Below are 55,784 nucleotides of genomic sequence, written 5' to 3'. Positions count from 1 at the left end.
ACGGGATGAACATGGCCTTGCCCACCTGCTCCCAGCCCGCCGCTTCCTCACCGGTGATGTGGAGCCTCTCCATCAGGCCGGCGAGTTCGTTGCCGTGGAAGATGCCGGTGATCTCCGCAGCCCGAAGGCAGACCCAGGCAGCCATGGCGTTGGTGTAGGCGTTGTCGTCCAGCCCGGGATCCGTGCTGCCCGGATATCCCGTGTGGTACTCATCGGGTCCGACGACGCCGCGGATGTGGTACCGCCCGGTGTCCTGGCTGAACCCGGCCCGCGAGGCGAAGAACCGCGCAACGTCGATCACCAGCTCGGCGCCCTTCCGAAGGAGCCAGGCTTTGTCGCTGGTGGCCTGGAAATACTGCCAGACGTTGAAGGCCACAGCCAGCCCGGAGTGCAGCTGCATGTGCGAGTGGTCCTTCACCCACCTGCCGGATCTGTCGTTGTAGAGCCACTTGGGGGTTTCTTCCGTACCGTCGCTCCCGCTTTGCCAGGGAAACTGCGCCCCGGAGAAGCCTTGGACCGCTGCCGCGTGGCGGGCTGCCGGAAGCCTCCGCCACCGGTATTCGATGAGGGAGCGCGCCACATCCGGCGTCCTGGTGGTCAGGAGCGGCAGGACGAACAATTCGTCCCAGAAGACATGCCCGCGGTACCCCTCGCCGTGGAGGCCCCGGGCGGTGACGCCGGCGTCGAGTTCCGCCGTGTGGCGTGTGAGGGTCTGCAGCAGATGGAAGATGTGGAGGTTGAGGACCAGGCGCACCTGCACCGGCGCCTCGATGTCCACCAGGAACGGATGCAGCTCACGCCGCCAGGCGTCCTGGTGTGCGGTCAGGAGGGCGTCGATGTCCCCGCCGGCACGGGCCAGCACGGCAACCGCGGCAGCAGCCGGGGAGGCGATCGCCCGGTCGCGGGATGTCGCCACCGCCACGGTCTTGCTGATTCTTGCTGCAGCTCCGTCAGCGAGGGCCACCTCGAAGGTCCGGAAGTGGAACGGGCCGATGCTGCCGGGCTTCCCTGCATCTGTCCCGCCAGGGCCCGTTCCGCCGGCGCCTGCTCCCCCGGACACACTCGTGCGGAATGCCACGGCTACCCGGATCAGGCTCTGGGTGGTCTCGGCCTCGACCACGGAAACGTCGTCCGGAGCAGGCTGCTTGAAGCTGCCGCCGTCCATGGTCCGGTCAACAAGGTGAACCCCCGGGCTGGCGGCCGGTTCGGGGACGTTCGAGTTGGTGACGCCCGTAGTGACGCCGCTGCGCACTTCCACGGCACCGCTCCAGCCCAAGGGCGTGACCTTCGTTTCCAGGCCCAGCAGGTGGGGCTCAGCCATGGACACGAACCTGGTCTGCACGACCTCCATCCGCCGCTTGTCCCCGGCTTCCAGCAGGAGCCGCCGTTCCAGAACCGCCCGCTGGAGATCCAGGGTGCGGCGCTCGCGGACAACCGCCAGGCCTCCTTCCGACCACCACTGCCCGTCCGCCAGCCGCAGGTCCAGGGGAAGGCAGTCAGGCGCGTTCACCATGTGTTCTTCCACGACCACCTCGCCGGCGACTTCGGCCGCCAGGCGGTTGAAGACTCCAGCCAGGTACATGCCGGCATACCGGATGCTTCCGCCGCCCTCCGGGGATGCGCCCCGCACAGCCAGGTAGCCGTTGCCAAGGGTGGTGAGCGCTTCCCGGTGGCCCTCGTGCCCGGCATCGAAGCCCTCATAGACAAGCTGCCAGGGATCGCCAAGGACGAGTCCCAGGTCCAGTTCACGGACGTCATTGAGGACTGTGCCGGCACCGGCGGCCTCGAGTTCCCGCCGGGTTCCGCTGCGGTCGATGCCCACCACCAGGCCAAACCCGCCCCGGTGCGCTGCGAGGACCCCTGCCACCGAGTCCTCGATGACCACGGAGTGGGACGGCGATACCCCAAGGCGGAACGCGGCCGCCAGGAAGACGTCGGGGGCGGGCTTCCCCCGCAGGCCCAGGTTGGCTGCAGCAGTCCCGTCCAGGATGACGCCGAAAAGATTCGGAATGCCGGCTGCATCAAGGACCGAGGACGCATTGCGGCTGGACGTGACCACTCCGGTGGGGACCCCGGCGTCGGAAAGCCTTTGCAGCAGTTGGACCGTGCCCGGGTAGCTCTGGACACCGTCCCGCCTGAGCCGCTCCTGGAAGAGCCGGTTCTTCAGGGCACCAAGGCCGAACGCTGTCCAGGTGCCGGGCTCGTCACCGTCCGATCCCTTGTCGACTTTAACCCCCCTTGACGCAAGGAACTTCACGACGCCTTCTTCCCTGGGAAGGCCGTCGATGTAGGTCCGGTAGTCAGCTTTGGAAAGGGGTGAACGGTCGGCGGTGTCCGGCACCCTGGGGTCCTGCAGGATCTGTTCGAAGGCCTCCCGCCAGGCGGCCTGATGGACCAGGGCCGTGTTGGTCACCACCCCGTCCAGATCAAAAATGACGGCGTCAAAGGGCGGCCTCGCGGCTGCGGCGGTGGGTGATGGCGCGGTCATATGACAGGGATACCAGCAGGCCGTCCGCGGTTGACAGTGCCGTTAGGCCTGTCTGGCCAGCCGCTGCTCGGCTGCGGCGATGACGGGCAGGGTCTTCACGTAGGTGTCCGGGTTCAGCGAGATGGAATCTATGCCGCGGCCGATCAGGAATTCGGCAAGGTCCGGGTGGTTGCTGGGCCCCTGCCCGCAGATTCCGATCTTGATGCCCGCGGCGTGCGCCTTGTCGATGGCCTGGGCAATCATCGCGCTGACGGCAGGGTCCCTTTCATCGAACAGCCCGGCAAGCTGTTCGGAATCGCGGTCCACCCCCAGCACCAGTTGGGTCAGGTCGTTGGAGCCGATGGAAAACCCGTCGAAGCGTTCGGCGAACTGTTCGGCCAGGACCACGTTCGAGGGTATTTCGCACATCATGTAGAGCTGCAGCCCGGCACTGCCCCGCACCAGTCCCTGGCCGGCCATGGCTTCGATGACCAGGTCCGCCTCCCGGACGGTCCGGCAGAACGGGACCATAACGATGATGTTGGCGAAGCCCACATCTTCGCGGACCCGTTTGAGGGCTTTGCATTCGAGGGCGAAGCCTTCCCGGTAGTGATCGCTGTAGTAGCGCGAGGCTCCGCGGAAGCCCAGCATGGGGTTCTCCTCCGGACGCTCAAAGAACCCGCCGCCGATCAGGTGGCTGTACTCGTTGCTCTTGAAGTCGCTGAGCCGGACGATCACCGGTTTGGGGTGGAAAGGCGCCGCTATTTTGGCGATCCCGGTGGCCAGCACGTCAACGAAGTACTCCGTGGGGTCGCTGTAGCCGCTGGTGAGCTTCCGGATGAGCGCGGCTTCCTCCGGGTCTGTCACTCTTTCAGGGTGGACCAGTGCCATGGGATGGATGCGGATGAGGTTGTTGATGATGAACTCCATCCTCGCCAGGCCCACTCCCGCCGCCGGCAGCCGCCACCATTTGAAGGCTGCGGCAGGACTGCCAATGTTCACCATCACGTCAGTGCGGGTGGCGGGAAGGGCCTCGAGGTCCACTTCTTCCACGCTGAACTCCAGCAGCCCCTCGTAGACGCGCCCTTCCTCGCCTTCGGCGCAGGACAGGGTGATGGGGGCGCCGTCAGGCACGGCTTCCGTTGCGTTCCGGGTTCCGACGACGGCGGGCACGCCGAGTTCCCGGCTGACGATCGCTGCGTGGCTGGTGGGGCCGCCGTGGTCGGTCACTATGCCGGCTGCCCGCTTCATGACCGGGACCCAGTCCGGGTCCGTCATCCTGGTCACCAGCACGGAACCGTCCACGAAGGATTCGATGTCTTTTGCGTCCCGGATGACGCAGGCCCGCCCGCCGGCGATGGCATCCCCAATGGCCGCCCCCTCGGTCAGCAGCCGCCCCTGCTGCCGGAGGTGGTACGTCCGGAACGACGTGCTGCTGCGCTGGGCCTGCACCGTTTCCGGCCTGGCCTGCACCATGAACAGTTCGCCCGTCACGCCGTCTTTGGCCCACTCCATGTCCATGGGCCGCCCGTAATGGTCTTCCACGGCCTTGGCCCAGCGCGCCAGCAGGACCACTTCGTCGTCGGACAGCACAAGGGTTTCCTGCTCCCGTTCGGTGGTCTCCACCATCCGGGTCCGCGCATTGCCGCCCTGGCTGTAGATCATCTTCCGTTCCTTGGCACCCCGTTCCCTCTCGATCACGGGGCGGAAGCGCCCGTCGGCGAGCAGCGGCTTGAACACCTGGTATTTGTCCGGATTGATGGTCCCCTGGACAACGGTCTCCCCAAGGCCCCACGCCGCGCTGATGAGCACGGCATCGGGAAAGCCGGACTCGGTGTCGATGGAGAACATGACCCCGGAGGCGCCGAGGTCCGAGCGGACCATGCGCTGGACGCCCACGGACAGGGCCACGTCGAGGTGGTCGTAGCCCTTCATTTCGCGGTAGCTGATGGCGCGGTCAGTAAACAGGGAGGCATAGCAGTTCCGGCACGCTTCGAGGACGGCGCGCTCCCCGGCCACGTTGAGGAATGTCTCCTGCTGGCCCGCGAAACTGGCGTCCGGCAGGTCCTCGGCCGTGGCGCTGCTGCGAACTGCGACGGACACCTCGTGCTGGCCCGCCCGGCGGGAAAGGAGCCGGTATCGCTCCTGGATCGCCTCGCCGATGCTGTCCGGGAACGTTGCTGACAGGAACAGCTCCCGGATTGCCGCGCCCGCCTGGCGCAGCGTTGCGCGTCCGGCCCGGTACTCCTCGATGTACGTCCTGATGCGCGGCTCCAGGGCATTCGAAGCCAGGAAGGCGCGGTAGGCGCCGGCGGTGGTGGCAAACCCGTCGGGAACCCTCACGCCGGCGGACTGCAGGGAGCGGCTCAACTCGCCCAGCGACGCGTTTTTTCCCCCCACGGACGCGATGTCCCCGATCCCCATGTCCTCGAACCACTTGACGTGGACATCGGCCGGGGACGTTGCGGGAGCAGTCATGCCTTGATTCTGGGCCGTGCCCGAAACGCCCGGCAGAGTCTTTGGTCCTAAGCAGCCGCATGTCCAGGGGCCGGACCACTGCCCGGGGTCACCGGGCGCTGCGGCCCCTGAAGCCCTTATAGGCCCAGTCCGCCGCCAGGACCGCCGGTACCGCCAGGGCGGCCACGAGCAATCCGGTCGCCGGCGGCGGGGCCTGGCCCAGCAGGGCGGCGAGCTGCGGCAGGTACAGGCAGGCTGCGAGCACGGCCAGTTCAGCCAGGACGGCCCACGCCAGGAGCCTGTTCGAGCCCCACCCCAGCCTCCATGGCGGCACGGTGGCACTCCGGCAGGCGTAGGCGTTGGCCAGCTGGCCCAGGACCACCGCGGTGAAGGCAGCCCCTGACGCGGCCATGAGGAGCCCGGGATCCGGGGGCTCGCCCCGAACCCAGCCGCCGCCGAAGAGCACAACGGAGAACGCGGCCATTTCAACAACGGCCTCCACCGGGCCCAGCACGCAGAAGACCCGCACCATCAGCTGCCGGTCCATCAGGTGCCGGCGCTCCGGCGGCCGGGACAGCACCCGTTTGCCTGGCGGCTCGGCACCCAGGGCCAGGGCAGGCAGCAGGTCGGTTCCGATGTCCAGGGCAAGGATCTGCAGGACGCCCAGCGCAAGCGGGAACTGGCCGCCGGAGAGGGCCCAGACCACGAAGGGGGTCAGCTCCGCCACGTTGTCGGTGAGGTGGTAGGTCAGGAACCGGTGGATGTTCGAGTAGGTTGCCCTGCCCTGCTCGATAGCTGCCACGATCGTCGCGAAGTGGTCGTCAAGGAGCACCAGGTCGGCCGCTTCGCGCGCAACGTCGGTGCCGCTCAAGCCCATGGCCACCCCGATGTCGGCCTCACGGAGGGCCGGCCCGTCGTTGACGCCGTCCCCCGTCATGGCCACCACATGGCCCCGGGACTGCAGGGCTTTGGCAACCCGGAGCTTCTGCTCCGGGGATACCCTGCTCACCACTACCCCGTCCCGGTCCAGGAGCGCCCCCAGCAGCTGCTCATCGTCGGGAAGGTCCGATCCCTCCAGGACGAATTCCGGTGCCCCCATCAGCCCGATCTCGCGGGCAATTGCCGCTGCGGTCGCAGGATGGTCGCCGGTGATCATGGCAAGTTTGAGCCCTGCCGTCCGGGCAGTCCGGATCACGTCGCCCACGTCCGGCCGCGGCGGATCATGGAGCCCGATCAGTCCCAGCAGCTCCATGCCGCGTTCGATGTCCGCGGAGGGGCGCGACTCCCAGTCGGCGGACGGTTCATTGAGCCGCCTCCGCGCCACGGCGATAACACGGAGTCCGCGGGAGGCCATCAGCTGGACCTGGTCAGCCACCGGCCCCTCGACGTCGCTGCACAGCGGAAGGACGGCCTCGGGGGCGCCCTTGCAGAAAAGGTCGTGTCCTACGATCGCCGACTCCCGCCGTCGTGAAGGATCAAAGGCGAAGCGGCGCGAGGGCGCCATGCGGGCACCCGCCACTCCCAGGCGCCGCGCCAGCACGTCGATGGCGGCTTCCATGGGGTCCCCCGAGGCCCGCCATTGCCCCTCATGCAGTTCGGCCCGTCCCTGGGAGGCGGCGAGCGCTGCGAGCGCAGTTTCCGCGGCTCTCTCCTGCCCGTCCCCCTGGACGGTACCCTCCGGGTTGTACCCCTCGCCCGCTATGTGGACCGACCCGCCGGACGTGAAGACTTCGACGGCGTTCATCCGGTTCTGGGTGAGGGTTCCGGTCTTGTCAGTGCAGATGAAAGTGGTGGAACCGAGGGTTTCCACGGCTTCGAGGTTGCGGACCAGTGCGTTGCGGGAGGCCATGCGCTGCGCCCCCATCGCCAGCGACAGCGTCACGGTGGGCAGCAGGCCCTCGGGGACAAGCGCGACGGCGACGCCGATGGCGAACAGGAAGGAATCGCGCCATTCGATCCCCACCAGCAGGGATATCAGGAAGAACAGGGCGGCGATGGCCAGGGCAACTGATGCCACCACCCGGACAATCCGGCGCAGTTCCAGGGACAGCGGCGTGGGCGGGGGTACCGCGCCGCTGGTGAGGGCGGAGATCCCGGCCAGCCGCGTCCGGGCACCGGTGGCCGTGACAGTGGCCTCGGCGTCGCCGTTCACCAGGAACGTCCCGGCCCAGGCGGAGTCACCGGGCGTCTTTGGCACCGGATCGCTTTCGCCTGTCAGCATTGACTCGTCCACGGCGCAGGCTTGCGCCGTGGCCAGGACGACGTCCGCGGGGATGCGGTCACCGGCTGCCAGCAGCACGGCGTCGTCCACCACCAGTTCGCTGGAGTGGACCTTGCGGACGTGTCCGTCCCGCCGCACCATGACGTCAGCCGGCAGCAGCCCTCGCAGCCTGGCGGCGGCGTGCTGGGCCCGTTCCTGCTGGATGTGGGCAAAGACTCCGTTGACAAGGACGACGACGATGATCGCCACGCCCAGTTGCGGCAGGTCGGCGAGGAAGGCCAGGGCTGCCGCGCACCACAGCATGAGGGCAAAGAAGTGCGTCAGCTCCCCCCAGAGTTTCCGCCACTGCGGTACGGGCTTCTCGGCGGGGAGGATGTTCGGCCCTGCCTGCTTCAGGAGTTCCGCAGCCTGATCCGAGGTCAGGCCCGCCGCCGTCATGGCAGGTCATCCGCCTCCTGGCCCACCAGGAGCACCGGGCACACCGAATGCGCTGCGCAGGCCTTGCTGACCGAGCCCATGGACGTGCCGAGGAATCCGCCCTCACCGTGCCGGCCGACAACCAGCAGCTGCGCCCGCCGGCTCTCTTCCACGAGGACTTTGCCGGGCGGCCCGAACTTGACGGTCACGTCGATGTCCTGGGGCCGGTCCCCGGTGAAGGCCCTTCCCAGGGCGTCCTCCACCAGGCGGCTGGCGGTTTCCTCGAGCCTTGCCGTCAAGGGGTGCTCGGCGTTTTCAAGGTGGGCCACCACCAGGTAATCGGGCATGCCGATGCAGGTGATGACCTCCAGCCGCGCACCCAGGCGCGCGGCGAGGGTTCCGGCGTACCGCAGGGCGGCGGAGGAATATTCGGAGCCGTCGACGCCCACGATGACAGGCTTGGACACTGTTTCTGCGTTCATACCCACCACATTCGCCATTGCTGGCCGAGTGCGGAAGGGCCGAAGGTCATGCCGGGGCCTGCCGGATCAGGCCCGGCCGGAGGGTTTCGGCGGCCGGGCACCGTGCAGGGCCCTCAGCCCGTTCAGGATCGTGGCAAGGTCCACGAGTTCCTGCAGGAGGGCGCCGGTAACCGCTGGGATGTAGCCCGTCATGGCCACGGCCATCAGGCCGATGCTCAGGCCTATGCCCGTCCAGATGCTCACCAGGGCCACCGCTACGGTGCGCTTCCCGATTTCAACCGCCACGGCTACCTTGGACAGGTCGTCGAGCATGATCACGACGTCCGCCGACTCACTCGCGGCGGTGGCACCCTTTGCCCCCATGGCGATGCCGACGTCCGCGGCCGCCAGGACGGGGGCGTCATTGACGCCGTCGCCCACCATGATGACGGGGCGCTCCCGGACGGCGGCCACCGCGTTGACCTTGTCCTCCGGCAGGCAGTCAGCCTGCACATGCCGGATGCCGGCTTCCTCGGCGATGTGCGCCGCAGTTCCGTGGGCGTCGCCGGTCAGCAGCATGGTGTGCCGGACCCCCAGCCGGTGCAGCCGGGCGAGGGTCTCTCCTGCGTCGGTGCGCAGCGGGTCTTTCATGATCAGGGCCCCGGCATAGTTCCCGTTGACGGCGACGTAGATGGCCAGTTGGCCGCTCTGCAGGGCAGCTTCCCGGAAGCCCGCGGATGAGTTCCGGACCAGCCCTGCCTTGCCCACCACCACAGTGTCCCCGCCGCAGACGGCCTCCACGCCCTGGGTGGCGTGTTCTGTGGCCCGGGTGACGGGGAGGAGCTCAAGGTTGCGCCTGGCGGCGGCTTCGATGACCGAGGCCGCCAGGACATGCGAGGAGTACTGCTCGGCTGAGGCGGCGAGCTGCAGGATCCGCCCGGCGTCCACCGCAGCGCCTGCTCCTGTTCCCTGGTCCTGTGCAACCTGGACCGTGTCCAGGACGGGGCGCCCTGAGGTCAGGGTTCCGGTCTTGTCGAAGACCGCGGTCCTGGCTTTGGCCAGCTGCTCCAGGGTCCCGGTGTTCTTGATGATGATGCCCCTGTGGGCTGCCTGGCTGGTGCCGGCGAGGAACGCCACGGGCGCGGCGATCAGGAGCGGGCAGGGTGTGGCCACCACCAGGACCTGGGCAATGCGCACGGGATCCCCGGACAGGGCCCAGGCAGTCCCGGCCATGAGGATCGCCAGCGCGGTGAAGGGAACGGCGTACCGGTCGGCCAGGCGGACCACCGGGGCCCGGCTGGACGCTGCTTCCTCCACCAGGGCGATGATGCGGCTGTACTGTGAATCCTTGGCTGTGGCGGCCGCCCGCATCCTGATGGCCGTCTCGCCGTTGACGGAGCCGCTGAGCAGGAGGTTCCCCCGGACCCGCTCCACGGGCAGGCTCTCCCCTGTCAGCGACGACTCATCCAGGCTCGCGGCCTGGGACAGGAGCTCACCGTCCACGGGGACCAGCTCGGAGGGGCGCACCACCAGAACATCGCCGGGAACAACCTCGCCCACGGGTGTTTCCTCCAGGACTGATCCTGCAGCCTCCCGGTGGGCGAAACGGGGCGCCCTGTCCAGCAGGGACCTGAGTTCGCGTGCTGCCCGTCCCTGGGCGAAGCTTTCGAGCGCCTCACCGCCGGACAGCATGAGGATCACCACGAGGGCAGCGAGGTATTCACCCACCCACACGGTGCTGGCAATCGCCATCAGGGCCAGGACGTCAATCCCCCAGCGGCCCTCGCGGAGCGAACGGAACATCGCCACCGCACGGATGACGGCGACGACGGCGGCATAGGCGGACGCGCCGAGCCGGGCGGGCTCTTCCAGTCCGGACTGCAGCAGTATCCCGGTGGCGGCGAGCATCAGGCACGTCAGCGCCACCAGGGGGTACTGGCGGACAAGCGCGGAGGCCCGGCCCGGGAGCGACGTGCCGGGCTCTTCGGGACCGGCCTCCGGCTGCGGCGGGACGGGGGTGCCGGGCGGGGCTGCCGGCTTTCCCTCAGGCAAGGCCCGCCCGCGTCGGATTATCCAGATGGCTCCACCAGGTCAGCGGGGAGGTGACGGTGAAGCGCCGGCCGCTTACCGCCGTCGGAATGATCCGCACGAAATGGTCCTTGGGGCCTGCCTGCCAGGGGAACAGGGTGAGGCCGGCGCCGGCCATCAGCTCCGGTGAGGGCTCGAGGACCTCGGCGTGGCCCTTCACAAGGACGCTCCAGGCGGTTCGTTTGTCCTGGTCAGTGCCGTCCGCTTCAAGCGCGACGGCGGTGGGCTGGGCGGCGGCGTGGAGCTTCGTCCCTTCTCCGGTGCGGAAGACTACCGAGCCATGGTCCACCTTGTAGTTCACGGGAAAGATCTCCGGATGGCCGTCCACCAGGACGGCCAGGTGGCCCACCGAAACCCCGCGCAGGAGATCCCAGCAGTCGTTGGTGCCCAGGACGTCCACGGTGGATGCGGCGTCCCGTTCCGGTGAGTTATTGCGCATACAGGTGAAAATACTGCTGCCAGGCCGGGCACGCTAGGGCATTTAGGCCCAGCCGTCCGCATCCGGCGGCAAGGGGCTTCCCCGGGCAGGTCAAAGGTCTTTGGGCCCTGTTGGGCAGCATTGGCCACACCATAGGATCTGGGCATGACCGACAAGAACATGGTGCCAGAAGCTGAAATCCTCAACGCGGACGAATGCTGGAAACTACTGGAACACACGAGTGTTGGACGGCTCGGCGTCGTGGTGGACGGCGAACCGGACGTCTTCCCGGTGAGCTTCAAAGTCGACGGTGAGGGCCTTGTCTTCCGGACTGGCAGCGGAACAAAGCTGCAGGCCATTGAAGCGAACTCGATGGTTGCCCTGGAGGCGGACAGCGTGAGCGCCGAATTCGGACTGGCCTGGAGTGTGGTGGTCAAGGGCAAGGCTGTCCAGGACAACGCAGCGGGTCCAGCCCTGAATGAGCCACGCCGGGGGCTCTTTCCCTGGCAGGGCGTTGGCCAGGACCATCTCATCCGGATTGTTCCGCAGTCGGTGACGGGCCGCAGGTTCACTTTGTCAGCCACCGGCACCTGGCAAACCCCGCTGAACGAGGCCACCCGCGCAGGGCTCGAATAACCGCCGTCGTTCCGGTGGACGGCGGCGAACCCTGGACCGTTGACCGCTTCTTTGAGGGTTCCGGCACTGCCCGGGACATCTACGAGGCGGCAGAGCGCATGGCGTCCGCCATCGGCCCCATGACGGTCCGCGTGTCCAGGAGCCAGGTCTCGTTCCGCCGCCGGAGGGGCTTTGCATACCTTTGGCGCCCTGGAATGTACGTCAGGTCCGTTGTTCCCCTTGTCCTGTCGCTGGCGCTTCCCTATGAGATCGGCTCGCCCCGGTTCAAGGAGACAGCGCACCCTGCCCCCGGAATCTGGATGCATCACCTTGAACTTATGGACAGCAGCCAGCTCGACGGCGAGGTGGAGCAATGGTTGCGCCAGGCCTATGAGGCTGCAGGCTGAGTGCGGCGCGGGACTCTCCGCCCGGCGGGTCGGACGCTGTAGAGTCCTAAGGCCCTGTCAGTCCCGGTGCCGGCGGCGCACGCTGGAGCTATGAATGACTCTGGCGCGCACCCCAGGAAAGTCCACCTCGCTGAGCAGCAGGTCGCCGTCGTCCGTGAACGCGTCCGGATGGACGCCCTGACGGATTTCTTCGGCCGGGCCTTCGGGACGGTCATGGCAGCAGCCCAGCAGCAGGGCGTGGCCCTTGCCGGCCCTCCCTTTGCGCTTTACCGTGGCAAGCCCGGCGAGAGCGTTGACGTGGAAGCGGGCTTTCCCGTGGCCGGGAACTTCACGGACGCGGACGGAGTGGCCGGCGGGACGCTGCCGGAAGCTGACGCCTTCGAGGCCCTGCACACCGGGCCCTACGACACCCTGGAAAACACCTACAACGCCGTCCTTGGCCGGATGCAGGCGGAAGGCCTCACCCCGGGGGACATCATGTGGGAGTACTACCTGAGCGACCCCGAAACGGAACCCGACCCCGCAAAGTGGCAGACACGGGTCATCTGGCCCGTCGCGTGACTGCCCGGGCCCCAGGAGGTCCTGTGAGAATCCTTGTTGCCTACGCAACCCGCCATGGTGCAACAGCCGGCATCGCCGAACGCCTCGCCTCCCGCTTCGCCGAGGGCGGCATCCCGGCCGAGGCCCATCCGGTGACCGCCGTGGACGACGTCGCTTTGTACGACGCCGTGGTGCTGGGCGGCGCCGCCTACATGGGGCACTGGTTGAAGGAGGCAACAGCTTCGCCAAACGGCACCGGCAGGAGCTGCAGGACCGGAAGGTCTGGCTCTTCAGCAGCGGCCCGCTCGGAAACGACGCCGTCGACAAAGCCGGCGAGGATGTCCTGCACAGTGCGCGGCCCAAGGAGTTCACCGAACTGACCACACTGCTCCAGCCCCGCGGTGAGCAAGTGTTTTTTGGTGCGTGGAATCCGGATGCTCCTCCCGTCGGCATCGGCGAGCGCCTGATCCGGCTCGCTCCAGCGTCCCGGGAAGCACTGCCGGCCGGTGACTTCCGCAATTGGGACGCCGTCGATGCCTGGGCTGACCACATCGCTGCAGAACTGGCAGCGGGCAGTGAACCCACGCCGGGGTCCGGTGCATCAGGACCTGCCCCGGTGGACTAGCTGCCGCCGCCCGCTGCCTCCCGCGGCGCACCGGGCTGAAGTACACCGGGCTGGAGGACACCGGGCTGCGGGACACCGGGCTTCCCAAGCATCGCCCGGAGCTCCTCCAGCATTTCAAGCTGCCGGCTGTTGATGGCCATCAGCCGGTCGAGCTCCGACTTGGACTGCACATCCGTCTCGTAGTCGTGGCGTGCCATCGCCGCCGCTATGGCGTCCTGGCGTTTGGCGGCGATCAGCAGGATGGCGCCCTGGAGTCCTGCCAGCATCGAGAGGAAAAGGTTGAGGAGAATGTAGGGATACGGGTCCCAGGCTGCTGCTGCCAGGACATAGGTGTTGTACCCGGCCCACGCCGCCATGGCGGCGAGGAACAGACCTACGAAAGTCCAGCTGCCCATGCCGTTGCGGAGGACGTCCGCCGCCCGCTCACCGCGGCTCAAGCCCTCCTTGTGCCGCGCATGCCACGTACTTCTTCGCTCGCTCATGTGCTTAGGGTATGCGGCGCCCCCGTCCTCCGCTGCACCAATGTGCGGATGGATCCACCGGCAGGGTTGCCCCCGGCGAACACCCCATTACGGGACCTTGGCCCCTAATGGATTGCCCCGTCCTCTGGCACGGTGGACGGAGGCCGATGCAGGACCATCGAGGGAGAGCAAATTTATGGCGGGAACGTTCGAGCTGTTTGCCGATGAGGATTCGCGGATCAGGTTCAGGCTTGTCGCGCCGGACGGAACCGTGCTGGCGGTGTCCGGACAGTACCCGGACAAGTACCAGGCTGCCACCGCCATCAGGGATGTCCGCGAGTGCGCGGGAACGGGTTTGATCAGTGACCTCGCTCCTGCGGCCGCCCTGGCAAGGGTGGGGGCGCAGCGGAGCCCGCACCACGTCCGCCCGTACAGTACCGGCACGGCCAATTCGCGCGGGGCCGCGTAGAGGCCGGCTGGGCTAGAAACTGGATGAACTGCCCGAACCGGAAAAGCTACCGCCACTGCTTCCATACCCGGTGGTGCTGCCGCCTCCGCCCCGGGCGGAGCTGACGCTGCTGACTCCCGTGTTGAGGCCGGAGTTGAAGGTGGCCACCGAGAAGAAGTGGTAGGACGGATATACGGTGCCCAGGATGCTTGGCTCGTAGCTGCGCCGCCCCCTGTGGTTGAGTCCGTCCTGGGCCGCCTGCATCTCCTTGCGCATCACCTCCGCTTCGCGTTGGTTTTTCGCGAATCCCTCAATGACGGTTTGGGCATGGTTTTCCAGGAGCACGGCCAGCCGGGACCGGGCGTCGTAGAGGCGGTCGAGCGCCTTTTCGGGGGTGGTTTTTCCTTCGGCCAGCTCCGCCGTCCACCGTTCGATGTCCCGGAGGCTCTGGTCCCGGAAGGACCGCAGGGCCGCCGCGGTGGCCGAGTCCCCCTGCCCGTGGCGCTTGCTGAGGACTTGCTCCAGCCCTGCAAGATCCTTGCGGAAGGGGGCGAGCTGGCGGTCCCACGCCGTAGGCCACGCACCGGCCTTGTTGAGGAGGGCGTTGGTGTCGGCGATGACATCGTCCAGTGCGTCGAGCTCCGAGGCTGCATCCGCGTATTCCCGGGCGAGCCTGAGGTGCCTGCGGCGCCCCAGGTCGCGGCTGGACAGCGCATGCACCCTGTTTGAGAGCTGGCTGGCGGTGTTGTACCGGTTGAGGAAAGTCCGGTGCTTCTCAAGGACGTGGCCTCCGTACCGGGAGGCCTCGGGAATGGTGCCCGCGTTCAGCTCTGTCACCTCAAGGTCCATGCTGACGTTGGCGTAGCTTTGGTCACCCCGCGCAATCTCTTTCCGGCTGGAGGATCTCGTGACGGCCCGCACGATGATCCAGGCGGCCGCACCCAGGGCTGCTGTTCCTGCGGTCACCCAGGCTGCGATGAGGAAGGCTGCGGACCGGTACCACGGCTGGCTGATGAGCTCGGCCGCACGGCGGACGCCCGCCACGGTTCCCTCCGTCCACTGCGCGTCACGGAGGAGATCCCTGGCCGCGTCCTGGATGTCTTGCCGCTGCTCAAGGGACACCTTCCGGTCCTCGCCCATGTAGGTTCCAACATGGCGGCCCACCGGATCAAGGGCGAAGATGAAGAGCCCGTCTGCCCACTTCTGCCCATCCGCGCTGATCCACTCGGGATGCCCGCTCCGGGCAAACCTCAGGACCTCTTCATTGAGGTTGTCCCCGGTCCTGCCGTTGTAGGTGTAGATGGCAACCCGTGTGGGCTCGTAGAAGTCGATCCCCTCCAGCGCCGGTACCAGCAAGTTCCGGTCCAGGACCCCGGCAGTGTCCTCCACCTGTACGGATACCGGCGGATCAGCGAAAGCGACGGCTGCTCCCGCCGGCAACAGCGCTGCCAGGACCAGCATCAGGCCTACGAGCCTGTGCACTGCGGTACTCATCCGGTCCACCCCGTTGCTCCCCTGCGTGCTCAGACGGCGTTCCATCCGTTGTCGGAGGGAAGCACCACGCCGTTGATGTTTGAGCCGTCCCTGCTGAGCAGGAAAGTAATTCCGGCGGCGACTTCCCCGGCTTCCGCGATGGGCGGCACGTTGGCCTGGAGCAGGGGGCCAAGGACCTCAGCGCCCAGCTGGGACTTGAATTCTGCGTGGATGTTGGTCCTGGTGCCGCCGGGAGCTACTGCATTGACCCGGATGCCGCGGCGCCCGTACATGACCGCTGAACTGCGGGTCAGGCCGATCAGGGCGTGTTTGGAGACGGTGTAGGCAGCACCTGCCGCCGCCCCGCGCAGGCCTGCCTCGGAGGAGACATTCACTATCGAGCCGTACCCCGCCGCCAGCATCACCGGCACCACGGCCCTTGTAAGGCGCATGACGGCAGTCAGGTTGACGTCCAGCACCCGCTCCCACATGCCGTCGTCGAGCTCATGGACGGGCTGGAAGCTGTCCATGATGCCAGCCACGTTGGCCAGCGCGTCGATGCGCCCGCCGGCGGCGGCCACCACGCCCTGCACCACGTCCTCTTTGCTGATGTCGCCGGCAACCGGCACAAACCCGAGCCCCGGGTATTCGGCTACCAGGTTGTCCAGGCCTTCCCCGCTCAGGTCGCTTGCGATGACCCGGCCGCCCTCGCGGGCAACACGCAGGGCAGTTGCGCGTCCTATCCCGGATGCGGCACCGGTGACAATGACTGTCTGGCCTTCGAACCGGCCCGTCGTGATGTTTTCCTGCCACGCAGCCATGCGGTGCTCCTCAATCCTCAGCATGTCTTGCTTCCCGCTGCTGTGTGGTGCTCTGCTTGGTTGAGCGGGTACACAGGAACCCACGCCACCAGCATGCAGTCACGGAAGAAACCCCCACAGTGCCGAAAGTCCCCTGACCAGGAGCGCAGAAGCTATGCAGGATTCACGGTCCATCGTTGCCGGCTATGACGGTTCTGCTGAGGCTGCTACCGCCATCCACTGGGCGGCGGAGCAGGCGCAGCTGCGCAACCGCCCACTCCTCGTGGTGCACTGCTCCATCTGGCCGCTGCTGACCAGGAACCTCGGCCCCGTTCCCGGTGTCGCGGACAGCGGGCTGGAGCGGGCGGCGCAGGCAATTCTGGAGGAGGGGATCAGCCGTGCCGAAGCGGCGGCCCCCGGGCTGAAGGTTGAAGGCACCCTGCTGCACGGATTGCCCGCATCGTATCTCGCCGAGATTTCTTCCGGGGAGGAGATGATCGTCGTCGGCAGCCGGGGTTTGGGCGGCTTCCTGGGACTCCTGGTGGGATCCGTAAGCCTGGAACTGGCGGCCACCGCAACCTGCCCGGTAGCAGTGATAAGGCCGGATCTTCACCCTGGCGGGCCCGTCGTCGTCGCGGTGGACGGCACGGGGTCCTCCATGGCGCTGGAAGACGCCTGTGAACTCGCCTCTGCCTGGCAGGCGGGCCTCACCGTCGTCCATGTCCACCACACGCCGCCCGGATACGGGCATCGCGAAATGCCGGACGCCGTGGCCGCCGCCGGGGAGGTCCTCAATTCCGCCCTTGCCCGCGCCCGCGCCCTCTCCCCTGCTGTTCCTGTGGAAGGAAGGGTGCTGACTGATACGTCGGTCGCCCATGCCGTCCTCAAAGCGTCGGAAGGTGCACGGATGCTGGTTGTGGGCACCAAGGGCCAGGGGCTCCTCAGGGAGACGATAGGTTCCACCGCCCACGCTGTCCTGCACCACGCACGTGGCCCGGTCCTCATCTCACGCCGCGGCACGACCGCCCGCATCAGGGAGGAACAATAAGGCCCCTGGAGCCAAGTGGTCCGCCTTGGTAGCTTCAACCCATGGCCATCACATTCGAGAACGTCGGCATTGCCGTCCGCGACATCGAAGCTGCAATTGCTTTCTTTACCGACCTCGGGCTCACGGTGGTCGGCCGCGATACGGTCAGCGGCGAGTGGACGGATACTGCCGTTGGACTGGATGGCAACCACGCCAGGATTGCGATGCTCCAGACCCCGGACGGCCGCGGCCAACTTGAGCTTTTCGAATACATCCACCCCGAAGCGAACCAGACGAATCCAACCCGCCCCAACGACATTGGCATGCACCGCGTGGCCTTCTCGGTGGACAATCTGGACACAGCCCTTGAGGCAGCCGCGAAGCACGGATGCCATCCGCTGCGCGGCGTGGCGACCTACGGCGACGCGTACAAGCTCACATACCTCCGCGGTCCGAGCGGAATCATTCTGATGCTCGCCGAAAAACTGCAGAAACGCTGACACCAGCGGACGGCACAATCCTGGCCACCGGGACCTAGGACCCTTATCGATCCCGGCACCCTCCTCCATCCTTGAGGTTGACGCAGCAGTCCGGGATCAACCCGATCGCCGACCAACAAGGAGCAGTCATGAAGGCCATTGTCTACGGCGGGCCCGGGAAAAAATCCTGGACCGATGTGCCGGACCCGTCGATCATCAATCCCAGCGACGCCATCGTCAAGGTGGACACCACCACCATCTGCGGAACAGACCTGCACATCCTCAAGGGTGATGTCCCTGCAGTCCAGGAGGGACGGATCCTGGGCCACGAAGGCGTGGGAACCATCACCGAGGTGGGGGCCTCCGTCACCACACTGAAACCTGGCGACAGGGTGATCATTTCCTGCATCAAGTCCTGCGGCCACTGCGCCAACTGCAAGACTGGGCTCTATTCCCATTGCCTCGGGGACGAAGGCGCATCAGGAATCGGCTGGGTCTTTGGCCACCTCATCGACGGCACCCAAGCCGAATACGTCCGCGTTCCCTATGCGGAAAACTCCCTTCATCTCCTCCCTGAGGGGGTTACGGACGAACAGGCCGTCATGCTCTCGGACATCCTCCCCACGGGCTTCGAAATCGGGGTCCAGTACGGCCGCGTGAAGCCCGGGGACACTGTGGCTGTGGTGGGAGCGGGCCCGGTGGGGCTGGCAGCGATTGCCACTGCGGGCCTCTACGGGGCGGCCACCATCATCGCCATAGACCTTGACCGGAACCGCCTGGAGCAATCCCGCGCGTTCGGGGCTACACACGTTGTCCTGTCAGGCGATTCCGACTGGAAAGACCAAGTGCTGTCCCAGACGGACGGGCAGGGCGTGGATGTTGCCATCGAGGCCGTGGGCATTCCCGCCACCTTCGGTATGTGCACAGAGATTGTCCGGCCCGGCGGCACAGTTGCCAACGTCGGCGTGCACGGCAAACCGGTGGAGCTGCACCTGGAAAACCTCTGGATCCAGAACATCAACATCAGCATGGGCCTGGTCAACGCCAACACGACGCCAATGCTCCTGAAGCTCGTTGCGCAGAAGAAGCTGCCCGCAGAAAAGTTCGCCACCCACCATTTCCGCTTTGAGCAGTTCATCGACGCCTACGACACGTTCGCGCGGGCCGCGGAGACCAACGCACTGAAGGTGGTCATCACCGCCTGAGGGGCGCGGCGGGTGGCGTCCGCCCGGCTGGCAGCCGCGCCGCGGCCTATGCTGGTCCAGTGACCCCTGCCCCCTCCCCAAGCACGCTCGACGTCGTCGTCCATTCGGGACCGGCCGACTGGTGGGTCATCCTCGCCGGCCTGGGTCCCCTGGCCGTCCTCATCGCCGCCTTGCTGGCGTTCTACATCAATTGGCGCACGCTTAAACAGCGCACTGCAGCCGATGCCACTGCGCTGGAGCAGAAGCGGGAAGCGGACGCCCATGCACTGCTGCAAAAAACCGAAGCGGACAGCCGTGCGGAGTGGTGGCGCCGGACGCAGTGGGCGCTGGACCGGGCACTGGACCAGGATGAAGGAACGAAAGCCCTGGGACTGGCAACCCTGGAAGTCCTGGCACGCAGCGAACTCGCCCGCAACGAGGAACTTGAGCTGTTCGACATCGCTTGGAAGAGCGTGTGGGGCGACGAAAACGCGGACGACGACGGGCTGGGCACCGAGGCGGACCCGGAGACTGGGTTCGTGGACGCCGGTGGCAACATAGGCGAGAATGGAACCACGGGTGAAGACACTACCAAGGAGGTTGGACCATGAGCGCAGCATCGTCTGAACACCGGTTCGTCCATACTCCGCGGAGCGCCGCCGCCAAGCCGGCCCCGAAGAAAGCCACCCCTGCCGAGCATCGCGTCCAGGTGGCTGCTGCCAGGCTGCGTGTCACGCTCGACCAGCGCCTCGGCCGGGAAACACCGGCCAGGACCAAGGCGCTGGCCAGGGAACCCATCTAGGTTCCGTTCTGCAGGCTGTGAAGGCCAACGCACATGTGTGCTGGATTGGGTGAGTAGTGGCTGCAGTAATTCTTGGATGGAACCCGAGCGGATCCGGCCCATGGGACTACCGTGCCGCCGTCGGGCTCGTGGCGGAGTCCGGCAGGTTCCTGCGGCGCTGGAGTACTGTCCGGCCACTCAACGTCCCCGCAGGAAGTGAAGCCTGGCTCTTCGTCCAGGGTGGCAGCGACGCCGGCACAGGGCTGATCGGCCACGGGGTGGTGGTGTCCGAGCCGTACCAGGTGCTGTCCGGGGATGACGCCGCCGCGGCCTGGCACGCCGGCGTGCTGTTCGACGCACTGCTCCCCCTCGGTGAGCAGATCCGTCAGAAAACGCTCCGCGCATCAGTCCCCGGGATTCCCTGGAGTGAGGCACTGATCCGCCCGGGCGTTACCGTTCCCGGTCACGCGGAGCCCGCCCTCCGCCGCCTGTGGAGGGACCTCGGGCCGGCGGTCACCGGTCCTCCACACGTTGTTTCGGGCACGCTCCCGCCGGACGCCGTCAGCACCATTGACGTGAACCGCCATGAGCGGGACCCTGACGCACGCCGGGTGTGCCTGGCGTTCCATGGAACGTCCTGCGCTGCCTGCGGTTTCTCCTTCGAAGCCTTTGATGGCGACGCCGGCTCCGGGTCCATCGATGTCCACCATGTGGTGCCGCCGGAGCTGCTTGGGAGCGGGTACCAGCTGGACTCCGTCGCCGACCTTGTGCCGCTGTGCCCCAACTGCCACGCCCTGGCACACCCCAGCGGCGGCCCGCCGCGCACCGTGTCGGAGCTCCGGCACATCATTTCCGCCTCCGGCCACCTGAGGGGCGAGGTGGTCAGCGACCTTGCCCTCCAGGCCCAGGAAGATGCGAGGAGGATCCTGGAAGGACCAGGCACAAACCGGCAGGAGCCTCCGGCCTAGGTTGCCTGGCGTTAGTGCCGCGGGTGCCTGAGGGCTAGAGCGGCGCGTGCGTTGCCGGCAAGATGCACCAGGGCCGCGACCACCAGGAAAGCCGCCAGGACCTGGGCTATGGACGCCAGGGCAGCAGGCCAGCCGCCCTCAAGCGTGGGATCCAGGAAATCGTAGACGTACCAGCCGTCGATGGACCCGCACCCAGGAAAAGATGAGGAAGACCACCGGGTAGGCAAGCCACGCCAGGGGCCGCCACCAGGGACCCCGGCCCATCCTGCTGACCAGGAGCCAGTCGAACACAACATAAAGCGGGGCCAGGCGGTGGTGGGCCATTTGCGGCCAGTAGAGGTCCCAGCTCCACCATGGTTCCTCCGGCGGCGCCACGAGGACAATGTAGATAAGTCCCGTCATCACCAAGTAGAGGACAAAGGCGCCGAAGAGGTGGTCCCACCAACGCGGAAGCCTTGCCGCCGGCCATGCCGCCGATCCGATCAGCAGGAACCCGAGGCCGAGGTTCGCCTGGACGGTGAATTCCGAATACAACTGAAAACTGTCGACGTCGGTGCCCGGCAGGGTTGCGTCATAGGTCTTCTGCACGAGTGCGGCGAGCACGAACGCGCCCACCAGCAGCCGGACCGCCCTGACCCACGGGCTGTCCGGGCGCAGGGCGCTGGCCGGGTCGCGGTGATGCTCCTCCAGGGGAACCAACTTGCGTGCGCTGCTCATTCGCAAAGTTTCGCACGCCAGGGACGTCCCTGCGCAGGGCACAAAGACCGCTGTCAGCTGCTTTCACCCGACGGGCCCCGCATCCCGCTGTAGGCCGTGGCGGCGCCTGCCAAGAAGATGAGGACAGCGACGTACACCGGGCCGAGGTGTCCAAGCGTTGCCAGGCCCCAAGGGTAATGCGCCGGGACAGAGACAGCCAGGCTGACTGCCGTAACAGTGACGGTGGCGGCGAAGGCCCACCGTTCACCCCGTCGCACGCCGAACCAGGACATGGCCGCAATGGCCAGCCCGGTGGCAGCGATGAAGCCGCTAAGCGCAATGTGCAGATGGCTGATGTAGTGATACAGCCGGGGGCTGAACGCCTGGACCTCCGCCCTGCCTTTGTCCACCTCTTCGGGACCGATGCCCAGCTCCAGGAAGGCGCCCGAGAAGTTGAGAGCCAGGAAGGCTGCGGCGTATCCCACGAAAGCCAGCCCGGCAAGCGCCATCAGGGCTGCTCCGGCCCGGAGCCGGAACTGCTTTGCGGAAGTAGTTTGGATGGCAGGCACAGCCGCCACCCCCTCTCGGGTTCACGTTCTTCTTTGATGAGAGTCCCCTGTTCCACGCCTGTCAAGGGAACTTTCCCGGGAAGCGGCGGGCTGATCAACCCCTCAGAAGAAAGCCCCTGTTCCCGGCTGCACGAAATAACCGGCAGTGTAATCCGCAAGAAAGCTTGACGGTTGCAAAACGTTTTGCATATAGTGATGCAAGCAACATACAAAACGTTTTGCAAAGGAACGAAGTCAATGGCGACAAAGGTAAACATCAGGGACGTGGCCAAGGCCGCAGGCGTCTCCGTGACCACTGTGTCGCATGCCCTGAGCGAAGCGCACAGCTCCCGGGTCAACGCCCGGACCGTGGAGCACATCAAGGCAGTGGCCGGCGACCTCGGCTACGCCCCGAACCGGCTGGCAAGCGGACTGCGCAACCAGCGCTCCCAGATCCTGGGCCTCGTCAGCGACGAAATCACCACCACCCCTTTTGCCGGCGCGATGATCCAGGGCGCACAGGATGCCGCTTCCGAACACGGGCACCTGCTCATGGTGGTCAACTCCGGCCTGGACAACGAACTCGAACTCCAGGAAATCCGGGCACTGCAGCAGCACCAGGTGGACGGCATCATCTATGCGCGCATGTTCAACCAGCAGGTATCCGTCCCGGAGGAGCTCCAGGCCGTGCCCACCATCGTGCTGGATGCCACCTCGGACAACCCGGGGCTGTCCTCAGTGGTGCCGGACGAGTTCGGCGCCGGTGACTCTGCCGCCGAGCTGCTGGTCAGGGCGGGGCACCGCACTATCGCCATGATCAACAACGAGGACGACATCCCCGCGGCCCACGGGCGGCTCGCCGGGTTCCGGGCGGGCCTGGACCGCCACGGGCTGCAGCTGCCGGAGGAGTTCCTGGTTGCAGGCCATCCCAGTACAGCGGGAGGCCGGGAAGCTGCGCTGGAGCTGCTGTCCCGGCAGGAGCGTCCCACTGCGCTGTTCTGTTTCAACGACCAGATGGCCATGGGCGCCTACCAGGCGGCCGGGCACCTCGGCCTGGGCGTCCCGGCGGACGTTTCGATCGTGGGCGTGGACAACCTCGAGCTCATCGCCGACGGCCTGTGGCCCGGACTGTCCACCATGGCACTCCCCCACTACGAGATGGGCCGGTGGGCTGTCCTGAAGCTCCTCAGCGAGCTCGAAAACCCCGGGGCGCCCCGGTCGCACGAAAAAATCCCCTGCCCGCTGGTTGAGCGGGAGTCCGTCGCTCCGCCCAGGGGCTGAGCGGCTTCGTCCAGGGGCCTGACCGTCAGCACCGGGTCTACCCCGGCACCACCGGCCCGGCTTCCGGCCCGGACCACAATCCATCCCCTCCACCCTTCCCACAAAAAACGGGAACGCAGCCGTTGCAGCGGCCGCGTTCCCTGCAGGACCCAATCAATCCCTCCACCCTGTCCAAGCAGAAAGACCGACCCATGAACAAGAAGCTCACCAGGATCCTGGCGACCAGCATAGCCGCTGCCGCCCTCACCGCCACCCTCGCCGGCTGCGGCAAAGGCAGCGCCTCCTCCTCCACCGAAGGGTCCGGGGAAATCGCCCTGTGGACCCACAACGCCGGCAACCCGGAAGAACTGGCCGCGGTCCAGGGAATCGTCGACTCCTACAACAGCAGCCAGGACAAAGTGAAAATCAAAGTCCAGGCCTTCCCCCAGGACTCCTACAACGATTCCGTGGTCTCCGCGGCCGCCGCGGGCAACCTCCCCTGCATTGTGGACATCGACGGCCCCAACGTCCCCAACTGGGCCTGGGCCGGCTACCTGGAGCCCCTCGAACTGGACACGGACCTGTCCAAGCACCTCCCCAGCACCGTGGCTGAATGGGACGGGAAGCCCTACGCCGTGGGCTACTACGACGTCGCCCTCGCCATGATGGCACGCGCCTCGGACCTGGAGGCGGCCGGCGTCCGGGTTGCCACCATGGAGCAGCCCTGGACCAAGGAAGAGTTCCAGGACGCCCTCACCAAGCTCAAGGCCCTGGGCAAATGGGAGCACCCGCTGGACCTCGGCACAGCCGGCACCGGTGAATGGCTCCCCTACGCCTACTCCCCCTTCCTGCAGTCCTTCGGCGGAGACCTGGTCAACCGGGACGGCTTCCAGAGTGCGGACGGTGAACTGAACGGCGAGGAAGCAGTCCAGTGGGCCAACTGGTTCCGCGGGCTGGCCGACGAGGGCTTCATGGCCAAGAAGAGCGGCAAGGACTCCACCCAGGACTTCCTGAACAACAAGAGCGCCATCGTGTACACCGGCTCGTGGGCTGCGGACAAGGCCAAAGAGGCCCTCGGGGATGACCTGGTGGTCATGCCGCCGGTCGACCTCGGCGAAGGACCCAAGATCGGCGGCGCCTCCTGGCAGTGGGGCGTGACCAGCGGCTGCAGCGATACCGGGGCAGCCATGGACTACCTGGCCTATTCACTGAAGCCGGAGAACATCGCCGCGGTTGCCAAGGCCACCGGCGCCATTCCGGCCAGCGAGGAGGCTGCGGCCCAGATCCCCAGCTTCACCGAAGGCGGCGCCAACCGGATCTTCATGGACTTCTCCCGGGAATACGCCGTGATGCGCCCTGAAACTCCCGCCTACCCCTTCATCGCCACCGAGTTCGGCAAGGCAACCCAGGACATCCTGAACGGGGCCGACCCCCAGGCCACCCTGGACAGCGCCGTGAAGGCGATTGACGCCAACATCAAGTCCAACGGCGGCTACAACAACTAGCCGGAGCACGCCGGAGGGATGCGCCGCAGCGCGCCGCATCCCTCCCGCCGCCCGACCTACGGAGACCCCCATGGCAACTGTTCCCCTTCCCACACGCCCACGTCCCGCTACCCCGGAAACCGCACTGCCGCCGTCGAACGCCAGGCGCAAGGCCCCCACCAAGCACCGCAGGCCCGGCTCCGGCCGCGAGCAGCTCAGCGGCTGGGGCATGATCGCCCCGGCGGCAGTGCTGCTGCTGGCCTTCATCTTCATCCCGGCCATCCTCGGATTCGGCCTGGCCTTCACCAACGCACGGCTCATCTCGCCGCGGCCGGTGGAGTTCGTGGGCGTGGACAACTTCGCCCGCCTCTTCTCGGACCCCACGTTCTACCGGGCACTGCTCAACGTCGCCTACTTCACGGTGGTCATTGTTCCGGTGCAGTCCGGCCTGGCCCTGGTGATGGCGCTGCTGATCAACAAGAAGTTCCGGGGCGTAAATTTCTTCCGCACCGTGTACTTCCTGCCCGTGGTCACCTCCATGGTGGTGGTCTCCCTGCTGTGGCTGTTCATGTACCGCAAGGACGGCCTGATCAACGAGATCCTCTCCGCCGTCAGCTTCGGCCTCATCGACGGCCCGGACTGGCTCGGGGACCCGAACACCGCTATGCCCGCCATCATCATCCTGTCCATCTGGCAGGCCGCCGGCTTCCACATGATCATCTGGCTGGCCGGGCTCCAGGGCATCTCGGGCGAACTGTACGAGGCGTCGCAGCTGGACGGCACCAGCCGCTGGCAGCAGTTCCGCTACGTCACCTGGCCGGGGCTCTTCCACACCCGCAGCCTGGTCCTCGTGACCATCACCATCCAGGCCCTTGGCCTCTTCGACCAGATCAGCGTGATGACCCAGGGCGGTCCGATGGACTCGACCACCACCATCATCTACGAGGCGGTCCAGTCCGGCTACCGGCAGCAGGAAACCTCCTATGCCTCCGCCATTTCGCTGGTGTTCTTCGTCCTCGTGCTGATCGTCTCCGCGGTGCAGCGCCACCTCACGCGGGAGAAAGACTGACATGAAAAACCAACTGTTCCTGAAAGACGCGGGCACCATGCTGGTCCGCATCCTCTTCGCCGTCGTCGCCGCGTTCCCCATCGTTTTCATGCTGGTCTCCTCGCTGAAGCCGGACCAGCAGATCTTCGGCGACATGTCCTCCCTGGCCGCGTTCCTGCCGGTGGGCAACATCTCCTTCGACAACTACGCAGCCGTCTTCGACCGAGTCCCGGCAGCCCGATTCCTGCTCAACTCGGTGGGCGTCTCCGCCGTCACGGTGATCCTCGGCATTTTCGTCAACAGCCTCTGCGCCTTCGCCCTGTCCCGCATGCAGGTCCGCGGGAAGAAGATCGTGTTCACCGCGATCCTCGCCACGCTGATTGTGCCTTTCCAGACCCTGGCCCTGCCGCTGGTGTGGTGGGTCAACCAGCTCCCCTACTTCGAACTGAACGGCTTCAGCCTCGAGTTCTCCAAGGGCTGGCTGGACACGTACCAGGTCCAGATCATCCCGTTCATCGCCAACGCCTTCTCCATCTACCTGTTCCACCAGTACTTCGAGTCCATTCCCAAGGAGCTGGACGAGGCCGCGCGCATCGACGGCGCCGGCTGGTTCAAGATCTACCGCCAGGTGGTCATGCCGCTCTCCGGGCCGGCCACCGCCACCGTGGCGATCCTGACCTTCCTCCCTGCCTGGAACTCCTATCTCTGGCCGCTGATGGTGGTCCAGTCCGAGGAACTGCGTCCGGTAATGATCGGCATCCAGTACTTCTTCCAGCTGAACGTCTCGTGGGGCGAGGTGATGGCATACGCTTCCCTCATCACTGTTCCGGTGGTGGTGCTTTTCATCGCCTTCCAGCGTTCGTTCGTCAACAGCATCGCCTCCAGCGGCGTGAAGGGCTGACCGTGAATTCATTAACGACGGCGCCAGGGGCACCTCCCGCCACCACCGCGGACCCTTACCGGCCGGAGTTCCACTTCACCGCCGAACGCAACTGGCTGAACGATCCCAACGGGCTGGTGTACCTCAACGGCACCTACCACCTCTTCTACCAGCACAATCCCTTCGGCACGGACTGGGGCAACATGTCCTGGGGCCATGCCACCTCCCCGGACCTGCTCCACTGGGACGAGCAGCCGGTGGCCATTCCGTGCGACGAGCGCGAGGCGATTTTCTCCGGCTCGGCGGTATTCGACGAGCACAACACCAGTGGCCTCGGCACGGCCCGCAATCCTCCGCTGGTTGCCATTTACACCAGCGCCTACAGTGCCGCCTCACCCCTGGCGGGCCGGCAGGCCCAGTCGCTCGCCTACAGCCTCGACGAGGGCGCCACCTGGACAAAGCACTCCGGCAATCCCGTCCTGGACCGCGCGTCCTCGGACTTCCGGGATCCCAAGGTTTTTTGGTACGACGGCGCCGCGGGCAGTTACTGGGTGATGGTCGCCGTTGAGGCGGTGCAGCGCCAGGTGGTGCTGTACAAGTCGGCTGACCTGAAGAGCTGGGAGTACCTGAGCACCTTTGGCCCAGCCAACGCCACCGGCGGGGTGTGGGAGTGCCCGGACCTCTTCGAGCTGCCCGTGGACGGCAACCCCGGTGAGACCAGGTGGGTCCTCATCGTCAACCTCAACCCGGGCGGCATCGCCGGCGGTTCCGCCGGGCAGTACTTCCTGGGCGCGTTCGACGGCGTGGAGTTCCGTTCCGGGTCGACGGTTACGGAGGGCTTCCAACAGGACGGCAGCCGGATGCGTGAGTACGGCTGGCTCGACTGGGGCCGCGACTACTACGCCGCGGTCTCCTTCAGCGGGGTTGCCGACGGCCGGCGGATCATGATCGGCTGGATGAACAACTGGGACTATGCCGGCTCCACCCCCACCGGCGGGTGGCGCAGTTCGATGTCACTGCCGCGGGAGGTCTCACTGGCCAGGCTGGACGGGAGATTGGTGCTTCGGCAAACGGCCATTGACCCGTTTGCCGGGCAGGAATCCCCAAGCTTCAGCCTGGGTCCGCAGGCCCTGGCATCTGGCGTCCAGGAGCTGCCGGTGGCAGCCGCCGTGGGGCGGCTGGAGGTGGTTTTCGAGCCGGGTGCGGCAACCCGTGTGGGGCTGGTGGTCCGGGCCGGCGGAGCCGAACGTACCGTCATCAGCTACGACGTTGCGGACGGCGTGCTTCGCCTGGACCGGAGGGAGTCGGGACAGGCAGATTTCCATGCGGCCTTCCCTTCCGTTGAGGCCGTCGCCGTTCCGCTGCGGGATGGCCGCCTTGGACTGTCTGTCCATCTGGACCGCTGCTCCGTGGAGGTCTTCGCCCAGGACGGGCTCGCCACCATCACGGACCTTGTGTTCCCTGCGGAGGCGAGCACGGCCCTGGCGGTCTTCGCCGAAGGTGGGGGCGCGCACCTCGTGGCGCTGAACGTCGTCGGACGCTGACGCTGCCGGTGGTCCCGGGGTTCGGGACCACCTGCCCTCAGGCTGGGGACGTTTCGGTTGAGCCCGTATCGGCAGCCTGCAGCCAGGTGGTGAGCACCGCACACGCGAGCCCGAGGTTCCCCATCTGGCAGTGCTGGCCGGCGTGCTCGGCCCGGGTGAACACCCGGGTGGTGACGCTGCGGGCCGCCACGAGCGCCCTTTCCTGTTCCCTGGCCAGCGCTGGCGGTTGGAAGGCGTCGTTTTCGCCAACCATCAACAGCACGTCCTGGTTCACCCGGCCGCTGCCCAGGTGCCTGGCGTTCATGCCAAGGAACCATTCGGCGACGTCGGCCGGGTCGTCGCTGTTGAGCATGTACAGGACCTGGTCCACCACCACACGGAGGGTGGGAAACAGCCGGGCACGGGTCCGCACGCTCCAGCGCATGAAGCCGCGGTGCCGCACCATCGCGCGGACCGGGCCGCGCGCCACGCGTGGGAGCCTGTAGAGCCAGTCGTACACCGGCGGCCAGGCCACCACCCGGTGGATCCGGGGCTCGCGGCCTGCGGCGCGGACTGCCCAGTAGCCACCCATGGAGATGCCTACCAGGGCGGCGTGGCCGAGCCGGAAGTGGTCCAGCACCGCCCCGACAGGCTTTTCCCAGTCGTGGTCGAAGGTCAGCCCGTTCAATGTCCGGGCACCGCCTTGGCCCGGGCCCTCGAAGGCAACCACCTGGAAACCTGCGGCGGCTATCCGCTGGCAGATGGGGAAGAACTCCTCGATCAGGGAGTCGAACCCGCCGTGCAGCAGCACCGTGCCGCCGTTTCGGGTCCCGGACGCCGGAAGCGAGTAGGCCCGCAATGACGCTTCGCCATAAGGGATGGTGTGACGGGTCAGACCGGCAGCGGCGAATGCCGTCTCGAAGAGCTGCAGGTAGCGGCGGTAGCGCGTCGCCTTTTCGGCTGACCGCGGTGGCGTGAAGAACTCTGCGATCCTGGCGTAACCCGCCGCCTGCCGGTGCCGGTCCTCGGCTGCGGCGCGGTTGGACAAAGCCTCGAACACGGCGACGCAGTCATCCATTCCCCGCACGTGTGGTGCGGCGCCGAGCAGTTCATCCCGGTCGGCAAAACCCAGGGCATGTGCCCGGTTGAGTTGGTAATTGATGAAGGCCCGCCGGTGGAACCGTTCGAATCCCACCGGCAGGGGAACAAGCTCCGGATCGCTCACATCGCGATCGTACTCCTGGGCTGATGGACGGCGCAGTAGGGCTTCACTTTGCTCTCTTTCGACTGCCCGGGGGGCCACACGTGATTGTCAGACCCCCTTGCCAAGATTGTTTTATGGGCAGCGAAGCGGTGGCTAAGGCGTTTGCGGATATCAGGGCCGCCCTTGCCGTGCTCAACGCGGAGGTGGACGGGTGCGGTTCGGAGCCGTTCTCTGCTGCCGATCCCTTAGCCGGGCTGGCAGATGGGAGCCTGGACATCCTCGCCGCCGCGGCGGCTGTGGAGGCCGGCGTGGCGGGGTTGAAGGCCCGCGCTGCCATGAAGTACGCCGACACCGCCCACGCCCTGGCCCCTCCCGGGATGCCGGTGCAGGCACAGGAAATGGCTGTGGCCGCGGAGATCGGGTGCGTGCTGGCCCTCGGGCCGCGGGCCGCCAGCGCGTTCCTGTCTGTATCCCACGCGCTGACCACCACCCTGCCCCTGACCCTCGCGGCCCTGCACGCCGGTACGATCTCGTGGCAGCACGCCCGGGTCATGGCGGACGAGGCCGCCACCCTCGACGCCGCCGGTGCCGCCGCCCTGGAAGCCCACTTCCTGGACCCGGACACACCACGGCCGGCCGGGGCGGCGACGATCGGTGAGATGCCCGCTCACCGGTTCAAGCACAAAGCCCGGACCTGGCGCGAACGCCACCATCCCGAATCGATCGGGAAGCGCCACGCCAAGGGGGTGGCGGACCGGCGGGTCGACTACCGGCCGGACCAGGACGGGATGGCCTGGCTCTCGGCCTGCCTCCCCGCCGACCAGGCCATGGCAGGCTGGAACCGGCTCAACGCCCTCTCCCGCGCCGCACAAGGACCCACCGAACCCCGCACCCTCACCCAACTCAGTGCCGACCACTTCGCCCAAGCCATCCTCACCAGCGGCACCAGTGCAACCTTCCATGCAGACAACAGTGCAGGTAACGGCGAGGAAGCAAGCGACAGCGACGGAGCCGGCCTGCTTTCCCCGGGGATCCGGGCGCAGGTCCTCGTCACCGTGCCGGTGTTCTCGCTGATGGGCCTGACGGAGGAGCCGGCGGTGCTGGACGGGTTCGGCCCCATCCCAGCGTCGATGGCACGGGACCTGGTCGCTAACGGGGCTGATTCGTTCTACCGGGTCCTGGTCGATCCGCGGGACGGGGCCCCGTTGGAGATCGGGCGGAGCAGCTACCGGGTCACCAAAGCCATGCGGAACTGGCTCCGGATGCGGGACGGCCAGTGCCCGTTCCCCGGCTGCAGCAACCCGTCGTTGGATAACGAGGCAGACCACCTCCTCGCCTGGCACCACGGCGGGACCACCGGGATCAGCAACCTCGGACACCCCTGCCCGAAACACCACAAACTCCGGCACACCAGCGGTTGGACACCAACACCAGCCACCAAAAACCAACCACCCGGCTGGACCTCACCCACCGGCCGCCACTACAAAAGCGAACACCAGGACTGGGAACCACCCCACTGGCCAGAGTCTGCCCTGTCCGCCATGCCCGCTCAGCCCGGCGGCCACGCGGACTATCTATACATTCCACGGTCCCCAGGAGAAGAAAACCTGCACCGCGTCCTCTACGGCAGCTCCTGACCGCTGTGCAGCTCCCTGCCTTCGGCTCCCCCGCAAGAGGGCTCTGTTCTAACTGGGGCTCAAGGCGCTGCTTCAGCCCGGTCGCGCACGTTCAGCAGCATTTTGCGCATCATCCAGAAGTCGCCGAACTCAAGCAAGAGGGAGAAAGCTATGGTGGGCGAGAGCCACCGGTACCGCGAGCGCACACGGCTGATCAACCGCGTTGAGCCGTCCGACATGGGATCGAGCTGCCACGTCCAGGTGGTGTCACCGGGCGTACCCCAGATCATGGACTTCGGTGCGTCCATCGCCTGGACCGGCATGCCGTGCTTGCCGTCAGGGCTCATCGGCACAATGTCGCCGACAGCGAGGTGTTGAAGTTCGGGGATGATGCGCCGGGCGCTTGGACGGCCCAGGTTGTCGAGGATGTCGTAGCTGTACCAGCCGGCACGGGTCAGCCCGGCCTGGACCAGCCACGGCCAGATCCGCTCCGGCGGCGCTCCAACCGTGACCGCCCGCGTGGCGTTGAAGGATGGACCCGGCACGAGGTCATCTCCGGGCAGAGCACGTGAGACCTCTTCCGGCGTCGCGCCCCAGTGGAGCTGCCGCGGACGCAGGTACCGGGCATAGGTTGCGCCCGCAGCAGCAGCCGCGAACACGATGACCAAACGCCTGTGGAACCGCATCATCCCAGTTTGCGCTTCACTCCCCTGCCGGATCCAGAGGCCAAACGTCCCGGCCGGTTCAGCGACCGCCAAGGCCTTGGAGGATGGCTGCGCCCCACTGCGCGCTGTTGGCCAGGACCACGAAACCGACTGCCGGAACGCTCAACGCCCAGGCTGCCTGCCGCCGTCGCGCTTGTTCAACCATCATCCGCAGGGCAGTGAAGCTGTCCTGAAGGGCGGGCAGATCGCTTGCGGCAGGAGGCTTCCGGCACCAGGTCCCCGGCTGGACGGCCGCCGACGCGATCCGGGCCACCTGCTCCGGGCCCAGGACGGCCTGGCTCTGGCGCAGCCAGGCAAGGAGCCGTGCGTCCCTCACCACGGCCACGCGCTCGGGCCGCGCTTTGATGGTCAGGCTCTTCGGTTGGACGATGACCACGACGCCGGTCACCTCGACAGGGAAGCCAGCCGCGGTGCCCAGAAGTCTTGCTGCCCGGGAAGCTTCGTACGCAGCGCTACGAATGTGGTGTGTCCTCTTTCCCGCAACCAGGAGTGCCCGCCCCGCCACCCAGACGGGCTGGCCGGAGTGGTTCTTGGTGTTCAAGGTGAAAACTCCCGCAGGCCCCACCAGCACGTGGTCAATATCCGAGGCACCGGCGCCCACCGGCACGGCATGCAGGACCAGCCACTCGGGACCCAGCCCCTCAAGGATCCTTCCCACGGCAATTTCGCCGAGAGCCCCCTTGTACCAGGGCATGCTCTCCGGACCGAGCGGGCTGGCACCAAGCAACCGCTTAAGCCAGCTGCGGCCCGGAACGCGGCTTTGCACCGCCATCAACGTCTCGAGCACTGCCTGCCCGGGAACCCGTTCCTGCAGCAGCTGTGGTGTGGCATCAGGGCTCATGGTCGTCTCCCAAACTTTCGGATGCTGGACAGCGTAGATCGCGAAGAGTTCGGAAAATAGCGGCCGAAGGCCCTGCTTCGGAATGCTTCAGGAATATTTGCCCAACGTTGAGCCCTTCTTGCGGGAACACGAAATCTGGTGCTTCGTCCAGCGCTTCGCACCCCCGTGGCGCATCCTTCTACGGCAGCCCGTCCACCGCGTCGAGCCCGCGCCGGGCGACGACGTACCCCCAGAGCAACAGCGCATGGGGACGTGTCCCCTTCCAGCTCATGGGGGTAGAAGCGCCGTCCCGCTCCACAGCAGTGGCTGACCAGCGGCGGCGTACCAGCCCGGGCCGGCGGAGGCGGAGTGTGGCGAGGGAGGCGTACGGGATCCAACGGCCTGCGTGCTGCTTAGCGAGTCTGACGGCACGCGCCGGCGTCACGGTGGCGCGCTGAAAGCGGGGGTTCCCGCCCGGGTCCAATGGACCGTGCGGGATGGTTCCGGCGGGCAGGATGAGGATTCCGTTCATGTTGACCCACACCTGGACCCGCCGGCCATCGCTGGCGGCGTCCCCGCACACCAGCCGGCACAGGTCGTCGTCCTCTTCAGGTTCCACCTGCTGCGCCGGACGGGACGTAGTGGCTGGGGCGTCCAGGTGGACTCCTCCTCCGGCCGGGACATCCTTTTGGTCAACGACATAGGGGTCATGTGCCCGCAAGTTGGCTGCTGCGACAGCCTGCATCACGGCTGCGCGCAATCCGTCGGCGCACATCCGGGGCGCGTCAACGGCGAACACCTCCCGATCGAGCTGCACAACGGAGCGGACGCCGGCCTGCCCGCCCAGGAGTTCTGCCAGATCGTCATGGTCGCGGCGAACAAACAGGCCGACTTCATCACCCAGTCCCACCTGCCAGCCGTGGCCGGCAATCTCGGGCTCGGCGTCGGGGTCGACATCGATCCAGTCCGCCAGCTCCGCCGCACGAACCGGTCCCAGATCCTCCCCTGCGCCGTAAGGCAAAAGAAGTCCCAAACGCCGGACAACATCAGCGGTGTGAACAGTACAGTCATGTTTGTTCAGTCGGTGCTGCACCAGCAGGCTCCCCCAGGATTAGTGCGGGCCAGTACCGGGGCCGCCCCAAAGGGCGGGCATCGGTACTCTTCCTGGATCCCGCAGCGACATGTCATCGAATTAGCCGGTCTCGAAGTGAGTTTGATCGTAAGTCATTTCGCCTGGGATGAAGCAGACCCCGGACCAAAAGTTTTGATCCTGTACCTGGGTATGGGCTCTATTTCCGCGCCGCCTGCCCAGGTGTGGCCCTGGCTGGTGGATGAGGGTTCACGGGGCTGGACTGCAGTTCATCCTCCACGAAGCGGACGACGGCGGGACGCGGCTGCTGCTGCGGACACGCACCGGTCCGGGGCGGCAGGCAGGACTGCGGTTCACGGACGTCCTGCTTCAGCCGGGTTATTTGGTCATGGATCGCGCGATGCTGTTGGGCATCACGCAGCGCGCTGAGCGGCAGGCGAAGAAGGATCGGGCCTCTGCGGAAAGCCCGCTCAGCTAATTCCGGCCCGCGCTCCGGGCGATCGCGATAGAGCGAATGCCCATCCACCGGCGGTTCCTATGGCCAGCAGCACGGTGACGAAGCCGATGGCCGGTGCGCTCGGCCATGCCAGGGCGCCGCCATACCGCAGCAGGGCAAGCGCCTGCAGAATGACGAAGGCAACCGAGGTTAGGGCCACGGGACGGACGGTGCGGGGGTCGGCGCTGGACTGGCCCTGCGCGGCCGACCAGCCCAGGCCGACCAGCCACGCTCCGACCGCCCTCGCCGTGAGCTCGGACAGTGTCCACGGCCACCACGCCGCGGCATAAGCGGGTACTGCCAGAAGCGCCACTCCGTAGAGCAGCAGTACCCCGGCGATTCCCGCCATGAGCAGCCGGAGCGCAGGGGGCAGTACTGGCCGTCCTGGCGTGACGGACGTTGCAGCAGGACGCCGGGAGCGGATCTGCATCCAGCTGACCACGAGCATCGCCACCGGCACGATGGCATAGATCGCCAGCCACGCCCAGGTGGCCACCCGGGCAAGGGGGCCATTTTCTGGCGAGAGGTGGAAGCGATCCAGATGAAGCAGGGTGACCCCAAGAGTCAGCGTGGTGAAGACGAACACGGGCCAGACGGCCAGCCTCGCCGATTCCCAACTCGCTGAGCGGGCGCCGGTCACTTCCAGGCCGGCGGCCGACCAGTATGCCGCCCCGAGGAAGACGGCGGTCATGGGCGGATTGACGGTCCACGCGAACCATTCCGCCGTCCGCAGCGGAAACACGAACAGCACGAGCCCGGCAAGAAACACGAGGAATGCAGCGACGTAGAGCAGCCACCGCATCGGCGGAATCAACGGTGTGCCCTCAGTTGAAGCGGACATCTCCGGGCAGCTCCTCGGATACGGCAGCATCACCCGGGGCAGGGGGCGAAGCAGGCAGGGGGTGCTCGGCCAGGTAGGTGTGGAGCATCGAGACCACGGTGGCCCCGTCCCCAACAGCGGTAGCCACCCTTTTGATGGAACCGGCCCGTACGTCGCCGATCGCGAAGATGCCGGGCATGCTGGTTTCCAGGGCCAGCGGATGCCTGCCGGGCCTGAGGGACCCGGCGTCGTTCACATCCCGGTTGGCGCCAGTGCGGAGGAAACCGGCCTGGTCACGCTCTACGGTGTCGGGCAGCCAGGAGGTCCGCGGCACCGAACCGATCAGCACGAATAGACCGCCGGCTTCGATCTCCTCGCCCGGCGTTGCGTCGGCGGCGCCGGGCGAGGCGACCTTGACCGAGGCAAGGAAGCCGTCCCGGTCGCGGGCGCCCACGATTACGGTGCCATAGCGGATCGCAACGTTCCTGGTGGCCTCCAGTTGGGAGATGAGGTATTCCGACATGCTCACCGACAGGGTGGGGCCACGCACCAGCAGCGTCACCTTCTTCGCGAACTTGGCCAGGTGCAGGACCGCCTGTCCGGCCGAGTTCCCGCCACCCACAACGCAGACGTTCTTACCGGCCATCGACGGCGCCTCGGAGACTGTGGCCCCGTAGAAGACGCCCCTGCCCACCAGATCCTCTATCTGGGGTATCCCGAGGCGCCGGTAGTCCACTCCGGTGGCCACCACCACTGTGCGGCACCGCACCTTGCTGCCATCGGAAATCGACACAGCGTAGAGTGCTCCGTCCGCGCCGAGGCCTTCCACCTTCCGCAAGAACAGGAAGTCCGTGCCCAAAGTCCAGGCCTGGTGGAACGAGCGGTAGGCCAGATGGGCGCCACTGACACCCCGGGAGAAGCCAGGGTAGTTGCGGATCAAGGAGCTGGTGCCGGCCTGGCCCCCCACAGCCTCTCCCTCAACCACCATGGTGGCGAGGCCCTCCGAGGAGGCATAGACGGCGGTTGCAAGACCGGAGGGACCGGCTCCAACCACCACCACGTCGAAAACCTTGTCCGGTGGTGGCGGTCGCGTCACCCCCATCGCCTCGGCAATCTCCAGGTCAGTTGGGTTCTGGAGGACAATTGGTGAAGCAGTGAACTCCAGCACCAGGACTGGCAGCATGGGGTCACGCAGGCCAAGGCTCTCCAGCGTCCGTTCCGCAGTCTCGGACCCCACGGGATGGAAGCCCACCGGAATGTGGTTTCGGCTCAGGGAGTCGCGCAGCGAATGGGTCCTCCCGTCGCCAACCTCCCCGATCAGCCTGACAGCCTCGAACCCGACCCCTTGGGCCAGGTGCCAGTCGTCAAGGGCGTCAGTGATCGCCCCATGGAATTCTTCGTCCCGCGAGCGTTCTGGTCGGATGATCAGCAGCTCCGCGTGCCCCTGCCCGATCGCACGGAAAACGGTGGGGGCGCTGGCGAAGTCACCCCATGTCACCACAACTGCCCGCTTTGCGGCCGGGTGAAAGCCATAGGCGCGACGCAGGAAATCGAGCCCACCGCGGTCAGCCGGGCCATAACACCCGAGTATGAGCGCTACCGGGCGGTTCCAGCGCCGGAGCCCCTCAAGCACCGCCCGCCCGTGGGCGTGTCCCTCGCAGGCCACCACCTCATAGTCGGCACCATAGCGCCGGCGTAACTCATCTCCGAGAATGCGCCGGGAGTCCGAGTCAGAGGTGGCAATCAGCATGATCGGAACCGAGTGATCCATGGCCGCCGTCTTTCCGGTTCAATGGTTCGGTGGCGCTCACGATACTCGCGCTGGGACAGTGCAGACAAGGGCGTGGAGATTCTGCCAGACTTGCTCCCGACGGGGGCAGCCGGGATGACCTGAGCAGGACCGGAGTGATGGACATGGAGTACCCCTTGGAGGACCGCCCTATCGCGGGGATCAACCTTGCCGCCACACCCAGTGGAACAGGGTGCCTGGAGTGCCTTGGCGGTGACGGCCCGGGATGGTGGCTGCATCTGCGCCGCTGCGCCCAATGCGGCCACATCGGATGCTGCGATTCATCTCCCTCCCAGCATGCCAGCGCCCACTCGCGCAAAGCCGGTCACCCCGTCGTGAGGTCCTTTGAACCCGGGGAGGACTGGTTCTACGAGCACCCCACGAAGAAGTTCTTCCGTGGACCGCGACTTCCGGATCCCCAGTCCAGGCCACCGGAACAGCCCTCACCTGCACCGGCGGACAAGGTACCTGCAGACTGGCGGGAACGCATCCACCGGTAGCACCGCATCCAGAAACAACCTTGCCGCCGCCTGCTAGTGACCCGGGGGCATGCGCTGGCTAAAATCAAGGTTCAGCGCTCCATCGGCAGTAACCACCGCGTACGTCAGTCCGATAGAGACCCAGGCGAGCAGAGAGGCCAGCCATGGACGTCAACCATTCCGCTGAACACCAGCTCGACCCCTTTCCCCATTACGAACGAATGCGGGAAACTGCCCCTGTCCATTTCGACGAACAATCCGGCAGTTGGCACGTCTTCCGGTACGACGACGTTCAGCGGGCTTTGTCTGAATACGCCACCTTCTCGTCGCACATGGGAGGTGACGATGCATCGGGGACCGGCCAGCTGTTTTCCTCGAGCCTGATCGCCACCGATCCTCCAAGGCACCGGCAGCTGCGCTCCCTGGTCACCCAGGCGTTCACTCCCAAAGCCGTGGATGCGCTGGCTCCCCGCATCGCCGGGCTCACGGACGAGCTGCTGGAGGGGATCGCGGACCGCGGCAGCGCAGACCTGATCAAGGAACTGGCGTACCCGTTGCCCGTCATAGTGATCTCCGAACTCATGGGGATCCCCCCGCAGGACCGTGAGCGGTTCAAACGGTGGTCCGATGTGATTGTCAGCCAAACGCGGACCGGTGCGGCCAGTGAGGATCACACCGCAGCAAACGTGGAGATGACGGAGTACTTCCTGGCCCTGATCGACCAACGCAGGAGCCGCCCGGGCCAGGACCTGATCAGTACCCTGCTTGCAGCGGAGATTGACGGCCAAAAACTGACGGTGCCCGAACTGCTCGGTTTTTGCGCCCTGCTGCTCGTCGCAGGAAACGAGACCACCACAAATCTCATCGGTAACGCCGTTTTATGCCTGGCTGAGAACCCCGGAACCATTGACCGCCTGCTCAGGGAACCAGCCCTGATTCCCCAGACCATCGAGGAAGTGCTGCGCTTTCGGTCGCCGGTGCAGTCCATGTACCGGTTGACCGTCGCGGAGACCACCCTGGGTGACGAAGTGATTCCAGCCGGCGCACCGGTCGTAGCGTGGATCGGCTCCGCCAACCGCGACGAGAGGCAGTTCCAGCGGCCTGCCGAGTTCGATGTTGATCGCGGCCACAACCGGCATTTGGCATTCGGCCACGGCATTCACTTCTGCCTCGGCGCGCCGCTGGCCCGGCTCGAAGCCAGGATCGTCCTGGAGGCCCTGTTGTCCCGTTTGCCCGGGCTTTCCCTGGAACCGGGAGCGCACCTGGAACGAATGGACAGCACGATCGTCTATGGGGTGAAGGCACTCCCGGTGAGTTGGCAGCCGGCCTGACCGGCAAGAGTTGGTGTGCCCATGGGATCGAGGGAGAGGCGCCACCGGATTGCCTTTGCGGTGTCCTTGCTGATTCCTCCAGGGTTACTGGCCGGGTGCACGTACGAGTACACCGAACCCGGGCATCCGCCAACACGGGGCACTGGGCCAATGAACAGGCCAACGTCCGAACCGGCCGGGGAGGCTGCGTCCGCGCCGGTTTATGTCGACCCGTTGGTCTTGGAGCGGGAGGTCAAGAACTACGGCGAGCTGGACCGGCTGCTCAAGGCGGTGCCGGGGCCCGCCATTTTTTTGAGGAGGGACCATTGGATGGCCCGGTCAAGGGCTTTGGAGCAACGGAGAAGGTGCCGGCCGCCGGGGAGTACATTGTCACCGCTGCCTGTGTTGGTGCTACCGGCGCCGCGGTGTCCGTTGGGCAGGAGCATCCGGGTGCACCCTTCCGGCCGGTTGAGCTCGCGCTGGATTGTGATGGAGCCACTTCGCAGGTCATTGCGCTTGAGCAGGGGTACGTTTTTGCGCATCTGGTCCTTACCGGACCCGGTGATACTCCGTGGACGGGGGCAGTTGGCGGGGTCCGCGTGACCGGAGGCAGTCCCCGCAGCAGATGAAGGCGGACGGTGACGCGCCACTGCTCACTCCGGCTGGTCCTCGAGGGACGAGACGATACTGCCGCAGCCCTGGAAGAACATCCGCCGGCCAAGACCGCCGTCAGCCCAGATCCAGATGATGGAGTAGTCACCCGTCATGGCATCCACGACGCCCGTGCCGGAAAGGCCTGCGTCCAGAAAGCTGACCCTCTCCCCCAGTGTGAACCGGGGATGCCGGATCCTCTTCCGACGCAGCTTCGAGTGGGAGGTAAACATGTTCATGAAGGTCCTTGGGTCGCGGGCGGTTCTGCCAGCTCATTACGACCCTGCCCGCTGCTCCCAGGTCACGCCTACACGTGGTGAAGCCACAGTATCCGCATTGTTGGGCGGCTGCAGCGGGAACGCTTGTTTTTCGAATGTGACCGGCCAACGCCAGCCGCGGACAGCCGGTGATGGGTGGAAGGCGATCCACAAGAACATCGTCATTGCCGCACCCTAAGCCCGCACCGGCGCAGCATTATGGGTTCGGCCTTCTTAGCCCAGTAGCACCCGATGCCCTTTGCTGAACCGATAGGGGCAAGGTTGCCGGTTTCCATGGGCCCCGGCGCACACTGCCATCGTGCGGGTGGATAGGCTGGGTGGATGGCAACAGTTATCCTCGTGCGGCACGGACGCACCACAGCCAATGCCACTGGACTGCTGGCCGGGCGGGCCGCCGGTGTCAGCCTGGACCAGACCGGGCGCGAGCAGGCGGCTTTGACCGGAGAACGGCTCGCGGCGGTGCCGGTCGTCGGGGTGGTATCGAGCCCTCTCGAGCGTTGCCAGCAGACCGCCCAGCTCATCCTCGACCGCCAGGCCGGCACTCCGTACGCGCCGGTGGAACCCGACCTTACCGAATGCGATTACGGCCAGTGGCAGGGCCGCATGCTCAGTGACCTCGCAACCGAAGATCTGTGGTCGGCCGTGCAATCCCAGCCGTCCGCCGTCGTCTTTCCCGGCGGTGAATCCATGGCCGGGATGCAGGCCCGGGCGGTGGCCGCCATTCGCCGCCACGATGCCGCCTTCGAAGCCGAGTACGGGCCAGGAGCCGTATGGGTGGCGGTGAGCCACGGTGACGTCATCAAATCCATCATCGCCGACGCACTGGGCATGCACCTGGACCTGTTCCAGCGAATTAACGTGGGTCCGGCCTCCGTATCGATCGTGCGCTACAGTGCCACAAGGCCAAGCGTTTACGCGACCAACACCGAGGCCGGGGATCTGTCCTGGCTGTCGAATGGCGTCCACTCCACCGACGCGCCGGTGGGCGGCGGTGCAGGGCACCAGGCGCCTTGAGGCGCCTGTGCCTAAAATGCTCTTATGCCTACACGTGTTCATGAGTTCGACTGGCCCGATCGGGTAGTCGTCGGCACCATTGGCCCTCCGGGGGCACGGACGTTCTACCTGCAGGTGCGGGCAGGGAATCAGACGGTCAGTATCGCCATGGAGAAGCAGCAGTCGGCCCTGCTCGCGGAGAAGATCGACGAAATCCTCGACCAGCTTCTCACCATTGACGGGAACCCTCACAGCGTCCCCAGCAGTACTCCCATTGAATTGGTTGACAATGACCAGCTCGAGGCCGTTCAGGAGCAGTTCCGGACCGGCGCCATGAGCTTAGGTTGGGACCCGACAACGGCCCAGGTCGTGATCGAGGCCTACCCCATCTCCGATGTCGACGCTGATAACGGCGACGAACCGCTTGATGAGGACGACGCCGACGTGCCCGAAATGCTGCTGGTGCGGATGCCGGTCGGCACCGCCCGCGCCTTCGCCAAGCGCACGCGGGAGGTTGTGGGCGCCGGGCGTCCGGCGTGCCCGCTGTGTGGTTACCCCGTAGACGCGGACGGTCACGTCTGCACCCTGCCCGAGGCCTGATGCCTGCGCCCGACCTGGTGACGGCCGAGCTGACGCTCACGGGGCGCATCACGACGGCGTCGAACGCCACCTTCCTGGGCAGCATCGGCGACACGGCGGTTGTCTATAAGCCGGTTGCCGGGGAGAAACCGCTGTGGGATTTTCCCGACGGGGTCCTTGCCCACAGGGAGGTTGCCGCTTATCTGGTCTCGGAGGTCCTCGGATGGAACGTGGTGCCCCGCACCTGGCTGCGCGATGGTCCGTTGGGCGAAGGGATGGTGCAGCTGTGGCAGGAGGCAGACCCCGACCAGAACGCGGTGGACCTCGTTGCGTCGGACGACGTACCTGAGATCGGTTGGAAACACGTCCTCGAGGGCCAGGATGAGACCGGTCGGATGGTCGCCCTCATCCACGAGGACTCCCCGGCGCTCAGGCGCATGGCGGTGTTCGACGTCGTCGTCAACAACGCCGACCGCAAAGGCGACCACATCCTTGCCATGACGGACGGACACCGGCACGGCGTGGACCACGGGCTTACCTTCCACCGTGACCACAAGCTGCGCACGGTGCTGTGGGGGTGGCTGGGGGACGCCCTGACCGCCGAGGAGCTTGAGGGTATCGACCGCGTCAGCGAAGGACTGGACGGTGACCTGGGCCGGAACCTGGCTGACCTGCTCAGCGCCGAGGAAATTTCCTCGCTCGCTGCACGCTGCGCCCGGTTGCGCTCGGCGGGCCGGTTTCCCGCTCCACGCGGTCACATGTCGGCGGTGCCCTGGCCGCTGTTCTGAGGCTTGGGATGCCCGCCCGGAACGGCTGCCTGGCGAAAAGCCCAACGGCCCCGCACTGGACGTGCGGGGCCGTTGGCAGCAGCCTTTGGTGATGATGAAAGGCGGACTTAGAAGTCCCAGTCCTCATCCTCGGTGTTGACGGCCTTGCCGATCACGTAGGACGAACCGGACCCGGAGAAGAAGTCGTGGTTCTCGTCAGCGTTCGGGGACAGGGCGGAGAGAATGGCCGGGTTCACGTCAGTGACGGACGCCGGGAACATGGCCTCGTAGCCCAGGTTCATCAGGGCCTTGTTGGCGTTGTAGTGCAGGAACTTCTTGACGTCTTCGGCCAGGCCCACGCCGTCGTAGAGGTCGTGCGTGTACTGGACCTCGTTCTCGTACAGCTCGAACAGCAGCTCGAACGTGTAGTCCTTGATTTCCTGGCGCTTCTCCTCGGAAACCCTCTCCAGGCCCTTTTGGAACTTGTAGCCGATGTAGTAGCCGTGCACTGCCTCATCGCGGATGATCAGGCGGATCAGGTCGGCCGTGTTCGTCAGCTTGGCGCGTGAGGACCAGTACATGGGCAGGTAGAAGCCCGAGTAGAACAGGAAGCTCTCCAGCAGCGTGGAGGCCACCTTCCGCTTCAGGGGGTCGTCACCCTGATAGTAGTCCATCACGATCTGCGCCTTCTTCTGAAGGTTCTCGTTCTCGGTGGACCAGCGGAACGCCTCGTCGATCTCCTTGGTGGAGGCCAGCGTGGAGAAGATCGAGGAATAGCTCTTGGCGTGCACCGACTCCATGAACGCGATGTTCGTGTACACGGCCTCCTCGTGCGGGGTCAGCGCATCCGGAATCAGGGAAACGGCACCAACGGTGCCCTGAATGGTGTCCAGCAGGGTCAGTCCGGTGAAGACGCGCATGGTGAGCTGCTGCTCGGCAGGCGTCAGCGTGTTCCAGGACTGGACGTCGTTGGACAGCGGCACCTTCTCCGGCAGCCAGAAGTTGTTGACCAGGCGGTTCCAGACGTCGACGTCCTTGTCGTCCTGGATGCGGTTCCAGTTGATGGCCTCGACGTGGCTAAGCAGCTTGACCTTCTCGGTCATGTCATCCCCTAAGCGTTGGGTGGGTTTCACTAAGTTAAAGCGTACGACGGCGGGCGGGCGCCCGCCGTCGTACTGTCGCGTTGGTTGAAGCTACAGCATGCAGCTGACGCAGCCCTCAACCTCGGTCCCTTCCAGCGCGAGCTGGCGGAGACGGATGTAGTAAATGGTCTTGATGCCCTTCTTCCAGGCGTAGATCTGGGCCTTGTTGATGTCGCGCGTGGTGGCGGTGTCCTTGAAGAACAGCGTCAGGGACAGGCCCTGATCCACGTGCTGCGTTGCAGCGGCGTAGGTGTCGATGACCTTCTCGTAGCCGATCTCGTACGCGTCCTGGTAGTACTCCAGGTTGTCGTTGGTGAGGTAAGGCGCCGGGTAGTACACGCGGCCCAGCTTGCCTTCCTTGCGGATCTCGATCTTGGACGCCACCGGGTGGATCGAGGAGGTGGAGTTGTTGATGTAGGAGATCGAGCCGGTGGGCGGAACAGCCTGCAGGTTCTGGTTGTAGATGCCGTGCTCCATGACCGAGGCCTTCAGCGCCAGCCAGTCAGCCTGCGTGGGGATGTGCACGTTCTTGAACAGCTCCGCAACCTTCTCGGTCTGCGGCACCCATTCCTGCTCCGTGTACTTGTCGAAGAACTCGCCGGAGGCGTACTTGGACTTCTCGAACCCGCCGAAGGTCTGGCCGGTTTCCATGGCCAGCAGGTTGGACGCGCGGACGGCGTGGTACACCACCGAGTAGAAGTAGATGTTGGTGAAATCCAGGCCCTCTTCGGAACCGTAGTGCACCCGCTCACGGGCCAGGTAGCCGTGGAGGTTCATCTGGCCCAGGCCGATGGCGTGGCTCTGGTCGTTGCCCTTGGCGATGGACGGCACCGAGGTGATGTTGGACATGTCGGACACCGCCGAGAGGGACCGGATGGCCGTCTCGATGGTCAGGCCGAAGTCCGGGCTGTCCATGGTCTTGGCGATGTTCAGCGAGCCCAGGTTGCAGGAGATGTCCTTGCCGGTCTCATCGTAGGACAGGTCATCGTTGTACGTGGTGGGCTGGGAGACCTGGAGGATTTCCGAGCACAGGTTGGACATGATGATCTTGCCGTCGATCGGGTTGGCCCGGTTCACGGTGTCCTCGAACATGATGTACGGGTAGCCGGACTCGAACTGGATCTCGGCGAGCGTCTGGAAGAACTCGCGCGCCTTGATCTTGGTCTTCTTGATCCGGGAGTCGTCCACCATCTCGTAGTACTTCTCGGTGACCGAGACGTCGGAGAACGGCATGCCGTAGACGCGTTCGACGTCGTACGGGGAGAACAGGTACATGTCCTCGTCCCGCTTGGCCAGCTCGAACGTGATGTCCGGGATGACGACGCCGAGGGAGAGTGTCTTGATGCGGATCTTCTCGTCCGCGTTCTCGCGCTTGGTGTCCAGGAAGCGGTAAATGTCCGGGTGGTGCGCGTGCAGGTACACAGCTCCCGCACCCTGGCGGGCACCGAGCTGGTTGGCGTAGGAGAAGCTGTCTTCGAGGAGCTTCATCACGGGGATGACACCGGAGGACTGGTTCTCGATCTGCTTGATGGGCGCGCCCACCTCGCGGATGTTGGTCAGCGCGAAAGCCACACCGCCTCCGCGCTTGGAGAGCTGCAGGGCGGAGTTGATGGAGCGGCCGATCGACTCCATGTTGTCTTCGATGCGGAGCAGGAAGCAGGAGACCAGCTCGCCGCGCTGCTTCTTGCCGGCGTTCAGGAAGGTGGGAGTGGCCGGCTGGAAGCGGCCCTCGATGATCTCATCCACCATCTGCAGGGCAAGCTGCTCGTTGCCACGCGCCAGGTGCAGGGCAACCATGCAGACGCGGTCCTCGTAGCGCTCCAGGAAACGCTTGCCGTCGAACGTCTTCAGCGTGTAGGACGTGTAGAACTTGAACGCACCCAGGAAGGTCTCGAAGCGGAACTTCTTCTTGTACGCGCGGTTGAACAGCTCACGGATGAAGTTCATCGTGTACTGGTCCAGCGTTTCGCGCTCGTAGTACTGGTTCTTCACCAGGTAGTCGAGCTTCTCTTCCAGGTCGTGGAAGAACACAGTGTTGTTGTTGACGTGCTGCAGGAAGTACTGGTGCGCAGCCTCACGGTCGGCCTCAAACTGGATCTCGCCGTTGGGGCCGTACAGGTTCAGCATCGCGTTGAGCTCGTGGTAGCCCAGGCCCTTGTACGCTGCGGGCATCTCGGGCTTCTCGGCCCTGGTTACTTCTGTGTCTGCGACAGTCGTGTCCAAAACGTGTCCAATCCATTGTTTACGCGGGCCACGTCTTCTGGCGTGCCCATTAATTCGAAGCGGTAGAGGTGCGGCACTCCGCACTTGGCGGCGATGATGTCCCCCGCCATGCAGTAGTTGTCCCCGAAGTTGGTGTTGCCGGCCCCAATGACTCCGCGCAGGAGTTCCCTGTTCTGCGGGTTGTTCAGGAACCGGATGACTTGCTTGGGGACGGAACCCTCTCCCCCGGTGCCACCGTAGGTGGGCACCACCAGCACAAACGGCCGGGTGGCGAGGAGGGGTGCTTCCTTGGCTAAGAGCGGGATCCGGGCAACCTCACGGCCAAGCTTCGAGACAAAGCGGCTGGTGTTCTCGGATGCCGAGGAAAAGTAGATGAGCCGGCTGCCGGTGACTACCGGCGGGACCGGCCCGGAAGAATCCACACGCTGAGCCGCGTGGAAATCCTGGACTGCTGGTGCTGCCGTTGAAGTCACCTCGGCTGGTTGTTGATTGCCGGCAGGGAAAGGGTCCCTATGCCACAGAGGAAACGCCGGAGAGAGCCAGTTCCTCGATCTTGTCCGGGCGGAAACCTGACCAGTGGTCCTGGTCCGTGACCACAACGGGTGCCTGCATGTAGCCCAGTGACTTCAGGCGCTCGAGGGCCTCGGCGTCCTGGGAGATGTCAACGCTCTGGTAGGTGATGCCCTTTTTGTCGAGCGCCCGGTAGGTGGCGTTGCACTGAACACAAGCAGGCTTTGTGTAAACCGTTACGGTCATGGTTCCTGTCCCCTTTTCTGGAAAACTTGCTGGTCCGGTGTCCCCGCCCAAGCTGTACCTAGATACTACATCTAGTGCAGACGCCTCTTTGGAACCCCAAGATGATGTATTACAAGTATGTCATTTAATGCACTTTTAATCCACAGGCCGGTACCCCCAAAATGTCCGGAATCCCGCTGTTTTTGGGGAGGGAGTCCACACCCTGTGGAGTACTTAGCCACAATTTTCCCCCAGCGTGTCGGGGAAAAGACGGCGTGTCGCGCAGCCCCGGGCAGCCGCACGCGGGCACCAAAAAGGGGCCCCGACGTGACCTCCGGAACCCCTCATGGTGATGAAACGCACGGCGGCGGCAGCCGCCCGGCCGCAGCGGCTAGAGCTGCGCCTCCCGGCGGTCCAGGACAACCTGCTGCACGTCCAGGTAGCCGGACTGGAAGCCTGCCCGCGAGTAGCACAGGTAGAACAGCCACATCCGCTGGAACACCGAATCGAAGCCCAGCTCCGCTACCTCCTGCGAGCGCGAAAGGAACCGTTCCTCCCACAGCCGCAGGGTGGCGGCGTAGTGGTCCCCCATGCCCATCCTCTCGCGCACCCGCAGGGTGGTGTGCTGCTGGGTGACGCCCTCGATGGCGCGGACAGAGGGAAGGAAGCCGCCGGGGAAAATGTACTTGTGGACCCAGGTGTAGGCGTTCCGGGTGGCGAGCATGCGGCCATGCGGCATGGTGATCGCCTGGATGGCCACCTTCCCGCCGGGTGCCAGCACCCGGTCGATGGTCTGGAAGTAGATGGGCCAGTACTCGTACCCCACGGCCTCGATCATCTCCACCGAGACGACGGCGTCGTATTCGCCCTCAACAGCCCGGTAGTCCTGCAGGGCCACGGTGACCTTGTCCGCGTAGCCGGCAGCCGCAATGCGTTCCTGCGCGAGGGCCTGCTGTTCACTGGACAGGGTGACGCTGTAGACGGTGGCGCCGCGTGCCGCTGCCCGCAGTGCCAGCTCACCCCAACCGGTGCCGATTTCCAGGAGCCTGGTGCCTGCCCCGACGCCGGCCTTGTCCAGCAGCCTGTCGATCTTCGCCTGCTGCGCTTCCGCCAGCGCCTCCCAGCCGACAGAAGCCAGGGGCCCCGAGGTCAGCGGAAACAGGGCCGACGAATAGCTCATGGTGGAGTCGAGGAAGTTGGAGAACAGCTCGTTGGACAGGTCGTAGTGCCGCGAGATGTTGCTGCGCGTGTTCTGCTCGGCGTTCCGTTCCTGCCGGGGTGTGCGCGGCAGGTACAGCGCGCGCAGCTTCTGCAGCGGCGTGGGAATGAGCGTGTCCACCGACGCGGCAAAGACTTCCAGGACTCCTGCGAGGTCGCTGGCCTCCCAGTCCCCCGCCATGAAGGACTCGCCCAGTCCGATCAGTCCGTTGTCGCCGATCCGGGCGTCAAACGCTTCCGGCCGCACCATGGTCATCACCGGCGCGTCCGGGCCGCCCGTGCCCAGCACGGTGCCGTCGGGGTACTCCACGCGCAGGGGCAGCCGCTTGACCGCCCCCTTGAAGAGGAGGCCGGCGGCCTTGCCGGCCACCGCGGCTTTGGCGCCCGACGGCGGCTGCGCAACTTCCGGCCACAGGTCCGGATCGATGGTGGCAGGCGAGGCCGGCACCCCCGTTGCGGTCCAGGCCGCGGCGTAGGGCGTGGCAGCATCCTCGAGAGTCCTGCGCTGCGCCTTGGCTTCGGCGGATGCAGTTGCCTGGTTGTCGTCCGTCATTGTCATTGAACTGCCTCCTGTGAGGGGTGGTGTGGTCGGGCGACGACCGGCAGGCGTCTTGCCCAGAGTGTAATGCCCTGCACCCTGATGAGTGCGGAAACCAGCAGTGGCGCGGCGGGCACGGCAACGGCCGCCGCCAGGATGTTCCGGACCGTGGCGGGCCGGCGCGTGCCGTCCATCGAGGCCACGAAAGGCCGGTGGCCCTCGCGCTCCAGCACGATGGACACCCCCAGCTTCTCCCCCGGTGCGGGCAGCTTCATGCGGTACTGCCCGTCCACATCGTTGAACGGCGACACGTAGAACGCCTTCGGCACCGAAGCGCGCCCCGCCGCGTCCGTCCGCAACAGGTAGCAGTGGCGCTCCCCGTAGGTGTTGTGGACTTCTGCCACCACGCACTCAAGTTCGCCGCTGGTCCGGTAGCACCAGAACAGCGTCAGGGGGTTGAATACGTAACCGAAGACCCTGGCGCTGGTCAGCATGTGGATCGCCCCGCCGTCGGGCTCCAGGCCCTGGGTGCGCAGGAACCGCTCAACGTTGCTCCGGATGCTGGCCCCGGGGTCCCCCAAGTGGTCACCGGACCTGAAGACGGCGAGCGGCCGGAGCAGGAACGGGAGGCGGGGCAGATGATCCACGTCCACGAACCAGGAGTAGCTGCGGTACATGAAGGCGTTCTTCAGTGGCGTGCGCCGCACATGCGAGATGGAGGTGCGGTAGATCGCTGCCGCCGTGGTCATGCCGGTTCCGCCGCGGAAAGCAGCTCCCGTTCCCCGCCGTCCCGGGAATCAACCCGGTCAGCGGCCTGGGCGGCTGGCCACGAGCGGCCCAGCGCCCCGGCCGCCCGCACCCCGGAGAGTGCGCCGTCCTCGTGGAAACCCCAGCCCAGGTAGGCGCCGGCGTACGCGATCCTGGTGTCGCTGAGCCCGGCGATCGCCTGCTGGGCCCGCAGCGATTCGGGCGTGTACTGCGGGTGCTCGTACACCATCCGCTCCAGGACCCGGTCATCCCCAATCAGCTCCGATTCCCCCAGGCTCACCAGGTAGGGTTTGCCGTCCGCCGGGCTGAGCCGCTGCAGCCGGGTGAGGTCGTAGCTGACAAGGACCTTGTCCGGCCGGGCCCCGCAGGAGGGCAGGCGGTAATTCCAGGACGCCCTGGCGTTCTCCGCGGAGGGCAGGACGGCGGGATCCTGGTGGAAGACGGTGTGGTTGACCGAGTAGGGCATGCCGCCCAGCGCTTCCTTCTCGGCCGGGGTGGCGTCGGCGAGGAACCCCAGCGCCTGGGCCGGGTGGGTGGCGATGACGACGGCGGCGAAGTCTTCCTGCCCGTGTGCAGTGGTGATCTGCACGCCGTCGGGAGTGCGCCGGATGGCGGTCACGGGGGTGTCGAGCCGGACGTCCGTCAGCGTGGCGGCCAGTTTTTCGACATACCTGGCGGAACCGCCGGTGACGGTACGCCATTGCGGGGAGCCCTTGACGCCCAGCAGGCCGTGATGGCCCAGGAAGGTGAAGAGGTACCGCGCCGGATAGGCCAGCGCGGTGGTGGGGTCGCAGGACCAGACGGCGCTGACCACCGGGGTCATGAAGTGCGAAACGAAGTAGGGGCTGAACTTTTCGCGCTCCAGGAACTCGCCGAGGGTGGGTTCGGGAACCTCGAGATCCGGGGTGACCGAGGAAACCGGAGCCGTCTCCAGCAGCGCCCGCGCCTTGCGGTAAAAACGGGTGACTTCCAGAAGCATCAGCAAGTAGCGGCCACGGAGCAGGCTGGAGGGCCGGGCAATGATTCCGCGTCCGCCCTCGCGGGCGCCTGCGTACTCCAGCCCGCAGCCGTCGCACCGGATGGACATGCTCATCTCGGAGTCCTGCGTCTCCACCCCGAGTTCCGCGAACAGCCTCAGCAGCGTGGGATAAGTCCGTGTGTTGTGGACGATGAAGCCGGTATCCACACCGATGGTGGAGCCGTCCGCCTGCGGCATGTCGTGCGTATGCGCGTGCCCTCCCAGCCGGGAATCCGCTTCGAACAGCGTGACGTCGTCCTGCCTGTTAAGGACGTAGGCTGCGGTCAGGCCGGCCACGCCGCTGCCAATGACGGCCACCCGCCGTGGCCCGCCTCCGGTTACTGCTGGGTCAGGTGACAATGCATGCTCCTCTGCTGGACATTTGCCAATGCTAGAGGGCAATTCGGCACCGTTGCGGCAACGGATGGGTGCCGCGCCCTGCAACTTCTTCGGGGCGGGCCGGCGGAGTACTGTGGGCAGGTGGTAAACCCGGTACACCTGAAGACCCTCCTGGAGGTCACCCGGCTCGGCTCGTTCGCGGCCGCGGCCGCCACGCTGGGCTACACTGCCTCAGCCGTCTCCCAGCAGATGACCGCCCTGGAACGCGACACCGGCGTCGTCCTTTTCCAGCGCTCGGCCCGCAGCGTGGTGCCCACGGAAGCCGCCGTCGTCATGACCCGGCACGCCGCCAAGGTGCTGACGGACATCGAGGCGCTGATGGCGGCCGCCTCCAAAACCCAGGACGCGGCCAACCAGGAACTGCGGCTGGGGATCTTTCCCAGCCTGGCCACCTACGTGCTGCCGCGCATCCTGAAGAACCCGGCGTGGAAGAACCTGGGAATCGACCTCAAAGTGTCCGTCGCCGAACCCGGGCAGACCATCCAGGGGCTGCGCACCGGCGGCGAACTGGACCTCGCCGTGGTTTTCCAGGTGGGGCAGACCGGTTTCGCATGGCCCAACACCATCAACCGGCAATGGATCGGCGACGACGACTTCCGGGTGGTGCTGCCCGCCGGCTGGGGCTTCCGCAGTGACGCGAAGGTCGCCGCCGACCACCTCTCCGAAATGCCCTGGATCATGCACCATCCGGGAACCAGCGACGCCATGGTGATTGAGCGGCTCTTCGCCGGCTGCAACCTGCACCCGCGCGTGGTGGCCCACAGCGACGATTTCCACGCCAGCCTGGAGATGGCAGCCGCAGGACTGGGGGCGGCCCTGGTTCCGGAACTCGCGCTGCGGAACAAGCCGGCCGGCGTTGTGGTGCTGGACGTTCCGGAGATCCGGCTGGCCAGGAACGTCTTTGCACTCATCATCAATGACAGGAAAACTGCGCGGGTCCAGCTCTTCGTGGACCTCCTGGCCGAGACGCTCGCCGGAATGCGGACGGCCGTGAATTAGGCCTGAATGCTGGAATGCGCCGCTGTTCAGGTCTATGTTGAAACTATGAGCAAGGTAGCGAGCCGGCACTTTGGAGAGATCGAACTCAACCACGGCAAGGATCACTTAGTGGCCGCGAAGCACGAGCTTCGCGGGCATCCGCTGGAACTCGACCTCAACATCACGGCGCACGACCACTTCGATGAAGCCGCGCTCCGGAAGGTGGACTACCGCCTGCGGTTCCTGCCCGAACTCGTGGACGAGGTCCGGGACATGATCGCCGAGGAGCTGGAGCAGGAAGGCACCAGCCCCCAGGAATACCTGCACTTCCACTGCAATGCCCTCAAAGACGAACACCTGCAAAAAGTCTTCGGCGTCACCGACCGCAGCCAGCTCACCAACGAAGTCTTCCTCAAAGCCCTGAAGCTGGGCCACGTGGGCATCTACCCTGGCCAGCCCGAGCGCTACTTCGTCCTGGACTTCACCCTGGGCGAGCACTTCACCGATGAGGTCCTGGTGGCATCAGCCGACGAGGACGGCGTGGTGGACGACGAGATCGTCTGGGAGTCCTGAATCGAGTGCTCCGTACCTGCCGTTTTGAACGTCGATAACGGCAAGTACGGAGCAATGGATGGTTAAATGCCGACGGCGGCCGGTCACGCGGGCTTCCCACGTGACCGGCCGCCGTCGTACTTATTACTTGGCCGCTTCCAGCAGGTTGGCGCGGACCGCCTGGGTTGCCTTGACCAGGTTCCGCAGCGAATCCTCGGTCTCGGCGTAGCCGCGGGTCTTCAGGCCGCAGTCCGGGTTCACCCACAGCTGGCGGGAGGGGACGTGCTTGACGGCGGTGGCCAGCAGTTCGGTCACCTCTGCCTCGCCCGGGACACGCGGCGAGTGGATGTCGTAGACGCCCGGGCCAACGCCGCGGCCGAAGCCGTGGGACTCGAGGTCGTGGACAACCTCCATGCGGGACCTGGCGGCCTCGATGGACGTGACGTCCGCATCCAGTCCGTCGATCGCGTCGATGATCACGCCGAACTCGGAGTAGCAGAGGTGGGTGTGGATCTGGGTGGCGTCGGCAGCACCGGCGGTGGCCAGGCGGAAGGAGTCCACGGACCACTTGAGGTAGTCGGCGTGGTCAGCCTTGCGCAGCGGAAGGAGTTCGCGCAGTGCAGGCTCGTCCACCTGGATGACCTTGATGCCGGCAGCTTCGAGGTCTGCGATTTCGTCACGCAGGGCCAGGCCCACCTGGTTGGCGGTCTCGCCCAAGGGCTGGTCGTCGCGGACGAAGGACCAGGCCAGGATGGTGACGGGACCCGTGAGCATGCCCTTCATCGGCTTGCTGGTCAGGGACTGCGCGTACTTGGCCCACTCAACCGTGATGGGCGCACTGCGGGTGACGTCGCCCCACAGGATGGACGGGCGGGTGCAGCGTGAGCCGTAAGACTGGACCCAACCGTGGACGGTGACGTCGAAGCCCTCCAGGTTCTCGGCGAAGTACTGGACCATGTCGTTGCGCTCGGGCTCGCCGTGCACCAGCACGTCGTAGCCAAGCTCTTCCTGCAGCTCAACAACGCGCCTGATCTCGTCCTTCATGAGCTTTTCGTACTGCCCGTCGGTGAGGTCGCCCTTGTTGTTGCGGGCGCGCGCCGACCTGATCTCGGAGGTCTGGGGGAAGGATCCGATGGTGGTAGTGGGCAGCGGCGGCAGGTGCAGCGCTTCTTCCTGGGCGGCTTCGCGGACTTCGTAGGCCGAGCGGGTGAAGTCTGCTGCGGTTAGCGCTTCGGTGCGTGCACGGACGTCGGAGCGGCGCACGCCTTCTGCGGTGGCACGGGAGGCGATGACGGCCGTTGCCTCGTCGATGGCCGCCCGGGCGGAGGCGGGATCGGCCAGGTAGGACGCGAGGGTCTTCACCTCGACGGCCTTTTGGTCCGAGAACGCCAGCCAGCTGCGGAGCTGCTCGGAGAGCTGGGTCTCCTCGGCAACATCGTGCGGGACGTGCTGGGTGGAGGTGGAGGTGGAGACGGCAACCTTGCCGGCTGCTGCCGTCAGTGCGTCCAGCTTGGCGGCAGACGCGGCGAGGTCGTTGCGCCAGATGTTGTGGCCGTCCACGACGCCGGCAACCAGGGTCTTGTTGCCCAGGCCGGCAAGTGCCGCGGCGGAGGGAACAGTGCCTTTGAAGACATCGATGTGGAGGGCGTCGATGTTGGTGGCGGCGAGGGTGCCGAGCTGGCCGTCCAGCGATCCGTACGGGGTTGAGACGAGGATCTGCGGGCGGTTGGCCGCCGAGGAGAGGACTTCGTAGGCGCGGGCCACGGCGGCCTCGACCTCGCCGGCCGGGGTGTCCTGGTCCACCACCAGCGCGGGCTCGTCGAGCTGGACCCAGCTGGCACCTGCGGCGGAGAGCTTCTCCAGGAGCTGGACGTAGACGGGCAGGATGTCCTCGAGGCGGGACAGCGGCGCGAATCCGGCGGGGGCGCCGTCGGACGCTTTGGACAGGAGCAGGTAGGTGACCGGACCCACGATGTAGGGGCGGGTCTCGACGCCGTTGGCCAGTGCGAACGCGAACTCGTCAACCTTGGCGGTGGAGGCGAGGGTGAACTCGGTCTCCGGGCCGATCTCCGGGACCAGGTAGTGGTAATTGGTGTCGAACCACTTGGTCATTTCGAGCGGTTGCTGGTCCCTGGTGCCGCGGGCCAGGGTGAAGTAGCCGTCAATGTCCAGCTGGCCCTTGTCATTGAGGAGCTTGCCGAAACGGGCGGGGACAGCGCCGAGGTGGGCGGTGGTGTCCAGGACCTGGTCGTAGTAGGAGAAGGTGCCAGGCACTGCGGCCGGTTCGGTGAGGCCGAGTTCCTGCAGGCGCTTGGCGATGGCCAGCTGGATGTCCTTGGCGGCGGAGTCCAGAGCGGCGGCGTCGATCTTTCCTGCCCAGTAGGCTTCGACGGCCTTCTTGAGCTCGCGGCGGCGGCCGATGCGCGGGTAGCCCAGGAGGGATGCAGCCGGGAACGGAGTGTGGTTGGGCGTGGTGTTTTGAGACATGGGAAATCCTAAGAGTTGGGTACAGGTCCGCCGTGGGCGGAAAGATTCAGTGCAGGAAGGGGTGCGTCAGCTGGCGAGCTGGCGGGCAGCTGCATCCGGGCGGATGCCGGGATGCGTACGCCGCGGAAGGGCCAGCTTGTCCAGCAGTTCCAGGGCACTCTGGTGCTCATTGAAGGTGTAGATGTGGATGCCGGGTGCGCCGGCCTGCAGGGCTGCGTTGGCAAGGTCCACTGTGGCATCGACACCAATGCGGAGCCGTTCAAGGTCGCTGTCCGCTGATGCCAGGCGTTCCAGCAGCTCGGGAGCGGGCTCCACGCCGGTCAGCTCGCCGAGGCGCCTGACGCGCCGGAGGCTGGTGAGGGGCATGACTCCCGGGATGATGGGGATGGTGACCCCTGCACGGCGTGCCCTGGTGAGGAGGTCCGCGTACTGGTCAGTGTGGAAGAAGACCTGCGTGATGGCGAAGTCCGCGCCGGAACGCTGCTTGGCAAGCAGCACCTCGACGTCGTGCGCCTCGCTGGGCGACTCCGGGTGGCGGGTGGGGTACGCCGCCACGCCTACCGCGATCTTTCCGGCGCAGAGCAGTGCCGAACGGCGCTGCTCGACGCGGCGGATCAGCTCGATCAGGTCCTGGGCGTACCGGAGCGAACCGGCAACCGGCGCCGCGCCGTCCTTGGGCAGGTCGCCGCGGAGCGCCAGGATCCCGCGCACCCCGGTGTCCAGCAGCTCACCGATGATTCCCGCCAGTTCCTGGGGCGTGTTGCCGACGCACGTCAGGTGCGCCAGCGGCCGGAGGGTTGTTTCCAGCAGGAGCCGGTTGATGAGTTCGACGGCGGTGTCCCGGTTTGAGCCGCTCGCACCATAGGTGACGGACACATAGTCCGGTGCGGTGGTTTCGAGTTCCCGGATGGTGGTCCAGAGGGTTTCCGCGGCTGCCGGCGACCGGGGCGGGAACAGCTCGTAGGAAAGCGCCACCGGAGCGGTGTCGGAGAGATTCGGGTGTGTGTCAATAAGGCTTGGTGGAGACATTTGCATCCTTGGCTTTGGGCCATTGGGGGCTGCCGTCGAATGCGACGGCTGACCGGCAATGAATTTGAGTTTGGGGAACACGGAAGAACTCCACAGGACGCAGCCGCGACTGTTACGCCTGGATTGAAGTTCGCCGTGAGCAAATGTCAGGCCCACATGGGGGCACCCACACCCTCCAGAAGGAGGATCGCTGACACGTTACCTCGGTAACTTGTATAAGACTCTATGAGGGGCAGGTACCGCTTTCAAGTTGGCTCCCGAATTAAGACGCAGTTTTACGGCCCGCGTCGCGTCCCCACGGAATAATGTTCGCGCCGGTGCCCTACCACGGCCGGTCGGGGCCGCCGGAGTCCGAGGAGCCGTCCAGGTAGTCCTCCCGTTCACGGCCGCTGTTGCGTTCACGTTGGGCCTGCCGGGCACTGTCCTCCAGTTGCTCCAGCTTGCGTTGCTGCGCGGAATCCTGGCTGTCCGTTCCGGGGCTTTCCTCCGGACCGGTCTCCTGGGCCGGCTCCTGGTGCTGCACCTGGCGGGCGTCGGAGAGCTTTTCCTGCAGCCGTGCTTCCGCTCCGGCCAGCCTGTCCCCCGTCCCGGCCGGCTCCCGGTCGGATAAACAGCCGTCCGGCGCCGCTGCCACAGCTGCGAGCGCTTCCTCGAAGAGGCCGGCGGCCGCGGCCGGGTCCTCCGCACCGAGCTTTTCGTCGCCGAGCCGCTCAATGGCCAGGACCAGGTTCACCGTAATGACGCAGGCCCCGGCCGACCCGGATTGGCGTGGCGGGACGAGGGCCAGCGCTTCCTCGAACCGGAGCCTGGCGGCTGCGAAGTCCCCGGCAAGGACGTCGGCGTCCCCGGCCGCGAAGGGCGCCTTGTGCGGCTCGATGAGGTTCACGACGTGAAGTGCTTCCGCGGCGGACCGGACCGCTGCGGCGTCGTTCGCTTCATAGGCGCTGGCCGCACGTGCTCCCAGCAGGCCAAGGCTCAGGAGTTTGGCCGCCACACACAGCATGAGGATCACGGGTACGGCTGACCACGCCAGGAGGCGCCGCCGTGCCGTCCGGCGGTCCACGCCATGACTGGCGGGCGTCATCGGAGAACTGCCTTGTTGCCGCTGGATTCTTGGACGCCGGAGTTTCCGGTTGTCGCAGGAGCGGCGCCTAAAGCAGCTGAGCGTGAAGAAGGGGCCAACGGTATCCTGCGGAGTTCGCGGAACTGGCGAAGGAGCAGGACAAGCTCCCAAAGGCCCAGGACAAAGGCGCCTGCTGCCGGGATCCAGTAAAGCTCGGTCCGTGCGGCCAGGGAGCCGTCCT

55 protein-coding genes and 1 pseudogene (1 of these 56 running past the window's edge) are annotated in these 55,784 nt (G+C 66.2%); 26 read left to right on the top strand and 30 right to left on the bottom strand.

Annotated features, from left to right (window positions below):
- From HTS88_RS16625 to HTS88_RS16600, 6 genes are all read right to left on the bottom strand, one after another.
- A protein-coding gene (locus HTS88_RS16625; protein ID WP_174180293.1) for an HAD-IA family hydrolase crosses the window boundary here: on the bottom strand, positions 1–2,488 show its 5' portion. Its footprint begins 734 nt before the window's first position; the window shows 2,488 of its 3,222 coding nt (coding positions 1–2,488); it begins with the start codon at positions 2,486–2,488; its stop codon lies beyond the left edge, outside the window.
- 42 nt (positions 2,489–2,530) lie between these two features.
- A complete protein-coding gene (gene ppsA / locus HTS88_RS16620; RefSeq protein ID WP_174180291.1) occupies positions 2,531–4,945 on the bottom strand; it encodes a phosphoenolpyruvate synthase in 2,415 nt (804 codons plus the stop codon).
- Positions 4,946–5,033: 88 nt separating this feature from the next.
- Entirely contained in the window at positions 5,034–7,583 is a 2,550-nt protein-coding gene (locus HTS88_RS16615; protein ID WP_174180289.1) for a cation-translocating P-type ATPase, read from the bottom strand.
- Complete coding sequence (locus HTS88_RS16610; RefSeq protein WP_174180287.1) at positions 7,580–8,044, bottom strand: universal stress protein; 465 nt, start codon at positions 8,042–8,044, stop codon at positions 7,580–7,582. Before HTS88_RS16610 ends, HTS88_RS16615 begins: the two co-directional genes overlap by 4 nt.
- Before the next feature lie 66 nt (positions 8,045–8,110).
- Positions 8,111–9,931 (bottom strand): heavy metal translocating P-type ATPase, encoded by a 1,821-nt coding sequence (locus tag HTS88_RS16605; RefSeq protein WP_174180310.1) that lies wholly within the window; start codon positions 9,929–9,931, stop codon positions 8,111–8,113.
- A gap of 136 nt (positions 9,932–10,067) precedes the next feature.
- Positions 10,068–10,550, bottom strand: coding sequence for a pyridoxamine 5'-phosphate oxidase family protein (locus HTS88_RS16600; RefSeq protein WP_174180285.1), 483 nt, complete (start codon positions 10,548–10,550; stop codon positions 10,068–10,070).
- A gap of 144 nt (positions 10,551–10,694) precedes the next feature.
- Between HTS88_RS16600 and HTS88_RS16595 the strand changes: the two genes are divergently transcribed.
- From HTS88_RS16595 to HTS88_RS22220, 5 genes are all read left to right on the top strand, one after another.
- Positions 10,695–11,165, top strand: coding sequence for a pyridoxamine 5'-phosphate oxidase family protein (locus tag HTS88_RS16595; RefSeq protein WP_174180283.1), 471 nt, complete (start codon positions 10,695–10,697; stop codon positions 11,163–11,165).
- A gap of 14 nt (positions 11,166–11,179) precedes the next feature.
- A complete protein-coding gene (locus tag HTS88_RS16590) occupies positions 11,180–11,551 on the top strand; it encodes a DUF5655 domain-containing protein (protein ID WP_251424182.1) in 372 nt (123 codons plus the stop codon).
- Between the two features lie 90 nt (positions 11,552–11,641).
- Positions 11,642–12,112, top strand: a complete 471-nt coding sequence (locus HTS88_RS16585) for a GyrI-like domain-containing protein (protein WP_174180282.1) — start codon at positions 11,642–11,644, stop codon at positions 12,110–12,112.
- Between the two features lie 23 nt (positions 12,113–12,135).
- Positions 12,136–12,471, top strand: a complete 336-nt coding sequence (locus tag HTS88_RS22225; protein WP_343045000.1) for a flavodoxin domain-containing protein — start codon at positions 12,136–12,138, stop codon at positions 12,469–12,471.
- A 29-nt stretch (positions 12,472–12,500) separates the two neighbouring features.
- The gene (locus HTS88_RS22220; RefSeq protein ID WP_246256385.1) at positions 12,501–12,716 is read left to right on the top strand and encodes a hypothetical protein; all 216 of its coding nucleotides are present in this window, start codon (positions 12,501–12,503) and stop codon (positions 12,714–12,716) included.
- Here the strand turns inward: HTS88_RS22220 and HTS88_RS16575 are convergent.
- The gene (locus tag HTS88_RS16575) at positions 12,713–13,198 is read right to left on the bottom strand and encodes a DUF1003 domain-containing protein (RefSeq protein ID WP_174180280.1); all 486 of its coding nucleotides are present in this window, start codon (positions 13,196–13,198) and stop codon (positions 12,713–12,715) included. The genes HTS88_RS22220 and HTS88_RS16575 overlap by 4 nt on opposite strands.
- Before the next feature lie 175 nt (positions 13,199–13,373).
- Here HTS88_RS16575 and HTS88_RS16570 point away from each other — a divergent pair, with 175 nt between their 5' ends.
- Positions 13,374–13,646, top strand: a complete 273-nt coding sequence (locus HTS88_RS16570; protein WP_174180278.1) for a YegP family protein — start codon at positions 13,374–13,376, stop codon at positions 13,644–13,646.
- A gap of 12 nt (positions 13,647–13,658) precedes the next feature.
- On the opposite strand, the gene HTS88_RS16565 is transcribed toward HTS88_RS16570, so the two are convergent.
- On the bottom strand, positions 13,659–15,119 hold the full coding sequence (locus HTS88_RS16565; protein ID WP_174180276.1) for a DUF5129 domain-containing protein: 1,461 nt from the start codon (positions 15,117–15,119) through the stop codon (positions 13,659–13,661).
- Positions 15,120–15,148: 29 nt separating this feature from the next.
- Positions 15,149–15,919, bottom strand: a complete 771-nt coding sequence (locus HTS88_RS16560) for an SDR family NAD(P)-dependent oxidoreductase (protein ID WP_174180274.1) — start codon at positions 15,917–15,919, stop codon at positions 15,149–15,151.
- Between the two features lie 154 nt (positions 15,920–16,073).
- On the opposite strand from HTS88_RS16560, the gene HTS88_RS16555 reads away from it, so the two are divergent.
- From HTS88_RS16555 to HTS88_RS16530, 6 genes are all read left to right on the top strand, one after another.
- Positions 16,074–16,946, top strand: a complete 873-nt coding sequence (locus tag HTS88_RS16555) for a universal stress protein (protein WP_174180272.1) — start codon at positions 16,074–16,076, stop codon at positions 16,944–16,946.
- Between the two features lie 41 nt (positions 16,947–16,987).
- Entirely contained in the window at positions 16,988–17,425 is a 438-nt protein-coding gene (locus HTS88_RS16550) for a VOC family protein (RefSeq protein ID WP_174180270.1), read from the top strand.
- A 128-nt stretch (positions 17,426–17,553) separates the two neighbouring features.
- A complete protein-coding gene (locus HTS88_RS16545) occupies positions 17,554–18,609 on the top strand; it encodes a zinc-dependent alcohol dehydrogenase family protein (RefSeq protein WP_174180268.1) in 1,056 nt (351 codons plus the stop codon).
- A gap of 59 nt (positions 18,610–18,668) precedes the next feature.
- Entirely contained in the window at positions 18,669–19,199 is a 531-nt protein-coding gene (locus HTS88_RS16540; protein ID WP_174180266.1) for a hypothetical protein, read from the top strand.
- Positions 19,196–19,390: a hypothetical protein gene (locus HTS88_RS16535; RefSeq protein WP_174180264.1), complete on the top strand. Its 195-nt coding sequence runs from the start codon at positions 19,196–19,198 to the stop codon at positions 19,388–19,390. Before HTS88_RS16540 ends, HTS88_RS16535 begins: the two co-directional genes overlap by 4 nt.
- 56 nt (positions 19,391–19,446) lie before the next feature.
- A complete protein-coding gene (locus HTS88_RS16530) occupies positions 19,447–20,337 on the top strand; it encodes an HNH endonuclease (protein WP_174180262.1) in 891 nt (296 codons plus the stop codon).
- A gap of 138 nt (positions 20,338–20,475) precedes the next feature.
- Here the strand turns inward: HTS88_RS16530 and HTS88_RS16525 are convergent, their stop codons facing one another.
- Both HTS88_RS16525 and HTS88_RS16520 read right to left on the bottom strand, forming a co-directional pair.
- Positions 20,476–21,054 (bottom strand): Pr6Pr family membrane protein, encoded by a 579-nt coding sequence (locus HTS88_RS16525; RefSeq protein WP_246256384.1) that lies wholly within the window; start codon positions 21,052–21,054, stop codon positions 20,476–20,478.
- A 53-nt stretch (positions 21,055–21,107) separates the two neighbouring features.
- Entirely contained in the window at positions 21,108–21,602 is a 495-nt protein-coding gene (locus tag HTS88_RS16520; protein ID WP_343044999.1) for a hypothetical protein, read from the bottom strand.
- A gap of 237 nt (positions 21,603–21,839) precedes the next feature.
- Between HTS88_RS16520 and HTS88_RS16515 the strand changes: the two genes are divergently transcribed.
- The 5 genes from HTS88_RS16515 to HTS88_RS16495 all read left to right on the top strand — a co-directional run bounded on the left by HTS88_RS16515 (position 21,840) and on the right by HTS88_RS16495 (position 27,797).
- Positions 21,840–22,862 carry a LacI family DNA-binding transcriptional regulator gene (locus HTS88_RS16515; RefSeq protein WP_174180258.1) on the top strand — a complete coding sequence of 341 codons (1,023 nt, stop codon included), beginning with the start codon at positions 21,840–21,842 and terminating at the stop codon, positions 22,860–22,862.
- A 191-nt stretch (positions 22,863–23,053) separates the two neighbouring features.
- Positions 23,054–24,346, top strand: coding sequence for an ABC transporter substrate-binding protein (locus tag HTS88_RS16510; protein WP_174180257.1), 1,293 nt, complete (start codon positions 23,054–23,056; stop codon positions 24,344–24,346).
- Between the two features lie 70 nt (positions 24,347–24,416).
- Positions 24,417–25,394, top strand: a complete 978-nt coding sequence (locus HTS88_RS16505; protein WP_174180256.1) for a carbohydrate ABC transporter permease — start codon at positions 24,417–24,419, stop codon at positions 25,392–25,394.
- Between the two features lies 1 nt (position 25,395).
- Positions 25,396–26,274 carry a carbohydrate ABC transporter permease gene (locus HTS88_RS16500; protein ID WP_066276517.1) on the top strand — a complete coding sequence of 293 codons (879 nt, stop codon included), beginning with the start codon at positions 25,396–25,398 and terminating at the stop codon, positions 26,272–26,274.
- A 2-nt stretch (positions 26,275–26,276) separates the two neighbouring features.
- Complete coding sequence (locus tag HTS88_RS16495; RefSeq protein ID WP_174180254.1) at positions 26,277–27,797, top strand: glycoside hydrolase family 32 protein; 1,521 nt, start codon at positions 26,277–26,279, stop codon at positions 27,795–27,797.
- Between the two features lie 37 nt (positions 27,798–27,834).
- On the opposite strand, the gene HTS88_RS16490 is transcribed toward HTS88_RS16495, so the two are convergent.
- Positions 27,835–29,001: an alpha/beta fold hydrolase gene (locus HTS88_RS16490; RefSeq protein ID WP_174180252.1), complete on the bottom strand. Its 1,167-nt coding sequence runs from the start codon at positions 28,999–29,001 to the stop codon at positions 27,835–27,837.
- Positions 29,002–29,114: 113 nt separating this feature from the next.
- Here HTS88_RS16490 and HTS88_RS16485 point away from each other — a divergent pair, with 113 nt between their 5' ends.
- Positions 29,115–30,617 carry an HNH endonuclease signature motif containing protein gene (locus HTS88_RS16485; protein ID WP_174180250.1) on the top strand — a complete coding sequence of 501 codons (1,503 nt, stop codon included), beginning with the start codon at positions 29,115–29,117 and terminating at the stop codon, positions 30,615–30,617.
- 59 nt (positions 30,618–30,676) lie between these two features.
- Here the strand turns inward: HTS88_RS16485 and HTS88_RS16480 are convergent, their stop codons facing one another.
- The 3 genes from HTS88_RS16480 to HTS88_RS16470 all read right to left on the bottom strand — a co-directional run bounded on the left by HTS88_RS16480 (position 30,677) and on the right by HTS88_RS16470 (position 33,162).
- Positions 30,677–31,282 carry a hypothetical protein gene (locus HTS88_RS16480; protein ID WP_174180248.1) on the bottom strand — a complete coding sequence of 202 codons (606 nt, stop codon included), beginning with the start codon at positions 31,280–31,282 and terminating at the stop codon, positions 30,677–30,679.
- A 58-nt stretch (positions 31,283–31,340) separates the two neighbouring features.
- Positions 31,341–32,162: a nuclease-related domain-containing protein gene (locus HTS88_RS16475; RefSeq protein ID WP_174180246.1), complete on the bottom strand. Its 822-nt coding sequence runs from the start codon at positions 32,160–32,162 to the stop codon at positions 31,341–31,343.
- 178 nt (positions 32,163–32,340) lie between these two features.
- Positions 32,341–33,162 (bottom strand): hypothetical protein, encoded by an 822-nt coding sequence (locus HTS88_RS16470; RefSeq protein WP_174180244.1) that lies wholly within the window; start codon positions 33,160–33,162, stop codon positions 32,341–32,343.
- A 310-nt stretch (positions 33,163–33,472) separates the two neighbouring features.
- On the opposite strand from HTS88_RS16470, the gene HTS88_RS16465 reads away from it, so the two are divergent.
- Positions 33,473–33,709: a hypothetical protein gene (locus HTS88_RS16465; RefSeq protein ID WP_246256383.1), complete on the top strand. Its 237-nt coding sequence runs from the start codon at positions 33,473–33,475 to the stop codon at positions 33,707–33,709.
- Here HTS88_RS16465 and HTS88_RS16460 read toward each other — a convergent pair.
- Positions 33,702–34,568, bottom strand: coding sequence for a hypothetical protein (locus HTS88_RS16460; RefSeq protein ID WP_174180242.1), 867 nt, complete (start codon positions 34,566–34,568; stop codon positions 33,702–33,704). The two genes, HTS88_RS16465 and HTS88_RS16460, sit on opposite strands and share 8 nt — an antisense overlap.
- Positions 34,552–36,318: an NAD(P)/FAD-dependent oxidoreductase gene (locus HTS88_RS16455; RefSeq protein WP_174180240.1), complete on the bottom strand. Its 1,767-nt coding sequence runs from the start codon at positions 36,316–36,318 to the stop codon at positions 34,552–34,554. Before HTS88_RS16455 ends, HTS88_RS16460 begins: the two co-directional genes overlap by 17 nt.
- A 155-nt stretch (positions 36,319–36,473) precedes the next feature.
- Between HTS88_RS16455 and HTS88_RS16450 the strand changes: the two genes are divergently transcribed.
- Complete coding sequence (locus tag HTS88_RS16450) at positions 36,474–36,836, top strand: UBP-type zinc finger domain-containing protein (protein ID WP_174180308.1); 363 nt, start codon at positions 36,474–36,476, stop codon at positions 36,834–36,836.
- 143 nt (positions 36,837–36,979) lie between these two features.
- On the top strand, positions 36,980–38,146 hold the full coding sequence (locus tag HTS88_RS16445; protein WP_174180238.1) for a cytochrome P450: 1,167 nt from the start codon (positions 36,980–36,982) through the stop codon (positions 38,144–38,146).
- A 239-nt stretch (positions 38,147–38,385) separates the two neighbouring features.
- Here the strand turns inward: HTS88_RS16445 and HTS88_RS16440 are convergent, their stop codons facing one another.
- Complete coding sequence (locus HTS88_RS16440) at positions 38,386–38,667, bottom strand: hypothetical protein (protein WP_174180236.1); 282 nt, start codon at positions 38,665–38,667, stop codon at positions 38,386–38,388.
- A gap of 111 nt (positions 38,668–38,778) precedes the next feature.
- On the bottom strand, positions 38,779–39,015 hold the full coding sequence (locus HTS88_RS16435) for a hypothetical protein (RefSeq protein ID WP_174180234.1): 237 nt from the start codon (positions 39,013–39,015) through the stop codon (positions 38,779–38,781).
- A gap of 360 nt (positions 39,016–39,375) precedes the next feature.
- On the opposite strand from HTS88_RS16435, the gene HTS88_RS16430 reads away from it, so the two are divergent.
- Genes HTS88_RS16430 through HTS88_RS16420 form a run of 3 tightly spaced genes read left to right on the top strand, consistent with a single transcriptional unit; the run spans position 39,376 to position 41,414 of the window.
- Complete coding sequence (locus HTS88_RS16430) at positions 39,376–40,068, top strand: histidine phosphatase family protein (protein WP_174180232.1); 693 nt, start codon at positions 39,376–39,378, stop codon at positions 40,066–40,068.
- Between the two features lie 24 nt (positions 40,069–40,092).
- Positions 40,093–40,647, top strand: coding sequence for a DUF3090 domain-containing protein (locus HTS88_RS16425; protein ID WP_174180230.1), 555 nt, complete (start codon positions 40,093–40,095; stop codon positions 40,645–40,647).
- Positions 40,647–41,414 (top strand): SCO1664 family protein, encoded by a 768-nt coding sequence (locus tag HTS88_RS16420; RefSeq protein ID WP_174180228.1) that lies wholly within the window; start codon positions 40,647–40,649, stop codon positions 41,412–41,414. The genes HTS88_RS16425 and HTS88_RS16420 overlap by 1 nt, the downstream gene beginning before the upstream one ends.
- Positions 41,415–41,521: 107 nt before the next feature.
- Here the strand turns inward: HTS88_RS16420 and nrdF are convergent, their stop codons facing one another.
- From nrdF to HTS88_RS16385, 7 genes are all read right to left on the bottom strand, one after another.
- A complete protein-coding gene (gene nrdF, locus HTS88_RS16415) occupies positions 41,522–42,496 on the bottom strand; it encodes a class 1b ribonucleoside-diphosphate reductase subunit beta (RefSeq protein ID WP_056079660.1) in 975 nt (324 codons plus the stop codon).
- Between the two features lie 90 nt (positions 42,497–42,586).
- Complete coding sequence (gene nrdE, locus HTS88_RS16410; protein WP_174180226.1) at positions 42,587–44,707, bottom strand: class 1b ribonucleoside-diphosphate reductase subunit alpha; 2,121 nt, start codon at positions 44,705–44,707, stop codon at positions 42,587–42,589.
- Positions 44,708–44,727: 20 nt separating this feature from the next.
- Positions 44,728–45,180, bottom strand: coding sequence for a class Ib ribonucleoside-diphosphate reductase assembly flavoprotein NrdI (nrdI, locus tag HTS88_RS16405; RefSeq protein WP_174180307.1), 453 nt, complete (start codon positions 45,178–45,180; stop codon positions 44,728–44,730).
- Between the two features lie 88 nt (positions 45,181–45,268).
- Positions 45,269–45,514, bottom strand: coding sequence for a glutaredoxin-like protein NrdH (gene nrdH, locus HTS88_RS16400; protein WP_174180224.1), 246 nt, complete (start codon positions 45,512–45,514; stop codon positions 45,269–45,271).
- A 370-nt stretch (positions 45,515–45,884) separates the two neighbouring features.
- Positions 45,885–47,270: a class I SAM-dependent methyltransferase gene (locus HTS88_RS16395; RefSeq protein WP_174180222.1), complete on the bottom strand. Its 1,386-nt coding sequence runs from the start codon at positions 47,268–47,270 to the stop codon at positions 45,885–45,887.
- Entirely contained in the window at positions 47,267–47,998 is a 732-nt protein-coding gene (locus HTS88_RS16390; RefSeq protein ID WP_174180220.1) for a DUF1365 domain-containing protein, read from the bottom strand. The genes HTS88_RS16395 and HTS88_RS16390 overlap by 4 nt, the downstream gene beginning before the upstream one ends.
- The gene (locus HTS88_RS16385; RefSeq protein ID WP_174180218.1) at positions 47,995–49,395 is read right to left on the bottom strand and encodes an NAD(P)/FAD-dependent oxidoreductase; all 1,401 of its coding nucleotides are present in this window, start codon (positions 49,393–49,395) and stop codon (positions 47,995–47,997) included. Before HTS88_RS16385 ends, HTS88_RS16390 begins: the two co-directional genes overlap by 4 nt.
- A gap of 120 nt (positions 49,396–49,515) precedes the next feature.
- Here HTS88_RS16385 and HTS88_RS16380 point away from each other — a divergent pair, with 120 nt between their 5' ends.
- Both HTS88_RS16380 and HTS88_RS16375 read left to right on the top strand, forming a co-directional pair.
- Entirely contained in the window at positions 49,516–50,433 is a 918-nt protein-coding gene (locus tag HTS88_RS16380) for a LysR family transcriptional regulator (protein WP_174180216.1), read from the top strand.
- Positions 50,434–50,478: 45 nt separating this feature from the next.
- Positions 50,479–50,985, top strand: a complete 507-nt coding sequence (locus HTS88_RS16375) for a DUF2004 domain-containing protein (protein ID WP_104186131.1) — start codon at positions 50,479–50,481, stop codon at positions 50,983–50,985.
- A gap of 123 nt (positions 50,986–51,108) precedes the next feature.
- On the opposite strand, the gene metE is transcribed toward HTS88_RS16375, so the two are convergent.
- From metE to HTS88_RS22015, 4 genes and pseudogenes are all read right to left on the bottom strand, one after another.
- A complete protein-coding gene (gene metE, locus HTS88_RS16370) occupies positions 51,109–53,451 on the bottom strand; it encodes a 5-methyltetrahydropteroyltriglutamate--homocysteine S-methyltransferase (protein ID WP_174180214.1) in 2,343 nt (780 codons plus the stop codon).
- Positions 53,452–53,517: 66 nt separating this feature from the next.
- Positions 53,518–54,480, bottom strand: coding sequence for a methylenetetrahydrofolate reductase (locus tag HTS88_RS16365; RefSeq protein ID WP_174180211.1), 963 nt, complete (start codon positions 54,478–54,480; stop codon positions 53,518–53,520).
- Between the two features lie 322 nt (positions 54,481–54,802).
- Positions 54,803–55,564: a hypothetical protein gene (locus HTS88_RS16360; RefSeq protein WP_174180209.1), complete on the bottom strand. Its 762-nt coding sequence runs from the start codon at positions 55,562–55,564 to the stop codon at positions 54,803–54,805.
- Positions 55,561–55,784 (bottom strand): annotated as a pseudogene (locus HTS88_RS22015) (hypothetical protein); the annotation flags it as partial. The gene HTS88_RS16360 and the pseudogene HTS88_RS22015, both read right to left, overlap by 4 nt.

This window comes from Pseudarthrobacter oxydans (genome assembly GCF_013314975.1).
In the GTDB taxonomy this organism is placed as follows: Bacteria; Actinomycetota; Actinomycetes; order Actinomycetales; family Micrococcaceae; genus Arthrobacter; species Arthrobacter oxydans.
The sequence above is the reverse complement of the archived record's forward strand: the minus strand, read 5'-3'. Positions and strand labels throughout refer to the sequence as shown.

Bases quoted from the DNA above. Each gene is read 5' to 3' on its own strand.
- ppsA (WP_174180291.1), bottom strand. From the start codon at position 4,945: ATGACTGCTCCCGCAACGTCCCCGGCCGATGTCCACGTCAAGTGGTTC.
- HTS88_RS16615 (WP_174180289.1), bottom strand. From the start codon at position 7,583: ATGACGGCGGCGGGCCTGACCTCGGATCAGGCTGCGGAACTCCTGAAG.
- HTS88_RS16610 (WP_174180287.1), bottom strand. From the start codon at position 8,044: ATGAACGCAGAAACAGTGTCCAAGCCTGTCATCGTGGGCGTCGACGGC.
- HTS88_RS16605 (WP_174180310.1), bottom strand. From the start codon at position 9,931: ATGCTCGCCGCCACCGGGATACTGCTGCAGTCCGGACTGGAAGAGCCC.
- HTS88_RS16600 (WP_174180285.1), bottom strand. From the start codon at position 10,550: ATGCGCAATAACTCACCGGAACGGGACGCCGCATCCACCGTGGACGTC.
- HTS88_RS16595 (WP_174180283.1), top strand. From the start codon at position 10,695: ATGACCGACAAGAACATGGTGCCAGAAGCTGAAATCCTCAACGCGGAC.
- HTS88_RS16585 (WP_174180282.1), top strand. From the start codon at position 11,642: ATGAATGACTCTGGCGCGCACCCCAGGAAAGTCCACCTCGCTGAGCAG.
- HTS88_RS16575 (WP_174180280.1), bottom strand. From the start codon at position 13,198: ATGAGCGAGCGAAGAAGTACGTGGCATGCGCGGCACAAGGAGGGCTTG.
- HTS88_RS16570 (WP_174180278.1), top strand. From the start codon at position 13,374: ATGGCGGGAACGTTCGAGCTGTTTGCCGATGAGGATTCGCGGATCAGG.
- HTS88_RS16565 (WP_174180276.1), bottom strand. From the start codon at position 15,119: ATGAGTACCGCAGTGCACAGGCTCGTAGGCCTGATGCTGGTCCTGGCA.
- HTS88_RS16560 (WP_174180274.1), bottom strand. From the start codon at position 15,919: ATGGCTGCGTGGCAGGAAAACATCACGACGGGCCGGTTCGAAGGCCAG.
- HTS88_RS16555 (WP_174180272.1), top strand. From the start codon at position 16,074: ATGCAGGATTCACGGTCCATCGTTGCCGGCTATGACGGTTCTGCTGAG.
- HTS88_RS16550 (WP_174180270.1), top strand. From the start codon at position 16,988: ATGGCCATCACATTCGAGAACGTCGGCATTGCCGTCCGCGACATCGAA.
- HTS88_RS16545 (WP_174180268.1), top strand. From the start codon at position 17,554: ATGAAGGCCATTGTCTACGGCGGGCCCGGGAAAAAATCCTGGACCGAT.
- HTS88_RS16535 (WP_174180264.1), top strand. From the start codon at position 19,196: ATGAGCGCAGCATCGTCTGAACACCGGTTCGTCCATACTCCGCGGAGC.
- HTS88_RS16525 (WP_246256384.1), bottom strand. From the start codon at position 21,054: ATGAGCAGCGCACGCAAGTTGGTTCCCCTGGAGGAGCATCACCGCGAC.
- HTS88_RS16515 (WP_174180258.1), top strand. From the start codon at position 21,840: ATGGCGACAAAGGTAAACATCAGGGACGTGGCCAAGGCCGCAGGCGTC.
- HTS88_RS16510 (WP_174180257.1), top strand. From the start codon at position 23,054: ATGAACAAGAAGCTCACCAGGATCCTGGCGACCAGCATAGCCGCTGCC.
- HTS88_RS16505 (WP_174180256.1), top strand. From the start codon at position 24,417: ATGGCAACTGTTCCCCTTCCCACACGCCCACGTCCCGCTACCCCGGAA.
- HTS88_RS16500 (WP_066276517.1), top strand. From the start codon at position 25,396: ATGAAAAACCAACTGTTCCTGAAAGACGCGGGCACCATGCTGGTCCGC.
- HTS88_RS16485 (WP_174180250.1), top strand. From the start codon at position 29,115: ATGGGCAGCGAAGCGGTGGCTAAGGCGTTTGCGGATATCAGGGCCGCC.
- HTS88_RS16480 (WP_174180248.1), bottom strand. From the start codon at position 31,282: ATGCGGTTCCACAGGCGTTTGGTCATCGTGTTCGCGGCTGCTGCTGCG.
- HTS88_RS16475 (WP_174180246.1), bottom strand. From the start codon at position 32,162: ATGAGCCCTGATGCCACACCACAGCTGCTGCAGGAACGGGTTCCCGGG.
- HTS88_RS16465 (WP_246256383.1), top strand. From the start codon at position 33,473: ATGAGGGTTCACGGGGCTGGACTGCAGTTCATCCTCCACGAAGCGGAC.
- HTS88_RS16460 (WP_174180242.1), bottom strand. From the start codon at position 34,568: ATGTCCGCTTCAACTGAGGGCACACCGTTGATTCCGCCGATGCGGTGG.
- HTS88_RS16455 (WP_174180240.1), bottom strand. From the start codon at position 36,318: ATGGATCACTCGGTTCCGATCATGCTGATTGCCACCTCTGACTCGGAC.
- HTS88_RS16445 (WP_174180238.1), top strand. From the start codon at position 36,980: ATGGACGTCAACCATTCCGCTGAACACCAGCTCGACCCCTTTCCCCAT.
- HTS88_RS16440 (WP_174180236.1), bottom strand. From the start codon at position 38,667: ATGCGCAAAAACGTACCCCTGCTCAAGCGCAATGACCTGCGAAGTGGC.
- HTS88_RS16435 (WP_174180234.1), bottom strand. From the start codon at position 39,015: ATGAACATGTTTACCTCCCACTCGAAGCTGCGTCGGAAGAGGATCCGG.
- HTS88_RS16430 (WP_174180232.1), top strand. From the start codon at position 39,376: ATGGCAACAGTTATCCTCGTGCGGCACGGACGCACCACAGCCAATGCC.
- HTS88_RS16425 (WP_174180230.1), top strand. From the start codon at position 40,093: ATGCCTACACGTGTTCATGAGTTCGACTGGCCCGATCGGGTAGTCGTC.
- HTS88_RS16420 (WP_174180228.1), top strand. From the start codon at position 40,647: ATGCCTGCGCCCGACCTGGTGACGGCCGAGCTGACGCTCACGGGGCGC.
- nrdF (WP_056079660.1), bottom strand. From the start codon at position 42,496: ATGACCGAGAAGGTCAAGCTGCTTAGCCACGTCGAGGCCATCAACTGG.
- nrdE (WP_174180226.1), bottom strand. From the start codon at position 44,707: ATGCCCGCAGCGTACAAGGGCCTGGGCTACCACGAGCTCAACGCGATG.
- nrdH (WP_174180224.1), bottom strand. From the start codon at position 45,514: ATGACCGTAACGGTTTACACAAAGCCTGCTTGTGTTCAGTGCAACGCC.
- HTS88_RS16395 (WP_174180222.1), bottom strand. From the start codon at position 47,270: ATGACAATGACGGACGACAACCAGGCAACTGCATCCGCCGAAGCCAAG.
- HTS88_RS16390 (WP_174180220.1), bottom strand. From the start codon at position 47,998: ATGACCACGGCGGCAGCGATCTACCGCACCTCCATCTCGCATGTGCGG.
- HTS88_RS16375 (WP_104186131.1), top strand. From the start codon at position 50,479: ATGAGCAAGGTAGCGAGCCGGCACTTTGGAGAGATCGAACTCAACCAC.
- metE (WP_174180214.1), bottom strand. From the start codon at position 53,451: ATGTCTCAAAACACCACGCCCAACCACACTCCGTTCCCGGCTGCATCC.
- HTS88_RS16365 (WP_174180211.1), bottom strand. From the start codon at position 54,480: ATGTCTCCACCAAGCCTTATTGACACACACCCGAATCTCTCCGACACC.
- HTS88_RS16360 (WP_174180209.1), bottom strand. From the start codon at position 55,564: ATGACGCCCGCCAGTCATGGCGTGGACCGCCGGACGGCACGGCGGCGC.